Source organism: Streptomyces sp. NPDC096136 (genome assembly GCF_044763325.1).
Lineage (GTDB): Bacteria > Actinomycetota > Actinomycetes > Streptomycetales > Streptomycetaceae > Streptomyces.
Genome location: NZ_JBIWFZ010000005.1, coordinates 373,925 through 430,482, shown reverse-complemented (window position 1 = coordinate 430,482; position 56,558 = coordinate 373,925). Strand labels below are relative to the sequence as shown.

General features: G+C 72.4%; 51 protein-coding genes and 1 tRNA gene (1 of these 52 cut by a window edge). 23 read left to right on the top strand and 29 right to left on the bottom strand.

The window, feature by feature from the left end:
- The 13 genes from ACIRBY_RS13890 to ACIRBY_RS13830 all read right to left on the bottom strand — a co-directional run.
- Positions 1-454 carry the 5' portion of a SigE family RNA polymerase sigma factor gene (locus ACIRBY_RS13890; RefSeq protein ID WP_403900346.1) on the bottom strand. The gene continues 80 nt to the left of window position 1, outside the view, so the window shows 454 of its 534 coding nt (coding positions 1-454); its start codon is at positions 452-454; the stop codon falls past the left edge of the window.
- Positions 455-588: 134 nt separating this feature from the next.
- Positions 589-1,755, bottom strand: a complete 1,167-nt coding sequence (locus tag ACIRBY_RS13885; RefSeq protein WP_403900344.1) for a lipid-transfer protein — start codon at positions 1,753-1,755, stop codon at positions 589-591.
- On the bottom strand, positions 1,752-2,141 hold the full coding sequence (locus ACIRBY_RS13880; protein ID WP_403900342.1) for a MaoC family dehydratase: 390 nt from the start codon (positions 2,139-2,141) through the stop codon (positions 1,752-1,754). The genes ACIRBY_RS13885 and ACIRBY_RS13880 overlap by 4 nt, the downstream gene beginning before the upstream one ends.
- The gene (locus ACIRBY_RS13875; RefSeq protein WP_403900340.1) at positions 2,138-3,172 is read right to left on the bottom strand and encodes an acyl-CoA dehydrogenase family protein; all 1,035 of its coding nucleotides are present in this window, start codon (positions 3,170-3,172) and stop codon (positions 2,138-2,140) included. The genes ACIRBY_RS13880 and ACIRBY_RS13875 overlap by 4 nt, the downstream gene beginning before the upstream one ends.
- Before the next feature lies 1 nt (position 3,173).
- Positions 3,174-4,184 carry a bifunctional MaoC family dehydratase N-terminal/OB-fold nucleic acid binding domain-containing protein gene (locus ACIRBY_RS13870; RefSeq protein ID WP_403900338.1) on the bottom strand — a complete coding sequence of 337 codons (1,011 nt, stop codon included), beginning with the start codon at positions 4,182-4,184 and terminating at the stop codon, positions 3,174-3,176.
- Complete coding sequence (locus ACIRBY_RS13865) at positions 4,181-5,332, bottom strand: acyl-CoA dehydrogenase family protein (protein WP_403900336.1); 1,152 nt, start codon at positions 5,330-5,332, stop codon at positions 4,181-4,183. Before ACIRBY_RS13865 ends, ACIRBY_RS13870 begins: the two co-directional genes overlap by 4 nt.
- A gap of 292 nt (positions 5,333-5,624) precedes the next feature.
- Complete coding sequence (locus tag ACIRBY_RS13860) at positions 5,625-5,957, bottom strand: DUF6344 domain-containing protein (protein WP_403900334.1); 333 nt, start codon at positions 5,955-5,957, stop codon at positions 5,625-5,627.
- Between the two features lie 210 nt (positions 5,958-6,167).
- Positions 6,168-6,255, bottom strand: a tRNA-Ser gene (locus ACIRBY_RS13855).
- Positions 6,256-6,315: 60 nt separating this feature from the next.
- Complete coding sequence (locus ACIRBY_RS13850) at positions 6,316-7,254, bottom strand: trypsin-like serine peptidase (protein WP_403900332.1); 939 nt, start codon at positions 7,252-7,254, stop codon at positions 6,316-6,318.
- A gap of 187 nt (positions 7,255-7,441) precedes the next feature.
- Entirely contained in the window at positions 7,442-8,488 is a 1,047-nt protein-coding gene (locus ACIRBY_RS13845) for a YeiH family protein (protein ID WP_403900330.1), read from the bottom strand.
- Positions 8,488-9,036 (bottom strand): cysteine dioxygenase, encoded by a 549-nt coding sequence (locus ACIRBY_RS13840; protein ID WP_403900328.1) that lies wholly within the window; start codon positions 9,034-9,036, stop codon positions 8,488-8,490. The genes ACIRBY_RS13845 and ACIRBY_RS13840 overlap by 1 nt, the downstream gene beginning before the upstream one ends.
- Before the next feature lie 102 nt (positions 9,037-9,138).
- On the bottom strand, positions 9,139-10,044 hold the full coding sequence (locus tag ACIRBY_RS13835; RefSeq protein WP_366453748.1) for a LysR substrate-binding domain-containing protein: 906 nt from the start codon (positions 10,042-10,044) through the stop codon (positions 9,139-9,141).
- A 96-nt stretch (positions 10,045-10,140) separates the two neighbouring features.
- On the bottom strand, positions 10,141-11,667 hold the full coding sequence (locus tag ACIRBY_RS13830; RefSeq protein ID WP_403900326.1) for a S1C family serine protease: 1,527 nt from the start codon (positions 11,665-11,667) through the stop codon (positions 10,141-10,143).
- Positions 11,668-11,946: 279 nt separating this feature from the next.
- Here ACIRBY_RS13830 and ACIRBY_RS13825 point away from each other — a divergent pair, with 279 nt between their 5' ends.
- The 3 genes from ACIRBY_RS13825 to ACIRBY_RS13815 all read left to right on the top strand — a co-directional run bounded on the left by ACIRBY_RS13825 (position 11,947) and on the right by ACIRBY_RS13815 (position 14,596).
- Positions 11,947-12,735 (top strand): glycerophosphodiester phosphodiesterase, encoded by a 789-nt coding sequence (locus ACIRBY_RS13825; protein ID WP_403900575.1) that lies wholly within the window; start codon positions 11,947-11,949, stop codon positions 12,733-12,735.
- An 85-nt stretch (positions 12,736-12,820) separates the two neighbouring features.
- A complete protein-coding gene (locus ACIRBY_RS13820; RefSeq protein ID WP_403900324.1) occupies positions 12,821-13,423 on the top strand; it encodes an ATP-binding protein in 603 nt (200 codons plus the stop codon).
- A gap of 198 nt (positions 13,424-13,621) precedes the next feature.
- The gene (locus tag ACIRBY_RS13815) at positions 13,622-14,596 is read left to right on the top strand and encodes a DUF5926 family protein (protein WP_403900322.1); all 975 of its coding nucleotides are present in this window, start codon (positions 13,622-13,624) and stop codon (positions 14,594-14,596) included.
- Positions 14,597-14,809: 213 nt separating this feature from the next.
- Here the strand turns inward: ACIRBY_RS13815 and ACIRBY_RS13810 are convergent, their stop codons facing one another.
- Positions 14,810-15,367 (bottom strand): hypothetical protein, encoded by a 558-nt coding sequence (locus ACIRBY_RS13810; RefSeq protein WP_403900320.1) that lies wholly within the window; start codon positions 15,365-15,367, stop codon positions 14,810-14,812.
- Between the two features lie 108 nt (positions 15,368-15,475).
- The gene (locus ACIRBY_RS13805) at positions 15,476-16,204 is read right to left on the bottom strand and encodes a bifunctional DNA primase/polymerase (protein ID WP_403900318.1); all 729 of its coding nucleotides are present in this window, start codon (positions 16,202-16,204) and stop codon (positions 15,476-15,478) included.
- A gap of 419 nt (positions 16,205-16,623) precedes the next feature.
- Here ACIRBY_RS13805 and ACIRBY_RS13800 point away from each other — a divergent pair, with 419 nt between their 5' ends.
- Together ACIRBY_RS13800 and ACIRBY_RS13795 are read left to right on the top strand one after the other, a co-directional pair.
- Entirely contained in the window at positions 16,624-18,210 is a 1,587-nt protein-coding gene (locus ACIRBY_RS13800) for a PP2C family protein-serine/threonine phosphatase (protein ID WP_403900316.1), read from the top strand.
- A 134-nt stretch (positions 18,211-18,344) separates the two neighbouring features.
- Entirely contained in the window at positions 18,345-19,808 is a 1,464-nt protein-coding gene (locus ACIRBY_RS13795; protein WP_403900314.1) for an aminopeptidase P family protein, read from the top strand.
- Positions 19,809-19,865: 57 nt separating this feature from the next.
- Here the strand turns inward: ACIRBY_RS13795 and ACIRBY_RS13790 are convergent, their stop codons facing one another.
- The gene (locus tag ACIRBY_RS13790; RefSeq protein ID WP_403900312.1) at positions 19,866-20,345 is read right to left on the bottom strand and encodes an ATP-binding protein; all 480 of its coding nucleotides are present in this window, start codon (positions 20,343-20,345) and stop codon (positions 19,866-19,868) included.
- Positions 20,346-20,693: 348 nt separating this feature from the next.
- Here ACIRBY_RS13790 and ACIRBY_RS13785 point away from each other — a divergent pair, with 348 nt between their 5' ends.
- The 9 genes from ACIRBY_RS13785 (at position 20,694) to ACIRBY_RS13745 (ending at position 30,611) form a co-directional block, all read left to right on the top strand.
- Positions 20,694-21,509 carry a hypothetical protein gene (locus ACIRBY_RS13785; RefSeq protein ID WP_403900310.1) on the top strand — a complete coding sequence of 272 codons (816 nt, stop codon included), beginning with the start codon at positions 20,694-20,696 and terminating at the stop codon, positions 21,507-21,509.
- A 113-nt stretch (positions 21,510-21,622) separates the two neighbouring features.
- Positions 21,623-22,339 (top strand): YcnI family protein, encoded by a 717-nt coding sequence (locus ACIRBY_RS13780; protein ID WP_403900308.1) that lies wholly within the window; start codon positions 21,623-21,625, stop codon positions 22,337-22,339.
- A gap of 111 nt (positions 22,340-22,450) precedes the next feature.
- Complete coding sequence (locus tag ACIRBY_RS13775) at positions 22,451-23,104, top strand: SCO family protein (protein ID WP_403900306.1); 654 nt, start codon at positions 22,451-22,453, stop codon at positions 23,102-23,104.
- Positions 23,101-23,631: a copper chaperone PCu(A)C gene (locus tag ACIRBY_RS13770; protein ID WP_403900304.1), complete on the top strand. Its 531-nt coding sequence runs from the start codon at positions 23,101-23,103 to the stop codon at positions 23,629-23,631. The genes ACIRBY_RS13775 and ACIRBY_RS13770 overlap by 4 nt, the downstream gene beginning before the upstream one ends.
- Positions 23,632-23,653: 22 nt before the next feature.
- On the top strand, positions 23,654-25,705 hold the full coding sequence (locus ACIRBY_RS13765; RefSeq protein ID WP_403900302.1) for a copper resistance protein CopC: 2,052 nt from the start codon (positions 23,654-23,656) through the stop codon (positions 25,703-25,705).
- On the top strand, positions 25,630-26,997 hold the full coding sequence (gene efeB / locus ACIRBY_RS13760; protein ID WP_403900300.1) for an iron uptake transporter deferrochelatase/peroxidase subunit: 1,368 nt from the start codon (positions 25,630-25,632) through the stop codon (positions 26,995-26,997). Before ACIRBY_RS13765 ends, efeB begins: the two co-directional genes overlap by 76 nt.
- A 42-nt stretch (positions 26,998-27,039) precedes the next feature.
- A complete protein-coding gene (gene pheA / locus ACIRBY_RS13755; protein ID WP_403900298.1) occupies positions 27,040-27,975 on the top strand; it encodes a prephenate dehydratase in 936 nt (311 codons plus the stop codon).
- A gap of 549 nt (positions 27,976-28,524) precedes the next feature.
- Entirely contained in the window at positions 28,525-29,802 is a 1,278-nt protein-coding gene (gene serS / locus ACIRBY_RS13750) for a serine--tRNA ligase (RefSeq protein WP_403900296.1), read from the top strand.
- Positions 29,799-30,611: an HAD family hydrolase gene (locus tag ACIRBY_RS13745; protein WP_042818915.1), complete on the top strand. Its 813-nt coding sequence runs from the start codon at positions 29,799-29,801 to the stop codon at positions 30,609-30,611. Before serS ends, ACIRBY_RS13745 begins: the two co-directional genes overlap by 4 nt.
- Before the next feature lie 159 nt (positions 30,612-30,770).
- On the opposite strand, the gene ACIRBY_RS13740 is transcribed toward ACIRBY_RS13745, so the two are convergent.
- From ACIRBY_RS13740 to ACIRBY_RS13720, 5 genes are all read right to left on the bottom strand, one after another.
- The gene (locus ACIRBY_RS13740) at positions 30,771-31,424 is read right to left on the bottom strand and encodes a rhomboid-like protein (RefSeq protein ID WP_403900293.1); all 654 of its coding nucleotides are present in this window, start codon (positions 31,422-31,424) and stop codon (positions 30,771-30,773) included.
- A 78-nt stretch (positions 31,425-31,502) separates the two neighbouring features.
- Complete coding sequence (locus ACIRBY_RS13735; RefSeq protein ID WP_403900291.1) at positions 31,503-32,222, bottom strand: ABC transporter permease; 720 nt, start codon at positions 32,220-32,222, stop codon at positions 31,503-31,505.
- An 18-nt stretch (positions 32,223-32,240) separates the two neighbouring features.
- Positions 32,241-33,152 carry an ABC transporter ATP-binding protein gene (locus ACIRBY_RS13730; protein ID WP_403900289.1) on the bottom strand — a complete coding sequence of 304 codons (912 nt, stop codon included), beginning with the start codon at positions 33,150-33,152 and terminating at the stop codon, positions 32,241-32,243.
- Positions 33,149-34,036, bottom strand: a complete 888-nt coding sequence (locus ACIRBY_RS13725; RefSeq protein ID WP_403900287.1) for an ABC transporter permease subunit — start codon at positions 34,034-34,036, stop codon at positions 33,149-33,151. The genes ACIRBY_RS13730 and ACIRBY_RS13725 overlap by 4 nt, the downstream gene beginning before the upstream one ends.
- A complete protein-coding gene (locus ACIRBY_RS13720) occupies positions 34,026-35,021 on the bottom strand; it encodes an ABC transporter ATP-binding protein (RefSeq protein ID WP_403900285.1) in 996 nt (331 codons plus the stop codon). Before ACIRBY_RS13720 ends, ACIRBY_RS13725 begins: the two co-directional genes overlap by 11 nt.
- 223 nt (positions 35,022-35,244) lie before the next feature.
- On the opposite strand from ACIRBY_RS13720, the gene ACIRBY_RS13715 reads away from it, so the two are divergent.
- From ACIRBY_RS13715 to ACIRBY_RS13705, 3 genes are all read left to right on the top strand, one after another.
- Positions 35,245-36,120: a M24 family metallopeptidase gene (locus ACIRBY_RS13715; RefSeq protein ID WP_403900283.1), complete on the top strand. Its 876-nt coding sequence runs from the start codon at positions 35,245-35,247 to the stop codon at positions 36,118-36,120.
- A gap of 5 nt (positions 36,121-36,125) precedes the next feature.
- Positions 36,126-37,901 carry an SDR family oxidoreductase gene (locus ACIRBY_RS13710; protein WP_403900573.1) on the top strand — a complete coding sequence of 592 codons (1,776 nt, stop codon included), beginning with the start codon at positions 36,126-36,128 and terminating at the stop codon, positions 37,899-37,901.
- Between the two features lie 198 nt (positions 37,902-38,099).
- Positions 38,100-39,014, top strand: a complete 915-nt coding sequence (locus ACIRBY_RS13705; RefSeq protein ID WP_403900279.1) for a MerR family transcriptional regulator — start codon at positions 38,100-38,102, stop codon at positions 39,012-39,014.
- 115 nt (positions 39,015-39,129) lie between these two features.
- Here the strand turns inward: ACIRBY_RS13705 and ACIRBY_RS13700 are convergent, their stop codons facing one another.
- On the bottom strand, positions 39,130-39,915 hold the full coding sequence (locus tag ACIRBY_RS13700) for an aquaporin (RefSeq protein ID WP_403900277.1): 786 nt from the start codon (positions 39,913-39,915) through the stop codon (positions 39,130-39,132).
- Between the two features lie 131 nt (positions 39,916-40,046).
- On the opposite strand from ACIRBY_RS13700, the gene ACIRBY_RS13695 reads away from it, so the two are divergent.
- Positions 40,047-40,586: an RNA 2'-phosphotransferase gene (locus ACIRBY_RS13695; protein ID WP_403900275.1), complete on the top strand. Its 540-nt coding sequence runs from the start codon at positions 40,047-40,049 to the stop codon at positions 40,584-40,586.
- A gap of 39 nt (positions 40,587-40,625) precedes the next feature.
- On the opposite strand, the gene ACIRBY_RS13690 is transcribed toward ACIRBY_RS13695, so the two are convergent.
- Positions 40,626-41,528 carry an LLM class flavin-dependent oxidoreductase gene (locus tag ACIRBY_RS13690; protein WP_403900273.1) on the bottom strand — a complete coding sequence of 301 codons (903 nt, stop codon included), beginning with the start codon at positions 41,526-41,528 and terminating at the stop codon, positions 40,626-40,628.
- 93 nt (positions 41,529-41,621) lie between these two features.
- On the opposite strand from ACIRBY_RS13690, the gene ACIRBY_RS13685 reads away from it, so the two are divergent.
- Positions 41,622-42,503 carry a Cof-type HAD-IIB family hydrolase gene (locus ACIRBY_RS13685; RefSeq protein WP_403900271.1) on the top strand — a complete coding sequence of 294 codons (882 nt, stop codon included), beginning with the start codon at positions 41,622-41,624 and terminating at the stop codon, positions 42,501-42,503.
- 37 nt (positions 42,504-42,540) lie between these two features.
- Here the strand turns inward: ACIRBY_RS13685 and ACIRBY_RS13680 are convergent, their stop codons facing one another.
- The 4 genes from ACIRBY_RS13680 to ACIRBY_RS13665 are packed head-to-tail and all read right to left on the bottom strand — an operon-like array spanning position 42,541 to position 50,424.
- Positions 42,541-44,277, bottom strand: a complete 1,737-nt coding sequence (locus ACIRBY_RS13680; RefSeq protein WP_403900269.1) for a GAF domain-containing sensor histidine kinase — start codon at positions 44,275-44,277, stop codon at positions 42,541-42,543.
- A 37-nt stretch (positions 44,278-44,314) separates the two neighbouring features.
- Complete coding sequence (cydD, locus tag ACIRBY_RS13675; RefSeq protein WP_403900267.1) at positions 44,315-47,854, bottom strand: thiol reductant ABC exporter subunit CydD; 3,540 nt, start codon at positions 47,852-47,854, stop codon at positions 44,315-44,317.
- A 44-nt stretch (positions 47,855-47,898) separates the two neighbouring features.
- Positions 47,899-48,900, bottom strand: a complete 1,002-nt coding sequence (gene cydB / locus ACIRBY_RS13670) for a cytochrome d ubiquinol oxidase subunit II (RefSeq protein WP_403900265.1) — start codon at positions 48,898-48,900, stop codon at positions 47,899-47,901.
- An 18-nt stretch (positions 48,901-48,918) separates the two neighbouring features.
- On the bottom strand, positions 48,919-50,424 hold the full coding sequence (locus ACIRBY_RS13665) for a cytochrome ubiquinol oxidase subunit I (RefSeq protein WP_403900263.1): 1,506 nt from the start codon (positions 50,422-50,424) through the stop codon (positions 48,919-48,921).
- 216 nt (positions 50,425-50,640) lie between these two features.
- Here ACIRBY_RS13665 and ACIRBY_RS13660 point away from each other — a divergent pair, with 216 nt between their 5' ends.
- Positions 50,641-51,009 (top strand): cyclophilin-like fold protein, encoded by a 369-nt coding sequence (locus tag ACIRBY_RS13660; protein WP_403900261.1) that lies wholly within the window; start codon positions 50,641-50,643, stop codon positions 51,007-51,009.
- An 18-nt stretch (positions 51,010-51,027) separates the two neighbouring features.
- Here the strand turns inward: ACIRBY_RS13660 and hisC are convergent, their stop codons facing one another.
- Entirely contained in the window at positions 51,028-52,107 is a 1,080-nt protein-coding gene (gene hisC, locus ACIRBY_RS13655; RefSeq protein ID WP_403900259.1) for a histidinol-phosphate transaminase, read from the bottom strand.
- A gap of 362 nt (positions 52,108-52,469) precedes the next feature.
- On the opposite strand from hisC, the gene ACIRBY_RS13650 reads away from it, so the two are divergent.
- From ACIRBY_RS13650 to ACIRBY_RS13640, 3 genes are all read left to right on the top strand, one after another.
- Positions 52,470-53,585, top strand: coding sequence for a LacI family DNA-binding transcriptional regulator (locus ACIRBY_RS13650; protein ID WP_403900257.1), 1,116 nt, complete (start codon positions 52,470-52,472; stop codon positions 53,583-53,585).
- A gap of 217 nt (positions 53,586-53,802) precedes the next feature.
- The gene (locus tag ACIRBY_RS13645; protein ID WP_403900571.1) at positions 53,803-54,978 is read left to right on the top strand and encodes a metallophosphoesterase; all 1,176 of its coding nucleotides are present in this window, start codon (positions 53,803-53,805) and stop codon (positions 54,976-54,978) included.
- A gap of 148 nt (positions 54,979-55,126) precedes the next feature.
- Entirely contained in the window at positions 55,127-55,954 is an 828-nt protein-coding gene (locus tag ACIRBY_RS13640; protein ID WP_403900255.1) for a hypothetical protein, read from the top strand.
- A 4-nt stretch (positions 55,955-55,958) separates the two neighbouring features.
- Here ACIRBY_RS13640 and ACIRBY_RS13635 read toward each other — a convergent pair whose 3' ends face one another.
- Positions 55,959-56,252 (bottom strand): hypothetical protein, encoded by a 294-nt coding sequence (locus ACIRBY_RS13635; protein WP_403900253.1) that lies wholly within the window; start codon positions 56,250-56,252, stop codon positions 55,959-55,961.
- Positions 56,253-56,558: the final 306 nt, after the last annotated feature.

Here is a 56,558-nt window from a genome sequence, read left to right as displayed (position 1 = left end):
AGACTCCGAGCAGCTCGGCGGTCTGCGCCTCGCTCAGGTCCTCGTAGTAGCGCAGGACGACCATGGCCCGCTGGCGGTCGGGCAGCCGGGTCACCGCCCGCCACATCGCGTCGCGCAGCACCTGCGCCTCCGCCGGGTCGCCGGAGGACGGCTCCTCGGTCTCGGGGACCTCCCCGCAGGAGAACTCGTCGACCTTCCGCTTGCGCCACTGCGAGGTGCGGGTGTTGACCAGGGCCCGCCGGACGTAGCCGTCCAGGGCCCGGTGGTCCTCGATGCGGTCCCAGGCGACGTAGGTCTTGGCGAGGGCCGTCTGGAGCAGGTCCTCGGCGTCGCACGGGTTGGCCGTCAGGGAGCGCGCGGTGCGCATCAGGGCCGTGCCACGGGTCCGGACGTACGCCGAGAACGACGGGTACGGCGTCGGGTTCGAGGCGAGCGTGCACACAGGCGTGGTCATGGCTCCACGCTAGGAGCGCGGGGCGCGTCTGGGATCGCCCGCAGGTGCCGAAGCGGGGTCCCCCTCAGGTTGTACGGCCCGGCCGCGCCCCACCTCCTGAAGGTGGAGGAGGGGGCGCGCGACCAGGACCGCGGTCAGAGGTCGGCGCCCAGGACCAGGCCGGAGGTCGGTACGCCGGTGCCGGCCGTGACGAGGACGTGCTCGGCCCGCGGGAGCTGGTTGACGGAGGTGCCGCGCAGCTGGCGGACGGCTTCGGCGATGCCGTTCATGCCGTGCAGGTAGGCCTCCCCGAGCTGGCCGCCGTGGGTGTTGAGCGGGAGCGCGCCGGCGGCGGTGAAGTCGGCGGCCTCGCCGGGTCCGCAGAAGCCGAACTCCTCCAGCTGCATCAGGACGAAGGGCGTGAAGTGGTCGTAGAGGATGGCCACGTCGATGTCGGAGGGACGCAGCCCGCTGGTCCGCCACAGCTGGCGGGCGACCACGCCCATCTCCGGGAGCCCGGTGAGCCCGTCGCGGTGGAAGGAGGTCATCGCCTCCTGGCGGCGGCCCGCCCCCTGGGCGGCCGCAGTGATCACGGCGGGTTTCCGGCGCAGGTCGCGGGCCCGCTCGGCGGTGGTGACGACGAGGGCCTGGCCGCCGTCGGTCTCCTGGCAGCAGTCCAGCAGCCGCAGGGGTTCGACGATCCAGCGGGAGGCGGCGTGGTCGGCGAGGGTGATGGGCTTGCCGTGGAACCAGGCGGCGGGGTTGGTGGCGGCGTACCTGCGGCCGGTGACGGCGACGTGCCCGAAGGCCTCCGGGGTGAGCCCGTAGGCGTGGAGGTAGCGCTGGGCGGCCATGGCCACCCAGGACGCGGGGGTGAGCAGGCCCCAGGGCAGGGACCAGCCGAGGGCCGCGCCCTCGGCCGAGGGCTCGCGCTGCTGGACGCCGGAGCCGAAGCGTCGGCCGGAGCGCTCGTTGAAGGCGCGGTAGCAGACGACGACCTCGGCGACCCCGGTGGCGACGGCGAGGGCGGCCTGCTGGACGGTGGCGCAGGCCGCGCCGCCCCCGTAGTGGATGCGGGAGAAGAAGGAGAGCTCCCCGATGCCGGCGGCCTGGGCGACGGTGATCTCGGGGCTGGTGTCCATCGTGAAGGTGACCATGCCGTCCACGTCGGCGGGGGTCAGCCCGGCGTCGTCGAGGGCCGCGTGCACCGCCTCGACGGCGAGTTTGAGCTCGCTGCGGCCGGAGTCCTTGGAGAACTCGGTCGCGCCGATGCCGGCGATGGCGGCGCGGCCGCCCAGGTCGTCGCGGGTACGGACGCTCATGCCCCGGCCCCCAGGGTGACGGTCACGGTGCCCGTGACGTGGTGGCCGAGGCCGTTGGCGCCGAGGACCCGGATCTCGGCCGTGTCCCCGTCGAGGGCGGTGACGGTGCCGGTGAGGGTCATCGTGTCGCCCGGGTGGTTGGGGGCACCGAGGCGGATGGCCACCTTGCGCAGGACGGCCCGCGGCCCCAGCCGGTCGGTGACGTACCGGCCGACGAGGCCGTTGGTGGTCAGGATGTTCATGAAGATGTCCGGGGAGCCCTTCTCGCGGGCGAGTTCCGCGTCGTGGTGGACGTCCTGGTAGTCGCGGGAGGCGATGGCGCCCGCGACGATCAGGGTGCGGGTGACCGGGACCTCCAGCGGTGGCAGTGCGTCGCCGACGTTCATGCGTCCTCCCCCTCGAATATGAGTGCGCCCAGCTCGGACAGCAGCTCGCTGCCGCAGCCCAGGTGGGCGTCCAGCTGGCGCCCCCACAGGAAGTGCCGGTGGACGGGGTGGTCCAGGTCGGCGCCCATGCCCCCGTGCAGGTGCTGGCCCGCGTGGACGACCCGCTTGCCCGCCTCGGAGGCCCACCAGGCCGCCGTGAGGGCGTGCTCGCGCGCCGGGAGGCCCTCGTCGATGCGCCAGGCCGCCTCGTACGCGGTGACCCGGATGGCCTCGGTGTCCATGTACGCGTCGGCCGCCCGGAGCATGACCGCCTGGTTCGTGGAGAGCGGGCGGCCGAACTGCTCGCGGGTGGAGGTGTACGCGACGGCGCGGGCCAGCGAGCCGGCGCAGACGCCCGCCTGGAGTCCGGCGAAGGCGGTCCGGGCGGAGGCCAGCACCGCGTCGTGCGCGTCCGGGCCGCCGAGCCGTTCCGCCGGGGCGCCGGCCAGGGTGAGGCGCCCCGCCGACCAGGGGGCGGTCGTCTCCACCGGCCGCGTGCCGACGCCGGGGGCGTCCGTCCGTACGAGCCACAGCGCCCGGTCGCGGTCCGGGACCAGGACGTGCGTGGCGTCGCGCAGCCAGGGGACGGCCGGGACGGTGCCGGTGAGGCGGCCGTCGGGGGCGGCGGTGACCGCCCGGCGGGCGGGGAGGGCGCCGGTGGCGACCGCTTCGCCGGAGCCGAGGGCGGGCAGCAGGCGGGTGCGCTGTTCGGGGCTGCCGTGCGCGGCCACGGGCAGGATCCCGTAGGCGCAGGTGGCGGCGTACGGGACCTGGGCGGTGGTACGGCCCTGCTCCTCCAGGAGGAGGACGAGGCCGAGGAGGCCGACCTCCTCGACGGCGGCGGTCAGGCCGGCGGCGGTGAGGGCCTTCCACAGTTCGGCGTCGCTGCCGGTGCCGGCCGCGGCGAGGCGTTCGTGGGTGGCGAGGTCGCGGAAGATCCGGGCGGCCAGTTCCGCCGCCGCTGCCTGTTCCTCGGTGGGGTGGAAGTCCATGTCAGCCCGCCTCTGCGCGGAAGACGGGGAGTTCGAGGGTGTCGTCGACGCGCAGGAACTCCAGCCGGACGGGGAGGCCGATGCGCACCTTGTCGTACGGGACACCGGTGATGTTGCCGATCATGCGCACGCCCTCGGCCAGCTCGACCAGGGCGACCGCGTAAGGAGGGTCGAAAGCCGGGAAGGGCGGGTGGTGCATGACGACGTACGAGAAGACGGTGCCGGCTCCGCCGGCCTCGACGGTGTCCCAGTCGGGGGAGGAGCAGGCGTTGCAGCCGGGCAGCCAGGGGAAGCGCAGGGTGGCGCAGGCGGTGCACCGCTGGATCAGCAGCCTGTGGTCCCGGACCCCGTCCCAGAAGCCCTGGTTGTCGCGGTTGACCACGGGGCGGGGGCGCTGCGGCCCCGCCGTGCCCGGAGGCTTCGGAGGTGCGGGACGTTTCGCCGCCGGGGCGTACTTGAGGATGCGGAAGCGGTGGGTTCCGGCGGGTTCGCCGTTGGCGCGGACGTCCATCCGGGTCGTCACGAAGTGCCCGGTGCCCAGCTTGGTCGTCTTGCGGGCGGAGACCGACTCGATCACGGCGTCGAAGGTGATCTCGTCGCCGGGGCGCAGCGGGCGCAGGTACTCCTGTTCGCAGTCGGTGGCGACCACGGAGGTGCAGCCAGCGCCGTCGAGGAGCGCGAGCAGTTCGTCATAGGCGGAGGATCGGCCGGTGTGGCCGGAGAGGCCGCCCATCGTCCAGGCCTGGAGCATGGTGGGCGGGGCGATGGCGTCGGGGCCGGTGTAGGCGGGGTTGGTGTCGCCCATGGCCTCGCACCAGTGGCGGATCATCGGCGCGTTGACCGGGTCCTTGCCCCGGCCGGCGGTGGCGGCGGGGCGGCCCTCGAAGGCCCTGAGGCGCCGGAGCAGCTCCGCTTCCTGCGCGGCGGCCTCCGGCGCGTCGGCGGCGGCGGTCCGGTCGGCGGTCTTCCGGTCGGCGGTGGTCCGGTCGGCGGTGGTCCGGTCGGTGCTCATCGCTTCCTCCCCTTCATGCCGAGCCGCATCATGGCGACGATCTCGCGCTGGACCTCGCTGACCCCGCCGCCGAAAGTGTTGATCTGGGCCGCGCGGTTCATCCGCTCCAGCTCGCCGCCGAGGAAGGCCTCCGGGCCGCGGAGGAGGGCCTCCTCCCCGACCACCTCCTGGCAGATCCTGTACACCTCGACGGCCGACTCGGTGCCGAGGAACTTCACGCCGCTGGCGTCCCCGGGGGCGAGGGTGCCGGCCCCCACGTCCTGGACGAGGCGCCAGTTGAGGAGGCGGACGGCGGCCAGCCGGGCGTGCGCCTCGGCGAGCCGGGCCCGGACCCAGGGCAGGTCGGCCGGGCGTTCGCCGGTGACGGGGTCGGGGGTGCGGGCGTGGGCGCGGGCGGCCTCGTAGAAGTCCTCGGCCTGCATGCCGATGGCGGCGAGGGCGACGCGCTCGTGGTTGAGCTGGTTGGTGATCAGGCCCCAGCCGCCGTGTTCGGGGCCGACGAGGTGTCCGGCGGGGACCCGGATGCCGTCGTAGTACGTCGCCGTGGTCGTGAGGCCGCCGACGGTGTCGATCGGGGTCCAGGAGAAGCCGGGGCTGTCGGTGGGCACCAGGATGATGGAGATGCCCCGGTGCTTGGGGGCATGCGGGTCGGTGCGGCAGGCGAGCCAGATCCAGTCGGCGTTCTGGGCGTTGGAGGTGAAGACCTTCTGCCCGTCGATCACCCAGTCGCCGCCGTCGCGGACGGCCCGGGTGCGCAGGGCGGCGAGGTCGGTGCCGGCCTCGGGCTCCGAGTAGCCGATGGCGAAGACGATCTCGCCCCGCAGGATCCGGGGCAGGAAGTGGTCCTTCTGCTCCGGGGTCCCGTATTTCATCAGGGTGGGGCCGACGGTGTTGAGGGTGACCATGGAGACGGGGGCGCCGGCCCGGTAGGCCTCGTCGAAGAAGACGAACTGCTCGTCGGGGCCGCGGCCCCGGCCCCCGTACTCGACGGGCCAGCCCAGGCCCAGCAGCCCGTCGGTGCCTATGCGGCGCAGCAGGGCGCGTTGGGCTGCCGGGTCGTCGGGGACCCCGTCCGGCAGCAGGTCCCGGAAGTACTCGCGCAGTTCGGCGCGGAGCCGTGACTGCCCTTCGGACGGAGCGAGGTGCACGGCGCTGGCCTCCCGGCATCACATCGGACGAGTGGAACTGACTGTCCGTCAGATTTACCGGGGATGTCAAGGTCGGGAAGCCGGGCGGTCGCCGTACGCCGGGGACGCGCGGCGGACCGCCCGCAGGGCCGGGGGGAAGGGCGCGCGGAAGGGCGCCCGCACGCCGAAGCGGGCCGCACCGTCCGGGAACCCCGCCGTCTCCCGGCCCTGCGACCCTGCCGTACGTACCGGGCTCCACGCCCCCGTGCGCCCCCGCAGCCCGCCGGAGCAGGCCCCCTGCACCCCGCCCCGGCTACGCGGCGAGTGCGACCGACTCCCGGTCCGGGGCGGGCGCCAGGGCGGCGGCGGTCGAGGACCGGCGCACGGACGGGCTCTTGCCGTGGGCCTCGGCCCGGATCCGCTGCTTGATCGTCGGCGGGAGGGAGCAGCCCCGCATCATCGCCCGCCACGTCCGCCGCGCAACCCGAGCCGTCCGCCGCACGGCGGGGGCCGAAGGAGTGGCCACCGCGGCCGGCGCAGCCGCCGCCGGAACCGTCCTGCCCGCAAGGCCGAGAGCGGCCAGGAGCGCCACGAGGGCGGCGAGGAAGGAGGTCCAGATCGACGTGGTGCTGCTGCGGTGGGTCATGACGAACGCCTCGATTCGCGATGTTCCGACGGGCGGATCTGCATACATTCGTCATGATGCGACCGCAACCGCCCGCCCCCGGCGACGCGCGCCGATCTTCAGACAAACACCACCCGGACGGACCAGGGCCCGCCGGAGGGGCTGCGGGAACGCAGAAGGGGCGCCCCTCCCTGAGGGGCGCCCCTTCCCGCCGGCGCATGCGCCGGCCTGTGGCGGTGGGTGTGGGATTTGAACCCACGGTGACTCGCGCCACGACGGTTTTCAAGACCGTTCCCTTAGGCCGCTCGGGCAACCCACCTGGCCGGTACAGAGTACCGGGATGTGGGGGTGCCTGGGGTGGGTGTTGCGGTGGCGGGCGTCAGGACGTCTGGGCCTTGTCGTAGGCCGCCTTGGCCTCGTTGCCGAAGTACGGGCCGAACATCGTGTTCGGCAGGAAGTTGTAGCCGAAGCTGTTCACCGAGACCTGCGTGCCCAGGCCCGTCGACTCGTCGAAGTCCTGGAACCAGGGGCCGCCGCTGGAGCCGCCGGTCATGTTGCAGGACATGCTGTGGTCCTTGGTGAGCAGGAAGTCCTTGCCCGTGTTGGCGCTGCAGTAGACGAGTTTGGTGCCGTCGTAGGGGGCGGCCGCCGGGAAGCCGAAGGAGTACGTCTTCTTGTTGTAGGCCCCGTTGAACCGGATCCCCTGGGCCCCGACGACCTGGCTGAGCTTCTGGCCGTTCAGCGGGGCGACGACCGCGAGGCCGACGTCCGTGTTCATGTCCTCGCTCGCCGCCCACTGGTCGGTGGCGAAGGTCTGGGTGGCCGGCCACTGGCCGTACGGGGCGTTGCCGTTGTCGTACCCCGGCACGAAGATCCAGTTGGTGTGCCAGGCGCCCTGGTACTTCACGCAGTGCCCGGCGGTGATGACCGTGCTGCCGTTCTGGCTGGTGATGGAGTCGCCGGAGCAGGAGGCCGTCCGGCCCTGGAAGGTGAAGAACACCCGGCCCGAGGTCTTCACGACCGCCCCGCCGGACGTCCAGGCCCCGCCGGCCTGCGGGAACGCCATGGGAGAGGTCGGCGGCACCCGGGTGGGCAGGGCCGTGGTCGCGGGCACCGCGCGGACCCCGGCCGGGGACGCCGCCACGTCGAGCGGTGTCGCCCGGCGCATCCGCTCGGCCGTCCAGAAGCCGGCGGTCTGCCCGGGCCGGAACGAGGAGGGGGACTCCGCGGCCGCCGAGGGGGAGGCGGCCGTCACGGCGGCGGCGAGCAGGGTGCCCGCGGCGAGGAGGACGGACAGCGCCGTGCGATGACGATTCACGCAGGACTCCTTCTTCCGTGCCCGGACCGGACGGAACCGGGCAGGGTGGGGTGAAGAGCTGTCGGTGCGGATCGGCTGTTCGACTTGCCGGGGCAGAGTCGCACGGGGACCCCGAGATGTCAGGGGGCAGTCCGGACGTTCGTTCGGTTCCGGCCAGGAAATGGCCAACTCCCCCTGGGTCCGGCCGTCATGCGGTCACGAGCACCCCGGCGTAGGAGACCCCCGCCACCACCACCCAGGCCCCGAGGCCCAGCAGTGCGGCACGACCGCCGGTACGGGCCAGGGTCGGCAGGTGGACGGCGCTGCCGAGCCCGAAGAGGGCCGCCGCCAGCAGGGCCTCCTGCGCGGTGTGCGCCCAGTCCAGGGCCGCGTGGGGGAGCAGGCCCGTCGCACGGACCGCGGCCGCCACGAGGAACCCGACGACGAACAGCGGCACCGGCGCCGGACGCTTCCCCGAGGCGGTGCGCACGCCGCGTCGGCGGGCCCGCATCGAGAAGGCCACCGCGGCCACCAGCGGGGCCAGCAGGGCCACCCGCATCAGCTTGACCAGCACCGCCTCGCCGAGCGCGCCGGGTCCGGCAGTCTGGGCGGTCGCCACCACCTGGCCCACGTCGTGGACGCTCGCGCCCACCCAGCGCCCGAAGGCCAGGTCGGAGAGGCCCAAGGGGCCCTGGAGCAGGGGGAGTACGGCGATCGCGAGGGTGCCGCAGAGGGTGACCAGGGCCACCGAGGCCGCCACGTCCTCCTCGTCGCTGCCGGACACTTCGCTCACCGCGCCGATGGCCGAGGCGCCGCAGATCGAGTACCCGGTGGCGATCAACAGGGGCTGGTCGCCGGGGAGTCCGAGACGGCGGCCCAGCCAGATCGTGCCGAAGAAAGTGGCCGCGACCACGGCGCTCACCATGGCCACCGTCGCCCAGCCCAGCCGGAGCACCTGGTCCAGCCCGAGTCCGAGACCCAGCAGGACGATGCCGATCCGCATCAGCCGGCGCCCGGCCAGCGACAGGCCCGGCCGGGCCGGCCCGCGTACGACGGTCCGTACACCGGGGAGGTGGGCCACTGCGATGCCGAGCACCACCGAGGCCGTCAGCATCGGCACGCCGGGAACCAGCCGGTGCACGCACCAGGCCACCAGCGCGCCGCCGGCGGCCAGTGCGAGGCCGGGCCAGGGGGTGGGTGTTTCACGTGAAACACCGTGGGCCGCCTCGGTCTGCGGGCGGTGGAGGAGGGCCATCAGTCGACGGGGAGCGTGTAGACGCGGCGGATGCTGCTGCCCAGCCGGGAGACGTCGGCTCCGTAGACGTGGATCGATATGGCCTTGTCGGTACAGGAGTTGCGCACCTTGTGGATGTCACCGGGCGGGGCGAAGCCGCAGACCTCCCCCTGGGCGTTGACCACGTCCTCGGTGGCCACCAGACGGGCGGCGTCCGCCCCGGGCGCGAGCCGGTAGCGGCGCTCGCTCTCCTCGCCCTGGTGCACTCCGGCCACGCACCACGACACGTGGTCGTGGATGCAGGTCTCCTGGCCGGGCATCCAGACCAGGGCCACGACCGAGAAGCTGCCGTCGGGCTCGGCGTGCAGGACGTGCTGCCGGTAGCGCTCCGGGTCGCCCTCCTGCTGCTCGGCGGTGAGCAGGTCGGACGCGCCCAGGTGCGGGGAGAGGCGCTCGCCGACGAGGTAGGCGGTCAGGTCGGGGGCCAGCCCCCGGTCGACGACCGTGCGGATCTCACTGACGAGGGCGGCCATCCTCGTGGTCGTACGGGCCGGCGTGGTGGTGGTCATACAAGCAGCGTCCGACGGCCGATCCATCACGTCCAACGACAGTTGTGACCTGAAATCCCAACCACAGCTTATGGATCGGGGACGGCGGGACGCCGCCGGAGGTCAGCAGCCGACCCGGTTCGACGCGACCCGCTTCAGCTCGTCCAGCACCACCGCCGTCGCCGGGATCCTCAGGTGGTCGCGGTAGACGTACGCGGCGATGTGACGGCGGGCGGCGGGCTCCAGCACCCGGCCGCAGACCCGGCTCAGCGAGAGCGAGGGCAGGACCAGCGCGGGCATCATCGCCACCCCCAGCCCCTGGGCGACCAGGCTCTGGACGACGAGGTTGTCGTCGGTGGCGAACCGTATGTCGGGGACGAATCCCAGCTCGGCGCACTCGTGCAGCAGGTTGGCCCGGCAGCGCGGACAGCCGGCGATCCACTTCTCCTCGGCGAGGTCGGCCAGCTGCACGGCCCGGCGGCGGGCGAGCGGGTGTCCGGTCGGCAGCAGCACCGTGAGCTGGTCCTCCAGCAACCTGACCTCGGCGACCTCCTCGGGGACCTCCTCGTGCAGCCCCGGGTAGGTGAAGGCGAGCGTGATGTCGCACTCGCCGCGCTGGAGCCTGCGCAGGGACTCCGGCGGCTCCCCTTCCAGCAGCTCGACCTGTACCCCGGGGTGGTCCTTGGCCAGGCCGCTGAGGGCCTCCGGCACCAGGGTGACGTTGGCGCTGGGGAACCCGCAGACCCGTACGCGCCCGGTGCGCAGCCTCGTGTACGCCTTCAGCTGGGCCTCGGCGGCCGAGAGGCTGCCGAGGATGGACTCCGCGTGCCGGGCCAGGGACTCCCCGGCCTCGGTCAGCTTCATCCGGCGGCCCACGCGGGTGAACAGCGGAGTGCCGACGGCGCGTTCGAGCGCCTTCATCTGCTGGGTGATCGCGGGCTGGGTGTAGCCCAGGACGCGGGCGGCGGCCGAGTACGAGCCTGCGGCGACCACCTCGTGGAATGTCCGTATGTGCCGTGAATCGAACACCAGCGAAGCATAAGCGGATGTTGGGAGGGGCCGTAGCCGGATTCCCGGCCACGGCCCCTCCCATCAAGCCACCGTCGAGCGGCGCCCCGGTGCGCGCTACTTGTCGCCGACGCGCGAGCCGAGCGTGATGTCGACCGTGGTCGGCTTGCCGCCGCGCAGGTAGGTCAGCTTCACGGTGTCGCCCGGCTTGTACGTCCAGATCAGACTGATCAGGGTCGGGCCGCTGTCGACCTGCTTGCCGCCGAACTCCGTGATGATGTCGCCGGGCTTGAGGCCCGCCTTGCCGGCCGGGCCGTTCGGGTCGACCAGCTCGTTGGCCGGGGCGCCCTGCTCCGAGATCTTGGCGCCGTCCGACTTGGCCTGGAGGTCCACGGAGACCGAGATCACCGGGTAGACCGGCTTGCCGGTCTTGATCAGCGATTCGGCGACGTTCTTGGCCTGGTTGATCGGGATGGCGAAGCCGAGGCCGATCGAGCCGGCCTGGCCTCCGCCGAACCCGCCGTTGCCGGCGGACTGGATGGCCGAGTTGATGCCGATGACCGCCCCGCGGCCGTCGAGCAGCGGACCGCCGGAGTTGCCCGGGTTGATGGAGGCGTCCGTCTGCAGGGCGCTCATGTACGAGTTCTTGCCGCCGGAGCCGTCGCCGGAGGCGACCGGGCGGTTCTTGGCGCTGACGATGCCGGTGGTGACCGTGTTGGACAGGCCGAAGGGGGCGCCGATCGCGATGGTCGGGTCGCCGACCGCGACCTTGTCGGAGTCGCCGAGGGCCAGCGGCTTCAGGTTCGCGGGCGGGTTCTTCAGCTTGATGACGGCCACGTCGTAGCCCTGGGCCCGGCCCAGGACCTCCGCGTCGTACTTCTTGCCGTCGGAGAAGGTGGCGGAGATCTTGCCGCCGTTCGCGGCGGAGGCGACCACGTGGTTGTTGGTGAGGATGTGGCCCTGCTCGTCGTAGACGAACCCGGTGCCGGTGCCGCCCTCGCCGTCCCCGGCCGAGGCCTCGATGGTGACGACGCTGGGCAGCGCGGAGGCCGCGAGGCCCGCGACGGAGCCGGCGTCCCGCTTGAGGTCCTTCGGGGTGTTCGTCGCGCTGATCGTGGTCGAGCCGGTGCCGTCGTGGTCGCGCTGGGCCGCCCAGTAGCCGATGCCGCCGCCCACGCCACCCGCGAGCAGGGCCGCCACCAGGACCGACGCGATTAGCCCGCCCCGGCCCTTCGGCTTGGGGTGCGGGGCGCCGTCGGCGGTGAGCGGGACGCCCCAGGCGCCGCCGCCCTGGCCGCCGGCCGCCCCGCCCGCACCGTAGGCGGGGACCGCCGGCGGCGGCGGGGGCCAGGCCTCGGCGCCGTACGCCGCGGCGGGGCCGGCCGGCTGGGCGGCCGGGGGCTGCTCGTGGCCGTACGCCGGGGGCGCGGGCGGGGCCGGCGGGGTGGGGGGCAGCTGCTGGGTGTGCTCGGCGCCCGGGGCCGGAGCCGGGGCGTCCTGCGGTACCGGCGGCGCCGCCGGGGCGTCCTGGGCCGGGGCGGCGGGCGCCGCCGGTTCGGGGGTGGAGGCGGCCACCGGCACGGGAGGTGCGGACGGGGCCGCGGGGGGCGTCGGGGCCGCGGTGCCCTCGTTCTCGGTGCTCACAGCTCTCTCTCCTCGTCACACACGGCTTGCACGGCCAATACGGCTGCTGGAAATATCAGGCGATATCGACCCGACACCCTCCGGGCATCGGTCCGACTGAACGTTCGATGCACCGTAGAAGTTCCAGGGCGAAGCCTTTCCCATGACCCGTCAGAGCACTGTAAGCCGGACCTGTGCGTCTACCGCTCTCCTTTATATCCGACATATCGGACGCACCTCCAGGAGTTACCCCGCCACACGGGGACTCCTCGGTGGCACCATGACCGGGTGACCCACGCAATGCCGCGCCCCATCCAGGTCGTCGCCCACCGCGGCGCCTCGGAGGACGCCCCCGAGCACACCCTGGCCGCCTACCGGAAGGCCATCGAGGACGGCGCCGACGCCCTCGAGTGCGACATCCGGCTGACCGCCGACGGCCATCTCGTGCTGGTCCACGACCGCCGCGTGAACCGCACGTCCAACGGCCGGGGCGCCGTCTCGGCGCTGGAGCTGGCCGAGCTGGCCGCCCTCGACTTCGGCTCCTGGAAGGACCGCGAGGAGTCCCCCGACTGGGTCGGCGACCCCGAGCGCACCTCCGTGCTCACCCTGGAGCGGCTGCTGGAGCTGGTGGCCGACGCCGGCCGGCCCGTGCAGCTGGCGATCGAGACGAAACACCCCACCCGCTGGGCCGGACAGGTGGAGGAGCGCCTCCTCTTCCTCCTCAAGCGCTTCGGACTGGACGCCCCGCCCGCCGCCGGCCCCCACCCCGTCCGGGTCATGAGCTTCTCCGCCCGCTCCCTGCACCGGGTGCGCGCGGCCGCCCCGACGGTCCCGACCGTCTACCTGATGCAGTTCGTCTCGCCCCGGATGCGCGACGGCCGCCTGCCCGCGGGCGTGCGGATCGCGGGACCGGCGATGCGGATCGTCCGCAACCACCCCGGCTTCATCCGCAAGCTCCAGACGGCGGGGCACTCCGTCCACGTCTGGACCGTGAACGATCCGGACGATGTTCAGCTTTGCGCTGATCTGGGTGTAGAAGCGATCATCACGAACCGGCCGCGCCAGGTTCTGTCACAGCTCGGACGCTGACGTCCCGATTTGCGCACCCGCCACAGGAATCCCACCCGTGACAGGGCGTGCCCCGGCGCATCCGCTCCGCATCCGTTGGTCATGAATGCGTCAGAGCTGTGTGTGCCGGCGGTTTCCGGTCCAGGCCAGTGGGGCATCCAGACCATGGCGTGGGGCTAAGGAGGTTCCGGGGGTGGCGTTGGTGATGGCACAGGAAGTGCCCACGTCGTCGTGCATGGACATTCGCCATGGTCCTGCGGGCGTGGGCGAGGCGCGACACCGCATGCGCGAACAGCTGCGCATCAGCGGAGTGTCCGAATCGGTCGTCGACGATGCCGTACTGATCCTTTCCGAACTCCTCAGCAACGCCTGCCGGCACGGCAGGCCGCTGGGCGCCCGGGACGTCGGTGACGGCGAAGTGCGCGCCGCGTGGCGCGTCGACAAGGCGGGACGGCTGACCGTCGAGGTCACGGACGGTGGCGGTCCGACCCGCCCGGTCCCGGCCACCCCCTCGGTCACCGCGCACGGGGGCCGGGGGCTGAACATCATCAGCGCGCTGGCCCAGGACTGGGGCGTCCGGGACGGAGCGGCCGGGGAGGTCACCGTCTGGGCGATCGTCGCCCGGGGGCACCGGCACGACGACTTCGCTACGCGCGTCGCTCCCCCGGCGATCGACTTCGCCGCCGCCTTCGACGATCTCGACGCCTGACGGCACCCCCGGCCCCCGGCACCCCCGGCCCCGGCCCCCGGCACCCTCGACCGGCGGCACCGGCCGTCCGCGCCCGCGGCCGTCCGGGAGCGCACGCCGACCGTGCTCCCGGCCGCACCCCGCCGGTTCCGGCGGTACGAACGGCTAGGCTCGCGCCCAGAGACACCGCCGTACCGCCGCAACCGGGAGACACCCACGATGGCCAAGAAGCGCCCCGCCGCGAAGACCGCGAAGCCTCAGCTCGACAACGGGGAGATCCCGGTGGTGGGCGCGCGCGAGCCCTGCCCCTGCGGTTCCGGGCGCCGTTACAAGGCCTGTCACGGAGCGGCCGCGGCGCACGCCGTCACCGAGCACGTGCGACGCCCCTTCGAGGGACTGCCGGGCGAGTGCGACTGGGTGGCGCTGCGCGAGCTCGTCCCCGCGGCCACCGTGCCGCTGAACCTCAAGGGCGGCCTGCCCGAGGGCGTCCCGTCCGTCACGCTGGTGACCGTGCTCCCCATGGCCTGGCCCGCCCTGCGGCGCGAGGACGGCTCCGTCCTGCTCGGCCTCCAGAACGAGTCCACCTCCGGGGACCTCGCCCGCGACATGGCCGACACCCTGGAGCGCGCGCTCGCCACCGAGCCGGGCAACCCGGTCGCCGCGCGCCGTGTGCCGGCCGAGGGGCCCCGACTTCAGGATCTCCTCGACCTGGACGGCGTTTTCGAGCCGGTTGTGCACGCCGGCTTCGAATTCTGGATTCCGGACGCGGAGAGCGCCCAGAACGCCTCCCCGGAGATCGCGGCCTCGCTGGAGCGCGCCAACGCCGCCGCCATCCCGACCGTCAAGCTGGCGGGCGTGGACGCCGCCTACTGGTGCGAGACCCCGGACAAGAACCACCTGCGCTGGGTCATGCCGCACGCGGAGGAGAAGCTGCTCGACGCCCTGGCGCGGCTGCACGCGGCGGGCACCTCCTCCCTCGGCGAGGGCACCAAGCTCGTCGGCTCCTTCCGCGCCCACGGCCTGATGGTCCCCGTCTGGGACCTGCCCACCGGGGTCACCGCCGAAGACGTGGAGAAGCCCGCCGCCGAGTTCGCGGAGCGCCTGGCCACGGCCCTGGCCGCCGACGCCCCGCTGACCGCCGAGGAGCGGCGGGCGCGCGGCGGACTCACCAACCGCCAGGTGACGCTGAGCTGACGCCCGACCGGCGCGGGAGTGGACCGCGTACGGCGCACGAGCCGGGCGCGGTCCGGTGACCGGTGTCACAACTCCCGCTAATCGCCTGCAAATCGATGTCTGAATATCAGAGATCGAATTTGCGAACAGGCGATCTCTTGTTACCGTTCTTGTAGCCCGGTCGCTGGTGCATCCCCCGTCGCCAGCGACCGGGCCTCTGTCTTTCGGCGGTGCTCAACCGCCCGTCGGTGCCGGTGAGTTGCTCCCGGACCGCAGCAGCAGCCGCCCTTCATCGTCCGGAACTGCAAACTCCGCCACGGCCGAGTAGGCGCCCGGCGCCCCCGCCGACTCCTCCCGGGGCGTCTCGCACAGGCCCGGTTCGTCACCCGCCGCCACCGCGCAGTGGATCTGCACCGTCCGCCCCGCCGGCCCCATCACGGTCAGCACGGCGTCCAGCGCGCGGCCGCCGGTGTTGCGGTAGTAGCTCCGGCCCCAGGTCCGCCCCTCGCTCACGAGCACGCACGTCTGCGCCTCCAGGCCCTGCGGGGCGGAGAGTTCGGGACCGCACCGCGCATCGGTGCGGGGCTGCTCGGGCGGGCCGGGCCGTGCGGGGTCGCCGGCGGGGTGCGCCGCGTCCGGCGCGCCGGAGTGGGAAAGGCCGAGCGAGGCGAGCAACCCCCCGCCTTTTCCGTCGCCCTGACCGGCGAAATCCGGCCCGGCGATCGCTCCGGCCAGGGGAAGCGACAAGATGATCAGCACACCGGCGCCGATACCGATCAGGCGGAGATTCATTCGCCGAAGATAGCGACGCGGGAATGGGGCACGGAGATCCCCGCGCCCAATTCCCTTGGAAACTCGCCGTGGTGACACCCGTACGAGTGATGTGCCGGGCGCTCGGGCTCAGTACGCGAGCCGGCTGCCGCCGCCGGGAGCACCGCTGCTCGCCTCGACGAGCGCGTCCACGACCGCCTCCACCTCCGGCAGCCACAGGCCGTCCGAACCGGGGTGCCGCGGCTCGGGCTCCCGCTCCCAGCGGACCTGCCCGCCGCCGGACGCCGGGGACGGCGGCAGCAGCAGGTAGCCGCCCTCACCGTGGAAGCGCAGCGAGGAGGGCACGTGGTCCTTGGCGTACAGGAGTTCGCCGAGCCGCTCCAGCGAGTAGGGCGCCACGAGCAGGGACCAGCGAGTGGGCGTGGCGACGATCGGACCGAGCCGCATGCCCTGCGCGTCCAGCCGTACGACCGCACGCGCGGCCGCCTTGGCCGGCAGGCTCACCGCGCACGGGGCGGCCCCGCCGGTGGCCAGCAGCACCGGGGCCGCGGGCCGTTTCCCCCACCACCAGGCCACCATCCGGGCGTCGGTGGTGGCGGCGAGCAGCCCGGGGTCGAAGGGATGGGCTCCGGGCACCACGCAGTCGGGGTCGGGACAGGCGCAGCGCCGGCTGTCGGCGCCGGCCCGGCCCACGCCCGGCAGTACGGGCCACTGCCGGACGGTGGCGCAGGTCAAAGCCGCGTCGAGGAGGGACGGAGCCGCGCCGGCACCGGCCTCCACGGCGGTACGGGAGGCGCCGCGCGGGAACTTCAAGCGATCGCGGAGCCGCTGGAGACGCCTTCCGAGGATCTCGCGCATGAGCGCTCGTTCCTTTCCGTTGAACGTCGAGGGCCACATCACACCACGTGAGCGGTGCTTCACCACACGTACACGTTTCGCGTCACTGATCCGCCAGAAGCAGGTTCACACGGTTCGTGCAGTTGTCTTACGGGTCCGTCAAACGTCCGGCGGGGGCCCGGAGCGAGCGGTCCGAGCGACCCGCACCGGTGTCGAGACCGGCTGCCGCCGCTTAGGACGACGGCCCGGGCCGGGCGGTTCCCGGCGGTGCCGGGGGCGCCAACTGGCCCCGGGCACTAGCGATTACGTACCCGGACCCCTGGAAGCGCCTGTCCAGTCGATCGCAAAAACCGTCCGCTTCCAGCTTTTTCCAGCCAAGTTTTACCCCTGGCTGGACAGTGAGTTGCCGTCCCACGGACACCAGGATTCCCACTGGGACAATGCTGGACATCGATCCTCGGGTGCGTGTAGATGTGGATCCATTGATGGCGGCGCAGCACGATCTGGGGGTTTGCGATGCTATATGGCGAATCGCACCAGGTGGAAAGGCGGACGCCATGAGCGCCCCGCATCTGCCGAAAGTGGCTGGAATCGATCCAGCAGTCAACGGGTCGGCGCACACTGTCGCGCCCGCGCCCGGCTCCCTGTCCGCCGCGGCGGCCACCTCCGCCCGGACCGCCCCCGCACAGGCCGCCCCGCCTGCCGCGAGCAGCGTCATCCAGGACCGGCTGGCGGGCATGGTCTCCGACCTCACCACCCTCCACGAACTCACCGAACGCCTCGCCCGGACCCGCGACCTCGACTCCTCCCTGCGGGAGTTCCTGCGCGCCGGGGCCGCCCTCGTCGGCGCCCGCCGCGGACTGGTCGTCCTGGAGCCCTCCGACGGACTCGGCCCCGCCTCCACCATCGGCCTGGGCCTGGGCCGCGCCGACCTCGGCCACATCGAGACGGTGCCGCGCAGCGCCACCTCGTACGGCCGCATCCTGGACGGGCTCCCCGACGCCCACGGCGGCTCCGAGGTGCTCCCGGAACCCGGCGCGGCGGCCGCCCCCGGCGCCGCGGGCCACGAACCCCCCGTCGACCCCCGCCACCGCGAGGTCGCCGCCCGCCTCGGCTACGCCGCCAGCTACGCGCTGCCGCTGACCGCCGACGCCACCGGCCGGCTCGGCGCGGCCGTCTGGCTCTACGACGAACAGGCCGAACCGAACGACCGCCAGCGCGACCTCGTCGGCCTCTACGTCCGGCACGGGGCCGAACACCTGGCCCGGATGCTGGAGGTGGACCGCTCCCGCACCCGCCTGGCCACCGTCTCCGAGGAGCTGCTGCCCAGCCGGCTGCCCAGGATCCCCGGGGTGCGGCTCGCCACCCGGCACCGCAGCGGCCCCCTCGGCGGGGGCGACTGGTACGACGCGCTGCCGCTGCCCGAGGGCGCCATGGGGCTCGCCGTCGGATCGGTCAGCGGATCCGGCCCGAGCGCCGTGGCCGCGATGGGACGGCTGCGGGCCTCGCTGCGCGCGTACGCCGTCATGGAGGGGGAGGACCCCGTCGCGGTCCTGTCCGACCTGGAGCTGCTGCTGCGCCTGACCGAGCCCGCGCGCTCGGCCACCGCCGTCTTCGCGTACTGCGACACCGCCGCCCGCAAGATCCTCCTGGCCGGCGCGGGACACATGCCGCCGCTGCTGATCGGCGAGCGGCGCACCGAGTACGTCGAGACCTCGCTCTCGGCGCCGCTGGGGATGCTGGCCTGCTGGGAAGCGCCCAGCGTGGAGATCGAGCCCGCATCCGGAGAAACGGTGCTGCTGTACACGGACGGTCTGCTGCGGCGTACCGGCGACCCCATGGACCGGGCCTACGCCCGGCTGCACGCGGCGGCCGCCGGGGCTCCGCGCGGCGCCCGGGAGGACCCGGCGGCCCTCTGCGACCACATCCTGCGCACGCTCCTCCCCGAGGACGGGCCGGGCCCGGCCGCCTGCGACCCGTACCGGGACGGCGAGGACGTCGTCCTGCTCGCGGCCCGCTTCGACTGAGCGGCGGAGGCCCACCGACAGGCGCCCGTTTTGACTGGTATGTCACAGGACTGGCCGGGCGCCTCCTCCTCACACATACGATGAACGGGGTTCGCACCCGGACCCGTGCGTGTCGTAGCGGCTGAGGAGATGACGTGGCTGACGAGCTCACCCCGGAGACCCCGGAAGAAGAGCAGCCCCAGAAGAAGCACAAGCAGCGCAAGAACGGGCTGTACCCGGGCGTCAGCGAGGAACTCGCGGAGAGCATGCGCACCGGCTGGGCCGACACCGAGCTGCACGGGCTCGAGCCCCTCGCCCAGGCCGGCCACACCGCCGACCGCCGCGCCGCGCTGTCCGCCCGCTTCCCCGGCGAGCGCCTGGTGGTCCCCGCGGGCCGGCTGAAGACCCGCTCGAACGACACCGAGTACCCCTTCCGCGCCTCCACCGAGTACGCGTACCTCACCGGCGACCAGACCGAGAACGGCGTCCTGGTCCTGGAGCCCACGGAGACCGGCCACGAGGCCACGGTCTACCTGCTGCCCCGCTCGGACCGCGAGAACGGCGAGTTCTGGCTGTCGGGCCAGGGCGAGCTCTGGGTCGGCCGCCGCCACTCCCTCACCGAGGCCGAGCAGCTCCTGGGCATCCCGGCCAAGGACGTCCGCGAGCTGCCCGAGGCCCTGACCGAGGCCACCGGCCCGGTCCGCGCCGTCCGCGGCCACGACTCCGTCATCGAGTCCGCCCTCACCGACAAGGTGACCAAGGAGCGCGACGAGGAGCTGCGGGTCTACCTCTCCGAGGCCCGCGCCGTGAAGGACGCCTTCGAGATCGGCGAGCTGCAGAAGGCCGTGGACTCCACCGTCCGCGGCTTCGAGGACGTCGTGAAGGTCCTCGACAGGGCGGAGGCCACCTCCGAGCGCTACATCGAGGGCACCTTCTTCCTGCGTGCCCGCGTCGAGGGCAACGACGTCGGCTACGGCACCATCGCGGCCGCCGGCGCCCACGCCTGCACCCTGCACTGGGTCCGCAACGACGGCGCGGTCCGCTCCGGCGACCTCCTGCTGCTCGACGCCGGCGTGGAGACCCACTCCCTCTACACCGCCGACGTCACGCGCACGCTGCCGATCAACGGCACGTACACCGACATCCAGCGCAAGGTCTACGACGCGGTCTACGAGTCCCAGGAAGCCGGCATCGCCGCCGTCAAGCCGGGCGCGAAGTTCCGTGACTTCCACGACGCCGCCCAGCACGTGCTGGCCGAGAAGCTCGTGGAGTGGGGCCTGCTGGAGGGCCCGGTCGAGCGCGTCCTGGAGCTCGGGCTGCAGCGCCGCTGGACCCTGCACGGCACCGGCCACATGCTCGGCATGGACGTCCACGACTGCGCCGCCGCGCGCACCGAGGCCTACGTCGACGGCACGCTGGAGCCGGGCATGTGCCTGACCGTCGAGCCCGGCCTGTACTTCCAGGCCGACGACCTGACCGTGCCCGAGGAGTACCGGGGCATCGGCGTCCGGATCGAGGACGACATCCTCGTCACCGAGGACGGCAACCGGAACCTGTCGGCCGGGCTGCCGCGCACCTCGGTCGAGGTCGAGGCCTGGATGGCGCGCCTCAAGGGCTGACGCCACCGCCGTACCGACGGGGCGGGGACCGGATCGGTCCCCGCCCCGTCGGCGTTCCTAGGACACCCTCAGCAGTGCGTCGTCACGCCACTTCAGCATCCGCTCGAAGCTCACCACCGCGCCCCGGCCCGGCCGGTTGCGCAGGCGGACGTCGTCGGCGAGCTCCGCGATCAGGTGCAGGCCCCGGCCGTGCTCGGCCAGGGAGGGTCTGCGGCGGGCCACCGTCGAGGGCGGGAACCCCGGACCCGAGTCGGCGACCTCGATGCGGCAGCGGTCCCCGTCGAGGTAGGCGGTGACGTGGTACGCCTCGGTGCCGTCCAGGACGTCGTCGGCCGGGACGCCGACCGGGCCCCCGACCGGACCGCCGCGGCCGCCGTGCTCCACCGCGTTGGCACACGCCTCGCTCAGCGCGACCGACAGCTCGTAGGAGATGTCCGGGTCCACCCCCGCGGTCTCCATCGTCCCCAGCAGCAGTCGCCGGGCCAGCGGCACGCTCGCGGCTTCGCGCCGCAAGTGGAGAGACCACCAGATGCTCATACGGGTACCTATTGCCGCCCCCGGTGGCGCGTAAGCCCCCGGCGGCCGGCACAGCCCTCATTCGGCCGATGCGGCATGTGCGTCCGGCGTGTATCAGCTGCGTAGGCGCACGGTCCGGCCGAGCCGGGACGGGAGCCGGCCGAGCCCGGGCAGTACGGCCGGAGCCCCTCGTCAGCGGGCCGTCAGCCGGCGGCCGGCGCCCGGCGCGGACGCCGTCAGGGCCCGGTCCGGGCCCTGACCACGCGCTGACCGCGCACCGACCGGGCACCCGTCGCACACCGGAACCATAGGGTCCCTCCAGCACCTGCCGTAGGCAGCGCCCGGGCCCAGTGCGATGATGGCCCGGCCATGTCTGCCACCCACACGACGCGCGCCGGAGCGGGGCTCCGGACCACACGGGCCGCGGTGTTCACCGCGGTCTGCGTCGTGCTGTCCGCGGCAGGCCACGCCGTGGCCTCCTGCGCGACCGTGCCGTGGTGGGCGCTGGCCCTGGCCTTCGCCGCCGTCTTCGCGATCGCGGCCCCCCTCGCGGGACGCCGCCGTTCGCGGCCGGGCATCGCCGCCGGACTGGCCGTGGGCCAGCTCGGGCTGCACACGCTGTTCGGCCTCGGCCAGCACGGCGCCGCCGTCGCACAGGCCCCGGCCGCGGGCTCCGACACCTCGCTGGCGGCGCTCGCCGCCCAGCTGGTCTGCGGGGGCAACTCCGTACCGCTGAGCCCGGCCGACGCCCGCCGGATCCTGGAGGCCGCCGGGCTGGACCCGGCCGCCCTGGCCGCGCAGACGGCCGCGTCGGGGCACATGGGCCACATGCACCTGGCCGGAGCCTCCGCCGGAGCCCCCGAGATCGGGCTCTTCAGCCCGGCCATGCTGCTCGGCCACCTGCTGGCCGCGCTCGCGGCCGGCTGGCTGCTGGGCCGGGGCGACGCCGCGCTGTTCCGGCTCGTCGAGCTGTCCCGGCTGTCGGGCGAAGCCGACCCGATACGTCCGCTGCGCGCCGCGCTGGCCTTCGTACGGGTCCTCACGGCCGGGCTCCTCGGCGCTCCCGCGCGCGGCCCCCGGGCCCGCCGGACCGCCTCCGCGCCCGCCGTGACGACCGGCCGGGACGCACTCCTGCACACCGTGATCCGGCGTGGGCCGCCGGCTGCGCTCGTCCTCGCAGCCTGACGCGGCACCTCCACTCCCCGGGACACCCGGCGGGAGCACCGGTGCCGTGACCTCCGCGCGCGCCCGCGCGTGCGGACCCACCGTTCACCACTGCTCTGTGGAGTGTTTCTGCCATGAAGACCTCTCGCGTCTCCTTCGCCGCCGCCCTCGCCGCCGGCGCCGTCCTCGCCCTGTCCGGTACCGCCTTCGCGCACGTGAGCGTGCAGCCCGGCGAGGCCGCCAAGGGCGGCTACGCGACGATCAACTTCAAGGTCCCCAACGAGCGCGACAACGCCTCGACCACCCAGCTCGAGGTCAACTTCCCGGTCGACCAGCCGCTGACCTCCGTCATGCCGCAGGACATCCCCGGCTGGACCTCCACCGTCGAGAAGACCAAGCTCGACAAGCCGCTGAGCGTGCACGGCAAGCAGGTGAACGAGGTGGTCACCAAGGTCACCTGGACCGGCGGGAAGATCGAGCCCGGCAAGTTCCAGCAGTTCCCGGTCTCCGTCGGCAAGCTCCCCGACAACGCCGACAAGATGGTGTTCAAGGCCATCCAGACCTACGACAACAACGAGGTCGTCCGCTGGATCGAGGAGTCCAAGGACGGCGCCCCCGAGCCGCAGACCCCCGCGCCGGTGCTGAAGCTCACCGCCGCCAAGCCCGCGGACGGCCACGACGACGCCAAGCCGGCCGACGCCAAGGGCGCCGGCAAGGACGAGGCGAAGCACGACGAGGCCGCCCCCAAGAGCGGCTCCGACACCACCGCGCGCGCCCTCGGCATCGCGGGCATCGTCATCGGCCTCGGCGGGGTGGCCTTCGGCATCGCCTCGCGCCGCCGCTCCGCCTGACCCACCGGGCCCGCGGGGTCTGTCGTCACGGGCCCTACGGGGCCCGTGGACAGGCCTCTCCCGGCCCGTCGAGAACATCCGTAGCACCCCCGATCCCAGGGACATCTCCATATGCGCACCCCACGTGTGACAGTCGCCGCCCTCGCGGCGGCGGCCGCGCTCACCCTCACCGCCTGCGGCGGTGGACCGGCCAAGAACAACGGGTCGGTCACGCAGATCACCGGCGAGAAGAAGGCCGGAGCCGCGACCGTCCTCGACCGCCCCTTCGACAAGCCGGACCTCGTCCTCACGGACACCACCGGCAAGCCGTGGAACCTGCGCGAGCAGACCAAGGGCCGGCCGACGCTCATCTACTTCGGCTACACCAACTGCCCCGACGTGTGCCCGCTGACGATGAGCAACATCGCCGTCGCCAAGAAGGCGCTCCCCCAGGCCGACCGGGACAAGCTCCAGGTCGTCTTCGTCACCACGGACCCCGAACGGGACACCCCGGAGTCCCTCGGCGCCTGGCTCAGGGCCCAGGACCCGGCGTTCACCGGGCTCACCGGCGACTTCAGCACCATCCAGGCCGCCGCCCGCTCCCTCGGCATCGGTATCGAGGCCCCGAAGAAGGAGGCCGACGGCAGCGTCGTCTCCATGCACGGGGCCCAGGTCATCGCGTTCTCGCCCAAGACCGACGAGGGCTACGTCCTCTACGGCGAGGGCACGACCGTCGACGACTACACCAAGGACCTGCCGAAGATCATCAAGGGAGAGAACCCGTGAACGCCCGCACCACCCGCACCCTCGCCGCCGCCCTCTCCCTGACGGCCGCGCTCGCCATATCCGGCTGCTCCTCCTCCACGGATTCCTCCTCGGGCTCCGGCTCCTCGTCGAACGCGAGCGCAGGTGCGCAGGCCGGGGAGTCGGCCAAGCCGAAGATGACCGTCAGCGGCGGTTACATGCCCGAACCGGTCAACGACAAGATGGCCGGCGCTTTCATGGTCATCAAGAACGACTCGAAGACCGCCGACAAGCTGGTCGGCGTCACCAGCCCGCTCTCGGACGACCTCCAGGTCCACGAGACCAAGGACCAGAAGATGCAGCAGGTCCAGTCCATGGACGTGCCCGCCGACGGAGAGCTGAAGCTGGAGCGCGGCGGCAACCACATCATGTTCATGGGCCTCAAGAACAAGCCGAACGTCGGCGACAAGGTCACCGTCGAGCTGCGTTTCGAGAAGGCCGATCCGGTCAAGGTCGAGCTGGACGTCAAGGAACGGACGTACAACGCCCAGAACTCCACCGCCCACTGACGGACCGAGGAACTGACACGCCATGACGGCCACCGCCCCCGCTCCCCCTCCCTTCCGCGTCCGCGCCACGGCATCGCTGCCGCGGCTGGCGCTGGTTCTCGCAGCCCTGCTGGCAGCCCTGTTCACCGCGGCCGCCCCGGCCACGGCGCACGCCGCACTCACCGCGAGCGACCCCAAGGACGGGGCGGTGGTCGCCACGGCGCCCGCCCAGGTGACCCTCTCCTTCTCGGAGGAGGTCGCCATGGGTGACGACTCGATCCGCGTCATGGACCCGCAGGGCAAGCGCGTCGACACCGGCGAGCTGCGGAACATGTGCAGCGGATCGGTCATCCGCTACGGCACCGCCCTGCACTCGGGGCTGCCCGACGGCACCTACACCGTCGCCTGGCAGGCCGTGTCGGCCGACAGCCACCCGGTCTCCGGCGCCTTCACCTTCTCCGTCGGCGCCCCCTCGGCGACCTCCGTCTCCCTGCCCGCGCAGAAGGCCGGCGGCGGCCCCGTCGGCATCGCGTACGGCATCGCCCGCTACGCCGCCTACGCCGGCTTCACCGTCCTCGTCGGCGCCTCCGCCTTCATCCTGCTGTGCTGGCGCCGGGGCTCCGCCGAGCGCCCGCTGCAGAAGCTGGTGGTGCGCGGCTGGGTCACCCTCACCGCCGCCACCCTGGCGATGCTGGTGCTCCGCACCCCGTACACCGGGTCGGGCAAGGTCGCGGACGCCTTCGACCTCGATGGCCTCAAAGCCGTCCTGGAGACCAAGACCGGCGCCTCCTTCGTGTCCCGGCTGCTGCTGCTCGGCGCGGCCGCGCTGTTCATCGCCGTCCTCTTCGGCGCCTACGCGCGCCGCCAGAAGAACGCCGGCGCGCAGACCCCCGAGGAGGCCAAGGACACCGGCGACCTGGCGTTCGGGCTCGGTATCGGCGGCACGGTCGTGGCCGCCGGCATCGCCGCCACCTGGGCACTCGCCGAACACGCCTCCACCGGTATCCAGACGGGCATCGCGATGCCGGTCGACATCCTGCACCTGCTGGCCGTGGCCACCTGGCTCGGCGGTCTCGCCGCCCTGCTCGTCGCCCTGCGCACGGCGCCTGACATCGAGCGGTCCGCCGTCCGGCGCTTCTCCCGGGTCGCCTTCATCAGCGTCCTGGTCCTCACCGCCACCGGCGTCTACCAGTCCTGGCGGCAGCTCGGCAGCTGGTCGGCGCTGACCGGCACCAGCTACGGACGGCTGCTGCTGATCAAGGTCGCCCTGGTGGCCGTCCTCGTCACCGTCGCCTCCTTCTCCCGCAAGTGGACCGGCAAGCTCGCCGACACCGTGGTGGAGGAGCGGGTCGCCGAGCCGGCCGCGGTGGGGGCGGGGAGCGATGTTTCACGTGAAACGTCGACCGGGAGCGCCTCCGCCGGGTCCGCCGGGTCGGCCGGGTCGGCCGGTTCTGCCGGTTCTGCCGGTTCTGCCGAGGGCACCGAGCCGGCCGAGCCCGCCCAGGCCGGCGAGCCCGTCGACCCGAAGCGTGCCGCACAGCTCGCCCGGCAGGCCGCGGCCCGCGAGAAGGCCCTGGAGAACCAGGTGCGCGACGCCGACCCCGGCCGCTCGGGCCTGCGCCGCTCCGTGCTCGCCGAGGCCGGGGTGGCCGTGGTGCTGCTCGCCGTCACCACCGTCCTGACCGGCACCGAGCCGGGCCGCGCCGTGGAGCAGGAGGCCGGACGGGGCTCGGCCGCCACCGCCGTGCCCGACCGCGCGATCAAGATCACCCTGCCGTACGACACCGGCGGCCAGAACGGCAAGGGCAGCGTCCGGGTCGAGCTCGACCCGGGTCGGGTCGGCGCCAACACCCTCCACCTGTGGGCCGACGGCCCCGACGGGAAGCCCGCCGACCTGCCCGAGATCAAGATCTCCTTCACCCTCCCGGCCAAGGAGATCGGCCCGCTGCCGGTGACCCCGGACCGCGCCGCTCCCGGACACTGGACGGCGTCCGGGGTGCAGCTTCCCCTCACCGGCGAATGGCGCATCGACGTGACCGTCCGCACCTCCGACATCGACCAGACGACCGTCCAGAAGAACGTGAAGATCGGCTGAACAGCGTGACCGACAGCACCACCGCGAGCACCCCCGACATCGAGATCTCCCGGCGCCGGCTGCTGGGCACGGTCGGCGCCGCAGGCGCCGTCGGGCTCGCGCTCGGCGCCACCGGGGGCGCCCTCGTGAACTCGGCGGTCACCGACACCCCGGCCGCCGCCCCCGGCGCGGCCGGGTCCCTGGCCTCCCTCGGCGCCACCGCGGTCGCCTTCGAAGGGGACCGCCAGGCGGGCATCACCACCCCGCTCCAGGCCAAGGGCCACGTCCTCGCCTTCGACCTGGCGCCGGGCGCCGGGCGCACGGAGGCGGCCGCGCTGATGCGCCGCTGGTCCGAGACCGCCCGGCGGCTGATGGCGGGGGAGACCGCCCCCACGGCGGACAGCGGCATCGCCCTCGACGCGGGCCCGTCCTCCCTCACCGTCACCTTCGGGTTCGGCCACTCCTTCTTCGACCGCACGGGCCTGGCCGCCCGCCGCCCGACCGCCCTCGACCCGCTGCCCGACTTCTCCTCGGACCGCCTCGACGCCCAGCGCAGCAACGGCGACCTGTGGGTGCAGATCGGCTCGAACGACGGCCTCGTCGCCTTCCACGCCCTGCGCGCCCTCCAGAAGGACGCGGGTGAGGCCGCCCGGGTGCGCTGGCAGATGAACGGCTTCAACCGCTCCCCCGGGGCCACCGCCTCTCCGATGACCGCCCGGAACCTCATGGGCCAGGTCGACGGCACCGGAAACCCGAAGCCCGCGGACCCCGATTTCGAGAAGCGGATCTTCGTTCCCGTCGCCGGACCCGGCCCCGCCGAGCACGCCTGGATGGGCGGGGGCTCGTACGCGGTCGTCCGCCGGATCCGGATGCTGCTGGACGACTGGGACAAGCAGTCCCAGGCCCAGCAGGAGCAGGTCATCGGCCGCACCAAGGCCCACGGTGCGCCCCTGACCGGCGGCGGCGAGACCACCCCGCTGGCCCTGGACAAGCTCGGCCCCGACGGCAAGCCGGTGATCCCGTCCAACGCGCACGCGCGGATCTCCGCCCCGGCGCAGAACGGCGGCGCCGCCATGCTGAGGCGGCCGTTCTCCTTCCACGACGGGATCGCCCCGGACGGCACCCCGGACGCCGGTCTGCTCTTCATCTGCTGGCAGGCCGATCCGCTGCGCGGGTTCGTCCCGGTCCAGCGCAAGCTCGACCGGGGCGACGCGCTGTCGGAGTTCATCCGGCACGAGTCGAGCGGGCTGTACGCCGTACCGCCCGGCCCGCGCGCCGGGGAGTACGTCGGGCAGCGGCTGCTCGAAGGGTGAACAGCGCCACGGCGGCCGGCGGCCCGGCATTAGGCTGACCGCATGTCGGCCACGCGCTTCACCTATCTCGGTCCCGAGGGCACGTTCACCGAAGCGGCCCTCCGCACCCTGCCGGAAGCCGCCACCCGGGAGCTCGTCCCGATGGTGTCGGTCCCGGCCGCCCTGGACGCCGTGCGGGCCGGCGAGGCCGCGGCCGCGCTGGTGCCGATCGAGAACTCGGTGGAGGGCGGGGTCACCGCCACCCTCGACGAGCTGTCCTCGGGCGAGCCGTTGATGATCTACCGCGAGGTGCTGCTGCCCATCGCGTTCGCGCTGCTGGTGCGGCCCGGGACCGAGCTGTCGGACATCAAGACCGTCACCGGGCACCCGGTCGCCCAGCCGCAGGTGCGCAACTGGCTGCGGACGCACCTGCCCGACGCCGTGTGGGAGTCGGCGGCCTCCAACGCCGACGGGGCACGGCTGGTCCAGGAGGGCCGGTTCGACGCGGCCTTCGCGGGAGAGTTCGCGGCGGCCACGTACGGGCTGGAGGCGCTGGTCACCGAGATCCACGACGCGCAGAACGCGGAGACCCGGTTCGTACTGGTCGGGCGGCCCGCCCGACCGGCCGCCCCCACGGGCGCCGACAAGACCTCCGTCGTGCTGTGGCTCGGCGACGACCACCCCGGCGCCCTGCTGGAGCTCCTCCAGGAGTTCGCCGTCCGCGGGGTGAACCTGATGCTGATCCAGTCCCGGCCGACGGGCGAGGGGATCGGCAACTACTGCTTCGCCGTGGACGCCGAGGGCCACATCTCCGACCGCCGGGTGAGCGAGGCCCTGATGGGGCTGCGGCGGACCTGTCCCCAGGTCCGCTTCCTGGGCTCCTACCCGCGCGCGGGGGTCGCTCTGAGTGAGGTGCGCGCGACGCGGCCGGGGACCTCGGACGGCGATTTCACGGAGGCCTCCGACTGGCTGGCGCGCTGCCTCGACGGCCGGGCCTAGCGCGTCCCCCGTTCCGTCCACTTGTCCACAGAGTTATCCACAGGGCGAGAGGGGAACCTGGGGACAAGTCGACAGAGCGGCACGACAAGGTCGACAAATCGGTCGGGCGACTCAGGTTTCGCGCTGGGAAGCGAGAGGTGAACGGCGTCACCCCCGTATCGCCGATCAACTCTTTGGAGCGAGCCATTCCCACCCGAATGAGTGTGTGAGGGTGGTTTGGACCCCGAACCGCGCTGCCCGCTCAAGGATCGCTATTGATCTCATTCCGTGTCCACAGATACGGCGCACAGCCTGTGGATAAAGGGGGTGGGGAGGGAATCTCTGTGGACAAGGCAGCATCCCCCGACGCTGCTCAAGCCCCGCCCGCCGCGCCCCACGGTGCCCCTTTTTCGGAGAATCGGGCCGGTTTTATCAGCGCCCCTCAGCGATCCCGAGGGGCGTCATCCGGCCATCGGGGCGAGGGATTTGCTTTCAGTCCAATCGGGACATAATGACACGCAGCGTGATATCGGTGTGATCCACGGAAGCCCAGACCGGTAGCCTGGAGGGGTGATTGACCTCCGGCTGCTCCGTGAAGACCCTGACCGTGTGCGCGCCTCGCAGCGCGCCCGCGGAGAGGACGTCGACCTCGTCGACGCACTGCTCTCCGCCGACGAGCGCCGCAGGTCCTCCGGCATGCGCTTCGACGAACTGCGCAATGAGCAGAAGTCCCTCGGCAAGCTCATCCCCAAGGCCACTCCCGACGAGCGGACCGAGCTGCTGGCCAAGGCCGAGCGGCTCAAGGCCGACGTCAAGGCGGCGGAGGCCGAGCAGAACGAGGCGGACGAGGCTGCCAAGCAGCTGCTGCTCAAGCTCGGCAACATCGTCCACGAGGACGTCCCCGTCGGCGGCGAGGAGGACTTCGCCGTCCTCGAAACGCACGGGACGATCCGCGACTTCGCCGCCGAGGGCTTCGAGCCCAAGGACCACCTGGAGCTCGGCGAGGCGCTGGGCGCCATCGACGTCGAGCGCGGCGCCAAGGTGTCCGGCTCGCGCTTCTACTACCTGACGGGCGTCGGCGCCCTGCTGGAGCTCGCCCTCGTCAACGCCGCGATCGCGCAGGCCACCGAGGCCGGCTTCATCCCGATGCTCACCCCGGCGCTGGTCCGCCCGCGCGCCATGGAGGGCACCGGCTTCCTCGGCCAGGCCGCGGAGAACGTGTACCACCTGGAGAAGGACGACTACTACCTGGTCGGCACCTCCGAGGTCCCGCTCGCCGCGTACCACATGGACGAGATCATCGACGCCGACAAGCTGCCCCTGCGGTACGCCGGCTTCTCGCCGTGCTTCCGCCGCGAGGCCGGTACGTACGGCAAGGACACCCGCGGCATCTTCCGCGTCCACCAGTTCGACAAGGTCGAGATGTTCTCGTACGTCGCGCCGGAGGACGCCGAGGCCGAGCACAAGCGTCTCCTGGAGTGGGAGAAGCAGTGGCTGACCAGCCTGGAGCTGCCGTTCCAGGTGATCGACGTCGCCACGGGCGACCTGGGCGCCTCCGCCTCCCGCAAGTTCGACTGCGAGGCCTGGATCCCGACCCAGGGCAAGTACCGCGAGCTGACCTCCGCCTCGAACTGTGACGGCTTCCAGGCCCGCCGCCTGCAGATCCGCTACCGCGAGGACAAGAAGACCGCTCCGCTGTCCACGCTGAACGGCACCCTCTGCGCCGTCCCGCGCACCATCGTCGCCATCCTGGAGAACCACCAGCAGGCCGACGGCTCCGTGCGGGTCCCCCCGGTGCTCCGCCCGTACCTGGGCGGCCGTGAGGTCCTGGAGCCGATCGCCAAGTGAGCCCGGCCCCGTTCCCGTACAAGCTCGTCGCGACGGACCTCGACGGCACGCTCCTGCGTGACGACGACACCGTCTCGGAGCGCACCCGTGAGGCGCTCGCCGCGGCCACCGCGGCGGGCGCGGCGCACATCATCGTCACCGGCCGGGCCGTGCCCTGGACCCGGAGCGTGCTGGACGACCTCGGCTACAAGGGGATCGCCGTCTGCGGTCAGGGCGCTCAGGTCTACGACGCGGGGGCGCACCGGCTGCTGACCTCGGTGACGCTGGACCGGCAGCTGGCCGGTCTGGCGCTGTCGAAGATAGAGGCCGAGGTGGGACCGCTGGCGCTGGCCGCCAGCCGGGACGGGGTGGACGGCGAGGTCCTGTTCGGCCCCGGCTACCAGGTGCAGGAGGGCCTCCCGGCGCTCTACCTGGAGGACACCACGGCCGTCTGGAGCGCACCCCTCAACAAGCTGTACATCCAGCACCCGGGGATGGGCGACGACGAGCTGGTGAAGGTGGCCCGGGAGACCGTCGGCAGCCTGGTCGACATCGTGATGGCCGGGCCGGGGATAGTGGAGATCCTGCCGCTGGGGCTGAGCAAGGCCACGGGGCTGTCGCTCGCCGCCCGGCGGCTGAAGGTGAAGGCCGCCGAGACGATCGCCTTCGGCGACATGCCCAACGACATCCCCATGTTCGGCTGGGCCGCGCACGGTGTCGCGATGGCCAACGCCCACGCCGACCTGAAGGCCGTGGCCGACGAGGTGACCACCTCGAACCAGGAGGACGGCATCGCGGTGGTGCTGGAGCGCCTTCTGGGCGCCGCCTGACGTTCCGCCATGCAGAGGGTCCGGAACAGCCCGCGCCGTGAGGCGCGCTCGAAGTGGCTGTCCCGGACCTTTTGTTGCTCCCCGCGGTTCCCACTGTGCCGGGGCCGCACGCCCCTTACCAGCGAATTTCCGCGGGCGCGGCCGGTCGGGAGGACCGGCTCATGTTTCACGTGAAACACGGTCCCCCTGGGGCTCCGGGTGGAGGGTCAGCGGCCAGGCCAGCAGCCCGACGGCCAGCGAGATGGCGTGGCCGAGGTCGGTGAAGGTGCCGCCGGTGACGAGGGGAATCCCGAAGAAGGCCACGACCCCGGCCAGGTACAGCCATCTCCAGGGGTCCGGGAGCCGGTAGGTCAGGACGCCGGCGGAGGCCGCGAGCCCGTAGCTGACGCCGATGTCCACGACGTGGGTCATGCTGTGCGGCGCACGGTTGTCCTGGATGGCCATCAGGAGGACCTTCTGGCTGGCGAGGGTGGCGACGACATGGGCGGTCGCGACGATCACCAGCCAGCGCAGGGTGCCGAGCCAGCGTTCCACGGTGGCGTGGAAGACCTCGAACAGCAGGGCGTAGAGGGGGAGCGAAGCCGGGTTCTCGATCCAGAAGGCGCTGCTGACGAGGGCCCGGAAGGGGTACTTGACCAGCTGGTGGATGTTGCTGCTGTTGCGGTGGAGCAGCACGTGGTCGAGCCGGTCCGGGGCGATCGCCACGACGACGCTGGTCAGAGCCACGATCAGCAGCCATATGTGCGTGCCGGGCGAGGAACGTATCCAGGCCCGCAGGGGCCTGGACGGCTCGGGTCCGGTGTGCTCGATCATGCCCCGATGATGCCCCGTACGGCCGTGCCCCGCCCGGCCGGTGGGCCGGGCGGGGCACGGGTTTCGGACCTGCGCCGGCTACTCCTCGCCGGCCAGGGTGAGGCGGCGCAGCTTCTGGCCCGCGTACGCGGTGGCGCCGACGGTGACCGCGACGAGCAGGAGCACGGCGGTGGGCAGGCCGACGCTGGAGTCGACGTACCCCTGTCCGGCGATCTTCTCGGCCAGGGCCAGGGCCCACTGCTGGACGCTGAGGGTCTTGGCACCGGAGACGAGGCTGCCGAAGAGGGACTCCCAGATCAGGGCGTAGACCAGGCCGAAGACGACCGCGTGCCGGCTGACCGTGCCGAGCAGCAGGAAGAGGGCGCTGTAGGCGATCGAGGCGACGAGCGCCGCGACGGTGTAGGCCACGGCGATCTGCTGGCCGTTGCCGTTGAGGATGAAGCCCGCGATCAGCGTGGGGACGGCGGAGAAGGCCATCGTGACGGCGATCGCGACGATCAGCTTGGTCATGATGATCGTCGGGCGCTTCACCGGCTTGGAGAGCAGGTAGACGATCGAGCCGTCGTCGATCTCCGGGCCGATGGCCCCGGTGCCGGCGATGACGCCGATCAGCGGGACCATCGTGGCGAGTGCGAAGCCGCCGAGCAGTTCCGCGGCGACCTTGTCGTCCACCCCGGTGAAGAAGCGGACGACGACGGAGATGACGATCAGCAGGGCGGGCAGCGCGAAGAGGATCGCGGCCCGGCGGCGGCCGAGCAGGGCCCGGTAGGTGAGCCGGGCGACGGTGGGCTCGTACATGGTGGTTGCCAGCTCCTTTCAGGCCGTGACGAGGTAGGAGAAGACCGACTCGAGGGACTCGTCGGAGGGCGAGACCGTCAGCAGCCGGATGCCGTGTGCCCGGGCGACCCGGGGCAGCAGCTCGGTGAACCGGCCGAAGTCGACGGCCTGGATGCGCAGGGCGCCCTCCTTGAGGTCGACCTCGATGCCGGCGGTCGACGGGTCGGCGATCAGGGCCGCGGCGAGCACCCGGTCGTCGGAGGAGCGGACGAGGTAGCGGTGCGGGCGGTCCGTCATCAGGCGGCGGATCTTGCGGAAGTCTCCGGACGCGGCGTGCCGGCCGGCGACGACCACCTCGATGTGGGAGGCCAGCTGCTCGACCTCCTCCAGGATGTGGGAGGAGAACAGGACGGTCCGGCCCTCGTCGCCCATCCGCCGCAGCAGGTCCATGAGCTGCATGCGCTGGCGCGGGTCCATGCCGTTGAAGGGCTCGTCCAGCAGCAGCACCGATGGCTCGTGGACCAGCGCGGAGGCCATCTTCACGCGCTGGCGCATGCCCTTGGAGTACGTGGCGATCTTGCGGTCCTGGGCGTACTCCATCTCGACGGTGGCCAGCGCCCGCTGGGCCGCCGCGTCGTCGAGCCCGTGGAGCTCGGCGTTGGCGACGACGAACTCCCGTCCGGTGAGGAAGTCGTACATCGCCTCGCGCTCGGGTACGACGCCGATCTGGCGGTAGACCTGCTCGTTGCGCCAGATCGGGGCGCCGTCGAGGGTGACGGTGCCGGTGGAGGGGGCGAGGAAGCCGCCCATCATGTTGATGAGGGTGGACTTGCCCGCCCCGTTGGGGCCGAGGAGGCCGGTGACGCCGGGGCCGATGCGCATGGTCACGTCGTTGACGGCGACGACGTTCCCGAACCAGCGAGAGGCGTGGTCGATGTCGATGGTGGTCACAGCCCGGCCTTCCGGTAGCGGGCCATCAGGGCGGCGTAGGAGCCGGCGATGAGGCCGAGGATGACGAGCAGGTAGACGAAGCCGATGCCGGCCGAGGGGCCCTCGCCGCCCGGGAAGGCGGAGGTCGCACCGAGGAACGCGGTCTGCACGCCGTCGATCAGGGTGATCGGGGAGAAGAGGCCCAGCCACTCGATGGGGCCGGTGTTCCCGGTGCCGTAGGCGACCGCCTGCACGGTGGAGACGGCGCCGTAGGGGATGAGCAGCATCGCGATGACCGCGGCCACGCCGAAACCGCGGCGGGGGGTGAGCGCGGCCATGACCAGGCCGAGACCCGCGAAGAGCAGCGACAGCAGGAGTACCGACACCAGTGCCTGCCCGAATCCCTTGGTCTGGTGGCCGAAGTCGAACTTCGCCAGCAGCGAGCCGATCCACATGATCAGCAGCGGGGTGGCGGTGAGGATGAAGAGGGCCGAGGCCATCGCGGCGTACTTGGCCAGGACGTAGTCCACCCGCTCGATGGGCCGCGAGAAGTACAGCGGCACCGTCTTGAAGCGCAGGTCCCGCGAGACCGACTGGGGCGCCTGGGACGCGAGGTAGAGGCCGATGACCACCTGGGTGGTCAGGGCGTACGTCGTGTACTTGATCGGCAGGTCGGTGGAGCCGGGCACCGCGATGGCCACCGCGACGATGATCAGCGCGGGGACGCACATCACCGCGAAGAGGATCATCGGCAGGACCTTGGACTTGGCGGAGCGGCCCAGCCCGTACGCCCCGCGCAGCGACTGCGAGAACAGGGAGGTGCGGGCGTAGGAGCGGCCGAGCCGGGGACCGTCGTAGGACCGGTAGCCGATGTTGTGGATCTGGGTGGAGGTCTCAGGCGCCATCGGTACCGGCTCCCCTCTGCTGGATCTGGATCCGCTGCGCGGACTGGTCGCTCTCGCGGAAGACCTCCGCGATGTGGTGGCGCCGCTGTTCCATGCGGACCAGGCCGACACCGAGGTCGGCGACGGTGTCGCGCACGACGTCGTAGGTGTCCTCGCCGGTCGCCTCGACGAGGAGGATGTGGCCGGCTCCGGGCAGGCCCTGCTCCTCGCCCGCGTGGAGGGTGATGCCCGCCGCCGTCAGCGCCTTGCGCAGGGCGGCCGTTCCGTCCGGGTGCGCGTCGGAGTCGGTGACCTCGACCGCCAGGGTGGTCGTGGTCTGGGTGAAGTCGCTGGTCGAGCTGGAGCGCAGCAGCTTGCCGCCGTCGATGACGACGACGTGGTCGCAGGTCCGCTCCAGCTCGCCGAGGAGGTGGGAGGTGACCAGGACGGAGATGCCGAAGTCGGTGTGGACGCGGCGGATCAGGCCGAGCATCTCGTCGCGGCCCACCGGGTCGAGGCCGTTGGTCGGCTCGTCGAGGAGGACCAGCTGCGGGTCGTGGACGAGCGCCTGGGCCAGCTTGACGCGCTGCTTCATACCGGTGGAGTAGCCGCCGATGGGGCGGTAGCGCTCCTCGTACAGCCCGACGTGGCGCAGGGTGTCGGCGGTCCGCTCGCGGGCGGCCGTCGGCGGCAGCCCGGACATCCGCGCCATGTGGACGACGAACTCGGTGGCCGAGACGTCCGGCGGCAGGGCGTCGTGCTCGGGCATGTAGCCGACGCGCTCGCGGATGGCACTGCCGTGCGTGGCGACGTCCAGTCCGAGGACGGCGGCGCACCCCTCGGTGGCCGGGGACAGCCCGAGCAGGATCTTGATCAGCGTGGACTTGCCGGCTCCGTTGGCGCCCACGAGCCCGGTCACTCCGGGTCCGATGTCCAGGGAGAGCCGGTCGAGGGCGGTCACTCGGGGGTACCGCTTGCTCAGGCTTTCGGTCGCGATGACAGTCACGGGTCCGACGTTAGTGGCGGGGCCCGGCCGGGTCGTCAGACCTGGAGCGGGACCCTCTCTCCGCCTTGAGGACTACGGACCCTGACGCGGGGCTGACGCCGGCCGGGTGGGCCGCGGAGTTGTCCACAGGTCCGTGCACGACCCTTGACGTGATCTCCGGTCATTGTCACATTCATCAGTGTCAACTTTCGGCGCGTACGGCTAACAGGGACGGACGGCTGGCATGGCTGGGGACACGGACACGAGGGAACGCACCGCACGCGGCCCGGTGCGGCTCACCGCCGAGCTGCGCGGCTTCAGGGAGGTCCAGCGCCTCGCGTACGAGTGCGCCGAGACCGTGGCGGCGCAGCTGCGCCCCGGGGTGACCGAGCGCGAGGCGGCCCGGATGCAGCGCGAGTGGCTGCGGGAGCGGGGGGTGCGGGACTGGTTCCACCTGCCCTTCGCGTGGTTCGGGGACCGCACCGCCTTCGCGGGCTTCAGGATTCCGCTCCAGTTCTTCCCCACCAACCGGAGGCTGGAGCCGGGGATGCCGTTCATCCTCGACATGGCGCCGGTCCACCGCGGTTACGCGGCCGACATCGGCTACTCGGGCAGCCTCGGCCTCAATCCGGTGCAGGACCGGCTGATGTCCGACCTGCGGCCGCACCGCGCGCTGATCCTGGAGCAGGTGCGCGAGCGCCGCCCGCTGCGTGAGATCTACGAGAACGTCGAACGGCTGATGACCCGCCAGGGGTACGCCAACCGGCACCGGGCCTATCCGTTCGGAGTGATCGCGCACAAGGTGGACCGGGTAGCGGAGCACCGCTGGTCCCCGACCGCGTTCGGGTTCGGCGTCCAGTCCCTCAAGGGGCTGGCCTCCGACGCCCTGCACGGCCACCGCGAGGGCTGGTCCCCGCTGTGGAGCCCCTACCGCTTCTCCGACCACCCGCCGCAGCCCGGCCTGTGGGCGGTGGAGCCGCACCTGGGCTTCCGGGGCACGGGGGCGAAGTTCGAGGAGATCCTGGTCGTCACCGACTCCCGGGATCCCGAGGAGAGCGCGTTCTGGCTGGACGACGACCTGCCGCACGTGCGGCGCTGGACCGAGGAGAAGGCGGCATGAGCGGGATGAGCGGTACGGCCCTGGCAGGCGCGCGCGAGCGCCGGGTGAGCACGGGCGGGATCGAGCTGTGCGTCGTCGAGCTGGGCGAGCCGGACCGGCCCACCGTGCTGCTGGTGCACGGCTACCCGGACAGCAAGGAGGTCTGGTCGGAGGTGGCCGAGCGGCTCGCGGCCCGGTTCCACGTGGTGCTGTACGACGTGCGCGGCCACGGCCGGTCCTCGGCTCCGGTCCCGCTGCGCGGTGGCTTCACCCTGGAGAAGCTGACCGACGACTTCCTGGCCGTGGCGGACGCCGTCAGCCCGGACCGGCCCGTGCACCTGGTGGGCCACGACTGGGGATCCGTGCAGGGCTGGGAGTTCGCGACGGTCGCCCGCACCGAGGGCCGGATCGCCTCCTTCACCTCCATGTCCGGCCCCTCCCTCGACCACTTCGGGCACTGGATCAAGAAGCGGATGGCCCGGCCCACCCCGCGCCGGGCCGCCCAGCTGCTGAACCAGGGCTCGAAGTCCTGGTACGTGGGCATGCTGCACACCCCGGTGCTGCCGGAGCTCGCCTGGCGCGGGCCGCTGGGCAAGCGCTGGCCGAAGATCCTGGCCCGCCTGGAGGAGGTCCCGGTCGGCCCCGCCTATCCGACGGCCTCGCTGCGCTCGGACGCGGCGCACGGTGCCTGGCTGTACCGCGACAACGTCCGGCCGCGCCTGCGCCGGCCGCGCGCCGACGCGTTCGCGCACGTGCCGGTGCAGCTGATCACCCCGACCGGGGACGCCTTCCTCTCCGAGCGGCTCTACGACGACCTGGAGCGGTGGGCCCCCGACCTGGTGCGGCGCACCCTGCCGGCGAAGCACTGGATCCCCAGGACCCGGCCCGACCAGGTGGCCGCCTGGATCGGCGAGTTCGTCACCGCCCGGGAGGAGCCCACGGCGAAGGCCCCGGAGCAGAAGGCCCCCGGGAAGTACGCCGACCGGTTCGCGGGGCAGCTGGTGCTCGTCACCGGCGCCGCCAGCGGCATCGGGCGGGCCACCGCCTTCGCCTTCGCCGAGGCCGGGGCCCGGGTCGTGGCCGTGGACCGGGACGGCGAGGGGGCCGCCCGCACCGCCGAGATGGCCCGGCTCGTCGGCGCCGCCGACGCCTGGGGGGAGTGCGTCGACGTCAGCGACGAACAGGCGATGGAGAAGCTCGCGGCCAAGGTCGCCGCCGAGTACGGCATCGTCGACGTGCTGGTGAACAACGCCGGCATCGGGCTGTCGGGATCCTTCCTCGACACCTCTTCCGAGGACTGGAAGAAGGTCCTCGACGTGAACCTGTGGGGGGTCATCCACGGCTGCCGGATCTTCGGGAAGCAGATGGCCGAGCGCGGTCAGGGCGGGCACATCGTCAACACCGCCTCCGCCGCCGCCTATCTCCCCTCGCGGACCCTGCCCGCCTACAGCACCTCCAAGGCCGCGGTGCTGATGCTGAGCGAGTGCCTGCGCGCGGAGCTCGCGTCCCGGTCGATCGGGGTCTCGGCGATCTGCCCGGGCATCGTGAACACCAACATCACCGCCACCTCCCGGTTCGCGGGGGTGGACGCGGCCGAGGAGAAGCGCCGCCAGGAGCGGTCCTCGCGGCTGTACGGGCTGCGGAACTTCCCGCCGGAGAAGGTCGCCGACGCGGTCCTGCGGGCGGTGGTGGAGAACCGGGCGGTCGTGCCGGTGACCCCCGAGTCCAAGGGCGCGCTGTGGATGTCCCGGTTCATGCCGAACACGCTGCGGAGGATCGCGAGGCTGGAACCCCGGCTGTGAACCGGGCTCCGGCCGGCCGGAGTCCGGGTCCGCCGCGCACCGGGCCCGGCACGGACGTACCCCGCTCCATCCGGCGGTCGTACCATCCCTCGCAGGAGGGCTCGCTGCTCAACGCGGCCGAGTACCTGGCGGCGCCTCCTGCCGCCCGGACCGCGGCGGGCGCGGTCGGCCCAGCCGCCATGTCGTAGGGAGCCGGGATTGTCCGATCAGGCGCCAGCCGAGTACCGGATCGAGGATCTGGCCCACCACAGCGGGGCGACCGTGCGCACGATCCGTGCGTACCAGGACCGCGGCCTGCTGCCGAAGCCCGAGCGCAGGGGCCGGTCCAACGTGTACCGGGACACGCATCTGGCACGGTTGCGCCAGATCGCGGACCTGCTGGACCGCGGCTACACCCTGGCCTCCATCAAGGAGCTGCTGGAGGCGTGGGACGCCGGGCGCGGGCTGGGCGGCGTACTCGGCCTGGTCGCGGAGGTGCACGGGCCGTGGACCGACGAGGAGGCCGACCGGATCAGCCGGGAGGACCTCGACGCGCGGTTCGGCGGCCTGCCCGACGAGGGCGCGGTGGACGAGGCCTGCGAGCTCGGGGTGCTGGAGCGGATCCCGGGCCGCCCGGACGAGTTCCTGGTGCCCTCCCCGCAGGAGTTGGCGGTCGCGGCGGAGCTGTACGCGGCCGGGGTGCCCCTCGGGGCGATCACCGGTCATCTGCGGGAACTGCGCGGGCAGGTGGAGCACATCGCCTCGCGCTTCCTGGAGTTCACCACCGAGCACGTCTTCGGCCGCTACCTCGGGCAGGTGCCGCCGACGGACTCGGACGCGGCGGAGGCGGCGACGATGGTGCGCCGGCTGCGACCCCTGGCCCAGCAGACGGTCGACGCCGAACTGGCGCGGGCGATGCGGCTGTTCGCGACCCGCCACCTCCAGCGCCACCTGGGTGCCCCGGGCGCGCTCCAGCCGACGGGGCCCGCACCGGTGGCGCTGCCCGCGGAGACGGTGCGGGCGGTACAGGAGCTGGTGGGGCCGGAGCACGTGGCGGAGTTCGTCCGGGCCGCGACGGAACGCGAGCTCCAGGCCCGGACGATGAACGATCTGGCCAGCAGGGGCGGCCGGTAATGCTCGATCGGTAGTCCACAGGCGACCCCCAGGGCGAATCGCTCAGATGACGGCGAAACCCGCCGAAACGGTTGTGGACAACTCCCCTTTTCCTGTGGGCAACACGGGGGGCGCGTCAGACGATCGCCTCGAACCCGGCGCCGGGGCGGGGCATATCGGCCAACGGACCCTGCACGTCCGGCTGCCCGGAGGACGCCGGACCGGACGCCACCCGGCCGCGCTCCCGCCCGTAGAGGAGCGTGGCCAGGGCGAGGCCGAGGACGCCGCCGGCGAGCTGCGCCGCGACGAACCCGGGTAGCGACTGCGGGGCGATGCCGGTGAAGGAGTCGCTGAAGGCGCGGCCGATCGTGCCGGCCGGATTGGCGAAGGAGCCCGAGGAGGTGAACCAGATCGCGGCGGCGATGTACGCGGCGACCGCGACCGGGACGAGCCTCGGGCGGCCGATGCGGCCGAGTCCCTGGATGACCAGGACCAGTCCGGCGGTCGCGACGATCTCGCCGATCAGCAGATGGCCGCCGTCGCGGACCTGGGTGGAGAAGGCCCCGGGGGTGCGGCCGAACATCACCTCGGCCAGGACGGCGCCGCCGACGGCCCCGGCGGTCTGCGCGACGGCGTAGGCGAAGGCCTCCCGGGCGTCGAGCCCCTCGCCGCCGGCGCGCCGGGCCCACCAGGCGGTGAGGGTGACGACGGGGTTGAGATGGGCGCCGGACAGGGGGCCGAAGAGGGTGATGATCAGACCCAGGCCGATGGCGGAGGCGAGCGAGTTGGCGACGAGGGCGACACCGGTGTCGCGGCTGAGGGACGCGGCCTGGATGCCGGACCCGATCACCACCACGAGCAGGCTCGCGGTGCCGATGAGCTCGGCAGCCGTGCGCCGCAGCAGTGAAGCCTTATTTGTCATAGTTTCTCCCTCTAGATAGCCGTACAGCGGAAAATATATTCCGCATCTTGGAATGGCGATAGAGGGGCCTCAGACGTCGCCGAGGGGGAAAATGCCTGTCGGAGACCCGATCAAGGCGGCACGCTGGGCACATGGACGAGAAACGTGCCGTGAAGGTGTCCAAATACGTCTCGAAACACCTGCGGCATCAGCCGGAACGCATCGGACTGACGCTCGACCCGCAGGGCTGGGTGGAGATCGACGACCTGCTCCGCGCGGCGGCGGCGCACAGGTTCCCCTTCAGCCGGGCCGAGCTGGATCACGTGGTCGCCGCCAACGACAAGCAGCGGTTCGCCGTCGAGGGCACCCGGATCAGGGCCAGCCAGGGCCACACCGTCGCGGTGGACCTGGGCCTGCCGGAGGCCGAACCGCCCGCGTGGCTCTACCACGGCACCGTCGCCCGGGCCCTTGACTCGATCCGCGCCGAGGGCCTGCGCCCGATGGCCCGCCACCACGTACACCTGTCGCCCGATCGCGAGACGGCGACCCGCGTGGGGGCACGCCGGGGCCGCCCGGTGGTCCTCGCGGTGGACGCGGGCGCGATGCGCGCGGCCGGGCACGTCTTCCGGGTCAGCGCCAACGGGGTATGGCTGGCGGACGCCGTACCGCCGGAGTTCCTGCGCTTCCAGTAGCCGCGCGGGAACCCCGGCCGGAGGGCGGGGAGCCGGTCGTCAGACGCCCAGCTGGGAGGGCGCCTCGGTGGCGATCCGCTCGAAGACGCTCTCGTCGGCCGCGAAGACGGAGTCCGGGATGGGGGCGTGGACGACCAGCTCGGTGAAGCCCAGCTCGCGGTGGCGGCCGGCGAAGTCGACGAACGCGTCCACGGACTCCAGCATGCTGCTGCGCTCCGGGGTGAACCCCGTCAGCAGGACCCGCTCGATGGACCCGGGCTCCCGCCCGATCTCCGCCAGGGCCTTCTCCAGCTTGCCGACCTGACCGCGCAGGGCCTCCAGCGACTGCTCGGGCGTGCCCTCGAAGACCTTGGGGTCACCCGCGGTCACCCAGGCCTGGCCGTACCTGGCCGCCAGCTTCACACCCCGCGGGCCGGTCGCGGCGACGGCGAACGGCAGGCGCGGGCGCTGGACGCAGCCGGGGATGTTGCGGGCCTCCTCCGCGGAGTAGAAGGTGCCCTGGTGGGTCACCGCGGGCTCGGTCAGCAGCCGGTCCAGCAGCGGGACGAACTCGGCGAAGCGGTCCGCGCGCTCACGCGGGCTCCACTCCTCCTGCCCCAGAGCCGTCGCGTCGAAGCCGTTGCCGCCCGCGCCGATACCGAGGGTGATCCGGCCGCCGGAGATGTCGTCCAGGGACATCAGCTCCTTGGCCAGGGTCACCGGGTGCCGGAAGTTCGGTGAGGTGACCAGCGTGCCCAGGCGGATCCGGTCGGTGACGGCCGCAGCGGCGGTCAGGGTGGGCATCGCGCCGAACCAGGGGCCGTCGCGGAAGGTCCGCCAGGTCAGGTGGTCATAGGTGTAGGCGGTGTGGAACCCGAGCCGCTCGGCCCGTTCCCACTGGTCACGGCCGCCGTCGTGCCACGGACGGACCGGCAGGATCACGGTGCTCAAGCGAAGACTCATGGCGCCGAGCCTACGGTGCGAACCGCTCCCGCGCTGTGAGCCAGGTTTCACGTGAAACATCTCCTCCCGATCATGGTGAACGGGTGGGAACCCATGGGCGAAGATGGAGCGGTGACCTCGGCTCCCCAGCGCCCGGACGGGCCCTTCCCCGCACCCCGACTCATCGCCACCGACCTCGACGGCACCCTGCTGCGCGACGACAAATCCGTCTCGCTGCGCACGGTGGCCGCGCTCGCCGCCGCCGAAGAGGCCGGAATCGAGGTCTTCTTCGTCACAGGCCGCCCGGCCCGCTGGATGGACGTGGTCAGCGATCACGTCCACGGACACGGCCTGGCGATCTGCGCGAACGGGGCCGCCGTGGTCGACCTGCACGCCGGGCGGGAGTTCGTACAGGTGCGGGCCCTGCCCCGGGCCACCGCGCTCACGGTCGTCGACACCCTGCGCGCGGCCGTCCCCGGCACCTCCTTCGCGGTCGAGATGACCACCGGCATCAACTACGAGCCGGCCTACCCGCCCTTCTTCCAGGACCCGGGCGCCACCGTCGCCACCGCCGAGAAGCTGCTGCGTGAGGAGGCGGACGAAAGTTCCGCACCGGTGCTCAAGCTGCTCGCGCACCACGCCGAGCTGACCCCGGACGAGTTCCTCGCCCTGGCCCGCTCGGCCGCCGGAGCCTACGCCTCGATCACCCGCTCCAGCCCGACCGCCCTGCTGGAGATCAGCGCGCTCGGTGTGTCCAAGGCCAGCACCCTGGAACTGTGCTGCGCCGAGCGCGGCATCTCCCCGGCCGAGGTCGTCGCCTTCGGCGACATGCCCAACGACGTCGAGATGCTCCGCTGGGCCGGCTCCTCGTACGCGATGGGCAACGCCCACCCGGACGTGATCGCGGCCGCCTCGGGCCGCACCGTGGACAACAACGAGGACGGGGTCGCCGTCGTCATCGAGCGCATCCTCGCCGAACACGCCGCGCGCGCCTGAACGTTCCACCCGGCCCGGGCCACACGGAACGGACCTTCTAGAGCGGGGCCTCCCACACCAGGGCGGTCCCGCCGCCGTCCTCCGCGATCCCCGGGCCGTACCAGCTGGAGCCGCCCAGGGACTCGGCCCTGCGGCGCAGGTTGCGCAGACCGCTGCGGCGCCCGCCCTCCGGGATGCCCACCCCGTCGTCGGCGACCTCCAACCGCACCCCGGGCCGGCCGTCGGAGAGGCTGACGGTGGAGTCGACCACCACCTCGATCCGGGACGCGTCCGCGTGCCGGAAGGCGTTCGACAGGGCCTCGCGCAAGGCGGCGATCAGGTTCTTGCCGACCAGCTCGCCCACGGCCGCGTCGATCGGCCCGACGAACCGGTGCGCGGGTTTGAAGCCCAGCGGGACGGCGGCCATGTTGATCTCCCGCAGCACACGCGTGCGCAGCCCGGACGGGGCCTCCGCCGGGCCTTGCTGGAGAGCGAAGATCGCGGTGCGGATCTCCTGGATCGTCACGTCCAGCTCGTCCACGGCCTTCCCCACGCCGTCGCGGACCTCCGGGACGATGGAGCGGCGCTGCGCGCCCTCCAGCATCATCCCGGTGGCGAACAGCCGCTGGATGACCAGGTCGTGCAGATCACGGGCGATCCGGTCGCGGTCCTCGAACACCGCGAGCCGCTCCCGGTCGCGCTGGGCCTCGGCCATCATCAGCGCGAGGGCGGCCTGGGAGGCGAACTGCGTGGCCAGGGTCCGCTCCGCCTCGGTGAAGGGCCTCCTGCCCCGGGCCCGCGGGGTGACCAGCGCCCCCAGCACCCGCCCGCCGCTGTGCAGCGGGAGCATCATGCAGGGCCCGTACGGGCTGGTGAGCCTGCTGATCATGCGGGGATCGACGGAGGCGTCCTCCGTGAAGACCGGCTCGCCCCGCAGGAGCTGGACCACCACCGGGCTCTCGGCGGGGATCACCACGCCCAGCGAGGTCGCCGGGTTGTCGGCGGAGACGGCGACGATCTCCATCCCGCCCTCCTCCGCCGGCAGCATCACGATCCCCGCCGCCGAGTCGGCGAGGTGGCGGGCCTGCTCGGCGACGACCGCCAGGGCGTCGTCCGCGTCCCCGCCCGACAGCAGTGCGGTGGTGACGGCCACCGATCCGTCGATCCAGCGCTCCCGCTGGGTGGCGGCCTCGTACAGGCGGGCGTTGCCGATGGCGATGCCCGCCTCGGTGGCCAGCACCCGGACCATGTGGACGTCGTAGTCGTTGAAATCGCCGCCGCCGTTCTTCTCGGCGAGGTAGAGGTTGCCGAAGATCTCCCCCTGCACCCTGATCGGGACGCCGAGGAAGGTCTTCATGGGCGGATGGTGCGGGGGAAAGCCCGCCGAGCGCGGATCCTTCGTCAGATCGGCGAGCCGCACCGTGTCGGGGTGGGAGATCAGCGCGCCGAGCAGGCCACGCTTGCCGTCCGGACGGTGGCCGATCCGCTGCGCCTGCTCGGCGCTGAGCCCGAAGGTCACGAAGTCCGAGAGTCCGGGGCCGTCCGTGTCGACGACGCCGATCGCCGCGTAGCGGGCGTCCGCGAGCTCGGCGGCCGTCTCGCAGATGCGGTCGAGCGTGGAGTGCAGTTCGAGACCCGTCCCGACGGAGCGCATGGCCTCCAGCAGTTGCGGGACCCGAGCGGTCAGCTCGGTGGACAGCCCCTGGAGGCTGCGGGTGGCCCGGGTGGCGGCCTCCATCGGGTCCTGTGCGTGACGGGCGGGCTCCGACGATTCCTGGGACTCCTCCACTGACATGTTCTTGAGCCTAGTTAGTCCCGTTTAGGAGGGAAAGTCAGCCCATGGAGTCGGCCGGAATCGCACCTGCCCGCCGCTCCCGCTCCAGCAGGCTCCGCAGCGGACCCTCGACGGCCGCCAGCTCCGCGTACACCCCGCGCTGCACGACCGCGCCCCGGTCCAGCACGAGCACCTCGTCCACCGCGTCCAGCCCGGCGAGCCGATGCGTGATCAGCACGGTGGCCCGTCCCTCGGTCGCCGCCAGCAGGTCCGCCGTCAGGGCGTCCGCGGTCGCCAGGTCCAGGTGCTCGGCCGGCTCGTCGAGGACGAGCACGGGGAAGTCCGCGAGCAGGGCCCGGGCCAGGGCGAGCCGCTGGCGCTGGCCGCCCGAGAGCCGCTGCCCGTGTTCACCGACCAGGGTGTCGAGCCCGTCCGGCAGCCCGTCGGCCCACTCCAGCAGCCGGGCCGCGGCGAGCGCCTCCCTCAGCTGCACCTCGTCCGCGCCGGGCCGGGCCAGCCTCAGGTTCTCGCGGACCGAGCTGTCGAAGAGGTGCGCGTCCTGGGCGCACAGGCCCACGAAGCGGCGTACGGCATCTCCGTCGCAGCCGCGCGCGTCCGTCCCGCCCAGCGTGTACGCGCCCTCGCGCGGGTCCAGGAACCGCAGCAGGACTTGGGCCAGCGTGGTCTTGCCCGAGCCTGAGGGCCCGACGACCGCGATGCGGCGCCCGGCCTCCAGCGTCAGCTCCAGCCCGTGCAGTGCGTCCCGCTCCTGGCCCGCGTGGCGGGCGGCGAGTCCCGTGAGCCGCAGCGGGAACGGCGAGGAGGGCAGCTCCCTCGGCTCGGCCGGCTCGGCGACGGGCACGGGCGCGTCGATGACCTCGTACACCCGCTCGGCGCTACGGCGCACCCGCTGCCGGTACTGGACGGCCGTCGGAAGCCCGCCGACCGCCTCGAACGCGGCGAGCGGGGTCAGGACCACCACCGCCATGGCCACGCCCGACAGCCGGCCGTCCGCGACGGCGCCGGCACCGGCGAACGCGGCGCACACCACGGTGAGCCCGCACACCAGGGCCGACAGCCCGCCGCCCAGCCCGGCGGCCGCGGCCCCGCGCGAGGCGATCCGGGTGAGCGCCCCGTCGGCGTCCCGCGCCCGGGACTTCCGGTCGGCGAGGGCCCCGGCGACGGTGAGCTCGGCGGTGCCCGTCAGCAGGTCGGCCACCCGGGTGGCGAGCTCGCCCCGGGCGGGCGCGAGCCGCCGCTCCGCACTGCGCGAGCAGGCCCCGCTGACCAGCGGAACCCCGATCCCGGCCACCAGCAGCCCCACCGCGAGCGCCGCGCCCGCCCCGGGCAGCAGCCAGGCCGTAAAGGCCACCGATCCGGTGCCGACGAGCACCGCGGTGCCCACCGGCAACAGCCAGCGCAGCCAGTAGTCCTGGAGGGCGTCGGCGTCGGCCACCAGCCGGGACAGCAGGTCACCGCGCCGCTGCTCGCGCAGTCCGGCGGGCGCGATCCGCTCCAGCCTCCGGTACACCGCGACCCGCAGATCGGCCAGCATCCGCAGGACGGCGTCGTGCGACACCAGGCGCTCGGCGTAGCGGAAGACGGCCCGCCCCAGGCCGAAGGCCCGCGTCGCCGTGACGGCCACCATCAGGTACAGCACGGGCGGTTGCTCGGACGCCCGGGAGATCAGCCATCCGGACACGGCCATCAGCCCGACGCTGCACCCGACGGCCAGCGCACCGAGCAGCAGGCCGAGCCGGAACCGTCCCTGCCATGCCGCGGCCACGGCCCGCACCCGGCGCAGGGGGTCCCCGCCGCCGGTCTCCGCGCCCCCGCCGCCGGCCCGTTCCCGGGCGGTCCCGAGGATCCACTCCCCGGGATCGGACATCCCGGCCGCGGTGCGCGGGGCCGGCGCGGTGCCCGGGACCGGGGAGGTGCTCTGCGCCGCCGTGTCGGCGGCACCCTCGCCCACCGCCACCACCCGGTCGGCGACCGCCAGCAGCGCCGGGCGGTGCACCACGAGGAGCACGGTCCGCCCGACCGCGAGACGCCGCACGGCGTCCACGACCGCGGCCTCGGTCTCCCCGTCCAGGGCGGCCGTCGGCTCGTCCAGCAGCAGCACCGGCCGGTCCGCGAGGAACGCCCGCGCCAGGGCCAGCCGCTGGCGCTGCCCCGCGGACAGGCCGGCGCCGCCCTCGCCGAGCAGGGTCCGCGTCCCGCGCGGCAGGGCGGAGACGAACTCCCAGGCCCCGGCGTCCCGCAGCGCCGCCTCCACCGCGTCGTCGTCGGCCCCGGACCGGGCCAGGCGGACGTTCTCGGCGATGGTTCCGGCGAAGAGGTGCGGCCGCTGCGGCACCCAGGCGATCCGCTCCCGCCATTGTGCGGGGGAGAGCTCGGCCAGGTCCGTGCCGCCCACCCGTACCCGCCCGGCCGTCGGCGTGACGAAGCCGAGCAGCACGTTCAGCAGCGTGGACTTGCCCGCCCCGCTCGGTCCGGTGAGGGCCACGCACTCGCCCGGCCGGACGACGAGCGACACCGGGCAGGGGGAGGAAGCGCTGCGGCCCTCGTGGCGGACCTCGACCGCGTCGAGCTCGATGACCGGTGCGGCGGCCGGGACGGCGGCCCCGGCACTCTGGCCGGGGACCGGGGTCTCCAGGACCGCGAAGATCTCCTCCGCCGCGGCCAGTCCCTCGGCGGCCGCGTGGTACTGGGCCCCGACCTGCCGCAGCGGCAGATAGGCCTCCGGGGCCAGGATCAGGATGACGAGGCCCGTGTACAGGTCCAGCTCCCCGTGCACGAGCCGCATGCCGATGGTCACCGCGACGAGCGCCACCGACAGGGTGGCGAGCAGTTCGAGGGCGAAGGAGGAGAGGAAGGCGATGCGCAGCGTGCGCATCGTGGCCTGGCGGTAGTCGTCGGTGATCTTGCGGATGGATTCGGCCTGCGCCTTGGCCCGCCCGAAGACCTTCAGTGTCGGGAGGCCCTCCACCACGTCGAGGAAGTGGCCCGACAGCCGCGAGAGCAGCCGCCACTGCCGGTCCATCCGGCTCTGGGTGGCCATTCCGATGAGGATCATGAACAGCGGGATCAGCGGCAGGGTGACGACGATGATGGCCGCCGACACCCAGTCCTCGGTGACGATCCGGGCGAGGACCGCCACCGGCACCACCACCGCGAGCCCCAGCTGGGGCAGGTAGCGGGAGAAGTAGTCGTCGAGCGCGTCCACTCCGCGGGTGGCGAGGGACACCAGGGATCCGGTGCGCTGCCCGCCGAGCCGGACGGGCCCGAGGTCCGCGGCCCGGTCGAGCAGCCGGCCGCGCAGCTCCGACTTGACCGCCGCACCGGCCCGGTGCGCGGCCAGCTCGGTGAGCCAGGCCACCAGCCCGCGCCCGAGCGCCACTGCCGCGAGCAGCAGCAGTGGCGTCCGCAGGTCCCCCGCGTCGAGTCCCCGCTCGAAGGCTCCGACCACGATCTCGGCGATGAGCATCGCCTGGCCGACGACCAGCCCCGCCCCGGCGAGCCCGAGAGCCACCACCGCCCCCAGGAAGAGGCGGGTGGAGCGGGCGTACCGGAGCAGGCGCGGGTCGATCGGTTTCACGTGAAACATCCCCTCGGCAGGGTCGGGCGGGGGTCGCGCACGGCTCAGTGCGCGTCGGCGATGTGCTGCGTACCGATCCGCTTGCGGAACACCCAGTACGTCCAGCCCTGGTAGAGCATCACGAGCGGAGCGGCCACACCGGCGCACCAGGTCATGATCTTCAGGGTGTACGGGGTGGACGAGGCGTTGGTGACCGTCAGGCTCCACGCCTCGTTCAGCGAGGACGGCATGACGTTCGGGAACAGCGTCAGGAAGAGCATCGCGACGGCCGCCGCGATGGTGATCCCCGACAGCGCGAAGGACCAGCCCTCCCGGCCCGCCAGGTTGCAGCCGATGGCGGCGACCAGCGCGGCCACGGCGACGGCCATGGCGATCAGGCTCCGGCCGTCACCGCGCGAGACCTGGGTCCAGATGAGGAAGGCCAGGGCCAGCACGGCCGCCACCACACCCAGCCGGGTCGCCAGCGCACGCGAGCGGTCCCGGATGTCACCGACGGTCTTGAGCGAGGCGAACACCGCACCGTGGAAGGTGAACAGGGTGAGGGTGACCAGTCCGCCGAGGAGCGCGTACACGTTGAGCAGGTCGAAGAGGCTTCCGACGTACTCCATGTGCTGGTCGATCTTCACCCCGCGCACGATGTTCGCGAAGGCCACGCCCCAGAGGAAGGCGGGGATCAGCGAGGCCCAGAAGATGGCGTGTTCCCAGTTGGTCTGCCACCGCTCCCCGGACCGCTTGTGCCGGTACTCGAAGGCGACGCCCCGGACGATCAGGCAGACCAGGATGAGCAGCAGCGGCAGGTAGAAGCCGGAGAAGAGGGTGGCGTACCACTCGGGGAAGGCGGCGAAGGTGGCGCCGCCCGCCGTGAGCAGCCAGACCTCGTTGCCGTCCCAGACGGGCCCGATCGTGTTGATCAGGACCCGCTTCTCGGTGCGGTCGCGCGCGAGGAGCTTGGTGAGTACGCCGATTCCGAAGTCGAAGCCCTCCAGGAAGAAGTAGCCGGTCCACAGGACGGCGATGAGTACGAACCAGACGTCGTGAAGCTGCATGGTGTGCTCCCTCCTGCCTCAGTACGAGAAGGCCATCGGCCGGTCGGCGTTCTTGTCGTCCCCGCCGAGCCTGGTGGGCGGGTTGAGGTCGGCCTCCGTCAGCTCGGGAGGGCCGGCCTTGACGTACTTCACGAGGAGCCTGACCTCGATCACGGCGAGCACGGCGTAGAGCAGCGTGAAGCCGATCATCGAGGTGAGCACCTCGCCCTGCGAGACGTTCGGCGAGACCGCGTCCCTGGTGCGCAGGACTCCGTAGACCACCCAGGGCTGGCGGCCCATCTCCGTGAAGATCCAGCCCCAGGAGTTGGCGAGCAGCGGGAAGCACATGGTCCAGAGCGCGACGAGCCAGTAGAGCTGCGAGAACTTCGGGCTGAGCGCCTTCTTGAAGAGGACGAGATGGGGGACCTCGTCCTCTCCGGTGCGCAGCGCGGGCGGCAGCAGGAAGCGCTTACGGGTCAGCCACAGCCCCAGCACGCCGATGCCGAGGGAGGCCATGCCGAAGCCGATCATCCAGCGGAAGCCCCAGTAGGCGACGGGGATGTTGGGCCGGTAGTCGCCGGGGCCGAACTTCTCCTGCTCGGCCTTGTTGACGTCGTTGATGCCCGGGACGAAGGAGTCGAAGTCGTTGTTGGCCAGGAACGACAGCAGGCCCGGGATCTCTATGGCCACCTTGTTGTGGCCCTTGTCGACGTCGCCGTAGGCGAAGACGGAGAAGGGCGCGGGGGCCTCGCCGTCCCACAGGGCCTCGGCGGCGGCCATCTTCATGGGCTGCTGCTTGAACATCACCTTGCCGAGCATGTCCCCGCTGAGGGCGGTGCCCATACCGGCGATGATCATGACGACCAGGCCGACCCGCAGCGAGCTGCGCATCACGGGGACGTGCTTCTTGCGGGCGAGGTGGAAGGCGGAGATGCCGACCATGAAGGCGCCGCCGACCAGGAAGGCGGCCGTGATGGTGTGGAAGAACTGGGTGAGCGCGGTGTCCTGGGTGAGCACGCGCCAGAAGTCGGTGAGCTCGGCCCGGCCCCGCTCCTCGTTGATGCGGTAGCCGACCGGGTGCTGCATCCAGGAGTTCGCCGCGAGGATGAAGTACGCGGACAGGACGGTGCCGAGCGAGACCATCCAGATGCAGGCCAGGTGGATCTTCTTGGGCAGCTTGTCCCAGCCGAAGATCCACAGACCGATGAAGGTCGACTCGAAGAAGAAGGCGATCAGCGCCTCGAAGGCCAGCGGCGCTCCGAAGATGTCGCCCACGAATCGCGAGTAGTCGGACCAGTTCATGCCGAACTGGAACTCCTGGACGATGCCGGTGACGACACCCATCGCGATATTGATCAAGAAAAGCTTGCCCCAGAACTTCGTGGCCCTGAGGTATTTCTCCTTCTCGGTGCGCACCCAGGCGGTCTGCAGGCCGGCGGTCAGCGCGGCGAGCGAGATCGTGAGCGGAACGAAGAGGAAGTGGTAGACGGTGGTGATGCCGAACTGCCAGCGCGCCAATGTCTCAGGCGCCAAAGCTAGGTCCACGTCGTCTTCTCCTTGTCGTCGCCGTGGTCACAGCGGGCAGTCTGCCTGGCGGGTTCCCTCCCATAACGGGAGGAAGCAGGACACGCTTGTGAACGCGTTCACATTCACAAGCATTATGTCCTACCGGCTTTGGCCGGAAACAGGCGGGGTACCCCCTGGCGCCCCCGGCACTCTGGACCCCTAGCCAAGAAATTCAACAGATTGTTGAATGTGGCCATGCAGATTCGAATCTCATGGCCTGCGGGCCTGCTCACCGCGACCCTCGACGAGACCCCGACCAGCAAGGCGCTGGCCGCGGCCCTCCCGATCTCCGCCTCCGCGCACACCTGGGGCGAGGAGGTCTACTTCGACACGGGCGTCTCCGTGGACCTGGAGCACGACGCCCGGCAGGTCGTGGACCCCGGAACGGTCGCTTTCTGGACCGAGGGCGACGCGCTCGCGCTGCCCTACGGCCCCACGCCCATCTCGCGCGGAGGCGAGAGCCGCCTGGCGAGCCCGTGCAACGTGCTCGGCTCGTTCGACGGCGACCCCCGCCTCCTGGCCACCGTCCGAGACGGCGACCCCATCCGCGTGGAACTGGTCTGACGACTACAGCTCCTTCGACTACAGCTCCTTGAAGAAGGCCTCCGCCGTGTGCAGGAAGAGGTCGTTCGCCTCGGTCTCACCGATCGTGACCCGAAGGCCCTCGCCCGCGAAGGGCCGGACCACCACACCGGCCTTCTCGCAGGCCGCCGCGAACTCGGCGGTCCGCTCCCCCAGCCGCATCCAGACGAAGTTGGCCTGGGTGTCCGGAACCGTCCAGCCCTGCGCGAGCAGCGTCTCGTGCACGCGGTTGCGCTCGCACACCAGCGACCCGACCCGGCCCATCAGCTCGTCCTCGGCGCGCAGCGAGGCGACCGCGGCGTCCTGTGCCAGCTGGCTGACGCCGAAGGGCACCGCCGTCTTGCGCAGCGCCGCCGCGACCGGCTCGTGCGCCACCGCGAAGCCGACGCGCAGTCCGGCCAGGCCGTAGGCCTTGGAGAACGTACGCAGCACGGCGACGTTGGGGCGGTCGCGGTAGATCTCGATGCCGTCCGGCACGTCGGTGTCGCGGACGAACTCGCGGTAGGCCTCGTCCAGCACCACCAGGACGTCCGAGGGCACGCGGTCCAGGAACCGCTCCAGCTCGGCGCGGCGCACGGCGGTGCCGGTCGGGTTGTTGGGATTGCAAACGAAGATCAGCCGCGTCCGCTCGGTGATCGCGGCGGCCATCGCGTCCAGGTCGTGGACGTCCCCGTCGGTCAGCGGGACCTGCACGGACGTGGCGCCCGAGATCTGCGTGATGATCGGGTAGGCCTCGAAGGACCGCCAGGCGTACATGACCTCGTCACCCGGGCCGGCCGTCGACTGGATCAGCGACTGGGCCACGCCCACGGAGCCGGTGCCCGTGGCGATGTGCTCGGCCGGCACCCCGAAGCGCTCGGCCAGCTCGTTCACCAGGCCGGTGCACGCCATGTCCGGGTAGCGGTTGAAGCGGCCGGCGGCCTCGACCGCCGTCTCCAGGACCCCCGGAAGCGGCGGGTAGGGGTTCTCGTTCGAGGACAGCTTGAAAGCCACGGCCCCGCCCTGTGCGGCGGGCTTGCCGGGCTTGTAGGTGGGGATGCCGTCCAGCTCGGCGCGCAGCTTCGGGCTCTTCTCGCTCACCGCAGGTCCTCCTCGACCGTCCCGTCGACGTCTCCGTCGACTCAATACTGCTCACCATATGAGGATTCCGCCGATCCGAGAATGGCGGGCGCCAGGAACACAGGGGGAGCGCGCGCATATATGCGCGCGCCGGTGGCCCGCGCCGTGGCGCGCGTCCCTCGTGCAGGTGAGTTGCGAGCGGCCAGTCGCCGCCTCGTTTTGGCATGCCCGTACCCGCCGACAGGCCCCACCCTTGGACGAAATCGTCAAATACCTTCAATTCCAAGGTCATTAGGGGTGGCGAACCAAGCAGAAACGTGCCTGTCAACCCGTGCATATGCACCTGAACCACCCTGCCGTCCGAGCCCTACTATCGGCTCGCCATGACAGCAGCAGGGAAGCATCACGTGAGCCGGGCCGAGACCACCCGGCGGGTCGGCGGCCGACAGGGCCGGGCCGGGATCAGGGACGTGGCCGCCGCCGCGGGGGTGTCCATCACCACCGTCTCCGACGCGCTCAATGGCAAGGGACGGCTGCCGGACGCCACCCGCCGCCACGTCCGCGAGGTGGCCGACCGGCTGGGCTACCGCCCCTCCGCCGCCGCCCGCACCCTCCGTACCGGAAAGTCGGGCCTCATCGGCCTGACCGTGACGACGTACGGGGATGAACCTTTCACCTTCACCGAATTCGCGTACTTCGCCGAGATGGCGCGGGCCGCCACCTCCGCCGCGCTCGCCCGCGGCTACGCCCTCGTCATCCTGCCGGCCACCTCCCGGCACGACGTCTGGTCCAACGTGGCCCTCGACGGCACCGTCGTCATCGACCCCTCGGACCACGACCCCGTCGTCAGCGAGCTCGTCCGCCAGGGCCTGCCCGTGGTCTCCGACGGCCGGCCCGCCGGCACCCTCCCCGTCACCGCCTGGGTGGACAACGACCACGAAGCGGCCGTGCTGGGCCTGCTCGACCACCTCGCCGCAGCCGGCGCCCGCCGGATCGGGCTGCTGACCGGCACCACCACCGACACCTACACCCGGCTCTCCACGACCGCCTACCTCAACTGGTGCGAGCGGGTCGGCCAGGACCCCGTCTACGAGTCCTACCCCGCCCACGACCCCTGCGCGGGCGCCGTCGCCGCCGACCGCCTCCTCGCCCGGCCCGACCGCCCCGACGCCGTCTACGGCCTCTTCGACCCGAACGGCACCGACCTGCTCGCCGCCGCCCGGCGCTACGGGCTGCGGGTCCCCGAGGACCTGCTCCTCGTCTGCTGCAGCGAGTCCACCGTCTACGCGAACACCGAGCCGCCCATCACCACGCTCTCCCTCAAACCGCGCCGCATCGGAACCGCCGTCGTGCAGCTGCTGATCGACGCGATCGAGGGGGTCGACACGGGACGCCCGGTCGAACAGGTCGTCCCGACCGAGCTGATCATCCGCACGTCCTCGCAGCGCAGGACACCCCGGACCACCGTCAGCCCGCCCCGCTCACCGGCCCAGGACTGACCGCCGGACCCCCGTATTCGGCGGGTTCGGCGGTTCCGCCGAGGATTTCAACAACCCTCATATCGGTCCAAAAGGGCAGGAAGGTTTGGTTCCGCCCAGGATTCACCACCCCTGGTGCGTCACAGAGCGCGAGCCGCATTCCTATGATGGGCGCACGACATCACGGACCCTCCGCCCCGGAGGTGAGCAGGGTCCGCAGGTGTACGGCAGCGCGACGGTGGTGGAGGGGTCGATGACTCAGGGGGCCGGTCAGGGACCCGCGATGCGGACGGACACGCTGCGGGACTTCCGGGTGCCGGTCAACGAACCCGCGCCGTACGCCGCGTCCGCCGGCCTGCCCGGCGACGCGCCCGCGTACGGCGAGTACCCCGCGTACTACGCCCCCGAGAGCGTTCCGCAGCAGCGCACGGCCTCCGCCCACACGGAGGTCCCCGCCGCACCCGGGGACGACCTCGACGGCTACACCCCCACCCAGCGCGACCTGCCCGTCATCGGGCGCGTCGCGACGGGCGGGCCCGGGGACACCGTCCAGGTCCAGTACGTCCCGCAGGAGGCCCCGGCCACCGGCCCCGGCCCCCTCTACGTCGTGGGCGACGTCCACGGCTACCTCGACGAGCTCATCCACGAGCTCCAGGCGCAGAACCTCATCGACGCCGACTGCCACTGGTCCGCCGGGAACGCCAGGATCTGGTTCCTGGGCGACTTCACCGACCGCGGCCCCGACGGCATCGGGGTCATCGACCTCGTCATGCGGCTGTCCGCCGAGGCCGCCGCCGCCGGCGGCTACTGCAAGGCCCTGATGGGCAATCACGAGCTGCTGCTCATCGGGGCGAAGCGGTTCGGCGACACCCCCGTGAACTCCGGCGCCGGCACGGCCACCTTCCAGGCCGCCTGGCTGCTCAACGGCGGACAGCGCACCGACATGGAGCGCCTGGAGGACGTCCACCTGCAGTGGATGTCCCGGCTGGACGCGGCCACCCTGGCGGACGGGCACCTGCTGCTGCACTCCGACACCACGGCCTACCTGGACTACGGCGACTCCATCGAGGACGTCAACGACACCATCCACGAGCTGCTCAACCGCAACGACGCGGACACCACCTGGGACCTGTTCCGCAAGTTCACCAAGCGCTTCGCCTTCCGCGACGAGGAGACGGGCCCGCAGGCCGTGCGCCAGCTGCTGGCCACCTACGGCGGCGGCCGCGTCGTCCACGGCCACAGCCCCATCCCGTACCTGCTCGGCGAAGTCGGCACCGAGGACGGCGACGAGGCGCACGGGCCGGAGTCCGTCGACGGACCGCACGTGTACGCGGACGGGCTGGCCATCGCGATGGACGGCGGCGTGACGATGGCGGGCAAACTGCTGGTCCAACAACTGCCGTTGCGCGACTGAGCGTTCACGGAGCGGGGTATTTCCCGAAAGTCCCTGTCACCCCATGGCCGGGGCGCTCTACCATCGCCCTGTCCGTAGCAGGCTCTCCTCCGTTTGGGCCGGCGCCCGGTTCTACGCGGGCATACCGGCTCGTACGGGGCATCGGGGGATGCACATGACCAGCGGTCCGCACCTGCTCATCGAAGACCGACCCGAATTCGACCGGCTCCTCGACGAGGCGCTGCACACGGCGGACGAACGGCCCGAACTCGCCGGCCTCGGCGAACGGCTGAACGCCGAACAGCTGCGCACGATGGCCCTGAGCGCCATCGCGCTGCTGACCGCCGCGGCGGCCGCCGAGTACGCCCACTACGTGAAGGTACGGGAGGAACTGCGCGACGAGGCCCTGACAGGACGCGGGAACACCGACGAGGAAGCCGACGGGGACGACGCCGGGCAGGGGGAAGGCGGCGCCGGCGTGAGCGCCGTGGTGGCCGTCCTCGCGCCGGTCCTGGCGGGGACCGCCATGCTGATCTTCCTGCTGGTGGGCTACTGCCTGAAGGCGGTCGATCCCGAACCCGCCTTCGCACGCACGATGCTGACGGCCGGTTGGCTCTTCGGCGGGCTCACCGTGGTCGCGCTGGTCTTCGCGGTGGTCTCGCTGCTGGTGGCGGCCCTGCGCAACAGCTCCACGGAGGTGGCAGCGGAGGAGAGCGTGCCGATACCGGACGAGCTCGCGCGCGCCCGGGAGGCCTGGCGCAACGCGCTGCTGGAGCGGGGCATCATGCCGTTCCTGCGCGACGCGCTGGCCGATCCGACCGCCGGGACGGGCTACCCGGTGCCCCGCACGCCGGGGGCCGGGCGCATCCCCAATCTGGGATACACCCGGCCCGACTTCAGCAGCCCGTCCGACGGAGCACCCGGCCCGCGTCCGGGCTACTCCAGCCCGGACTTCACGAGCCCGGACTTCGGCGGCCCGGAGCACCGGCCGGAGTGATCGCCTACTTGGTGTCCTCGCGGCGGTGGTCAGGGGCAGCGTCCGGGACGGTGCCGCGCCGCAGGGGCGGGTTGTCCACCGGGGCGGGAACGGGAGTCCACGGCAGGTTGCAGGTGAGACCGAAATTGCTGGCGGGATTCACGGTGCAGTCGGTCTCGTAGATCCGGCCGTCGGAGCCGACGCTCTCGACGTGCACCAGTCCGGAGTGGTCGCTGACGGCGATGCCGCACAGGCTCACTCCCCGCGGGATACCTCCGTTGTCGCTCAGGTTGTTCCACTCGAAGTCGCGGTTCATCATGCCCGTGAGCCGGCGGATGCCGACCCAGGGAGTGCCGCTGATCAGGACGGCCTTGACCTCTACGGCCGAGTCGGGCTCGTACTGGGCGACGTCGGTGCACGGACCGGTCGCACCAGTCGCGCCGGTCGCACCAGTCGCACCCGTGGCACCAGTCGCACCGGTGGCACCGGTGGCACCCGTGGCACCGGTAGCGCCGGTAGCCCCCGTCGCACCAGTAGCGCCCGTGGCACCCGTCGCACCAGTAGCCCCCGTCGCACCAGTAGCGCCGGTAGCCCCCGTCGCACCAGTAGCGCCCGTCGCACCCGT

Coding starts and splice junctions, on each gene's coding strand:
- ACIRBY_RS13885 (WP_403900344.1), bottom strand. CDS start 1,755: ATGAGCGTCCGTACCCGCGACGACCTGGGCGGCCGCGCCGCCATCGCC.
- ACIRBY_RS13880 (WP_403900342.1), bottom strand. CDS start 2,141: ATGAACGTCGGCGACGCACTGCCACCGCTGGAGGTCCCGGTCACCCGC.
- ACIRBY_RS13875 (WP_403900340.1), bottom strand. CDS start 3,172: ATGGACTTCCACCCCACCGAGGAACAGGCAGCGGCGGCGGAACTGGCC.
- ACIRBY_RS13870 (WP_403900338.1), bottom strand. CDS start 4,184: ATGAGCACCGACCGGACCACCGCCGACCGGACCACCGCCGACCGGAAG.
- ACIRBY_RS13860 (WP_403900334.1), bottom strand. CDS start 5,957: ATGACCCACCGCAGCAGCACCACGTCGATCTGGACCTCCTTCCTCGCC.
- ACIRBY_RS13845 (WP_403900330.1), bottom strand. CDS start 8,488: ATGGCCCTCCTCCACCGCCCGCAGACCGAGGCGGCCCACGGTGTTTCA.
- ACIRBY_RS13840 (WP_403900328.1), bottom strand. CDS start 9,036: ATGACCACCACCACGCCGGCCCGTACGACCACGAGGATGGCCGCCCTC.
- ACIRBY_RS13825 (WP_403900575.1), top strand. CDS start 11,947: ATGCCGCGCCCCATCCAGGTCGTCGCCCACCGCGGCGCCTCGGAGGAC.
- ACIRBY_RS13820 (WP_403900324.1), top strand. CDS start 12,821: ATGCGTCAGAGCTGTGTGTGCCGGCGGTTTCCGGTCCAGGCCAGTGGG.
- ACIRBY_RS13815 (WP_403900322.1), top strand. CDS start 13,622: ATGGCCAAGAAGCGCCCCGCCGCGAAGACCGCGAAGCCTCAGCTCGAC.
- ACIRBY_RS13810 (WP_403900320.1), bottom strand. CDS start 15,367: ATGAATCTCCGCCTGATCGGTATCGGCGCCGGTGTGCTGATCATCTTG.
- ACIRBY_RS13805 (WP_403900318.1), bottom strand. CDS start 16,204: ATGCGCGAGATCCTCGGAAGGCGTCTCCAGCGGCTCCGCGATCGCTTG.
- ACIRBY_RS13800 (WP_403900316.1), top strand. CDS start 16,624: ATGCTGGACATCGATCCTCGGGTGCGTGTAGATGTGGATCCATTGATG.
- ACIRBY_RS13790 (WP_403900312.1), bottom strand. CDS start 20,345: ATGAGCATCTGGTGGTCTCTCCACTTGCGGCGCGAAGCCGCGAGCGTG.
- ACIRBY_RS13785 (WP_403900310.1), top strand. CDS start 20,694: ATGTCTGCCACCCACACGACGCGCGCCGGAGCGGGGCTCCGGACCACA.
- ACIRBY_RS13780 (WP_403900308.1), top strand. CDS start 21,623: ATGAAGACCTCTCGCGTCTCCTTCGCCGCCGCCCTCGCCGCCGGCGCC.
- ACIRBY_RS13775 (WP_403900306.1), top strand. CDS start 22,451: ATGCGCACCCCACGTGTGACAGTCGCCGCCCTCGCGGCGGCGGCCGCG.
- ACIRBY_RS13765 (WP_403900302.1), top strand. CDS start 23,654: ATGACGGCCACCGCCCCCGCTCCCCCTCCCTTCCGCGTCCGCGCCACG.
- efeB (WP_403900300.1), top strand. CDS start 25,630: ATGGCGCATCGACGTGACCGTCCGCACCTCCGACATCGACCAGACGAC.
- pheA (WP_403900298.1), top strand. CDS start 27,040: ATGTCGGCCACGCGCTTCACCTATCTCGGTCCCGAGGGCACGTTCACC.
- ACIRBY_RS13740 (WP_403900293.1), bottom strand. CDS start 31,424: ATGATCGAGCACACCGGACCCGAGCCGTCCAGGCCCCTGCGGGCCTGG.
- ACIRBY_RS13735 (WP_403900291.1), bottom strand. CDS start 32,222: ATGTACGAGCCCACCGTCGCCCGGCTCACCTACCGGGCCCTGCTCGGC.
- ACIRBY_RS13725 (WP_403900287.1), bottom strand. CDS start 34,036: ATGGCGCCTGAGACCTCCACCCAGATCCACAACATCGGCTACCGGTCC.
- ACIRBY_RS13715 (WP_403900283.1), top strand. CDS start 35,245: ATGGCTGGGGACACGGACACGAGGGAACGCACCGCACGCGGCCCGGTG.
- ACIRBY_RS13710 (WP_403900573.1), top strand. CDS start 36,126: ATGAGCGGTACGGCCCTGGCAGGCGCGCGCGAGCGCCGGGTGAGCACG.
- ACIRBY_RS13700 (WP_403900277.1), bottom strand. CDS start 39,915: ATGACAAATAAGGCTTCACTGCTGCGGCGCACGGCTGCCGAGCTCATC.
- ACIRBY_RS13695 (WP_403900275.1), top strand. CDS start 40,047: ATGGACGAGAAACGTGCCGTGAAGGTGTCCAAATACGTCTCGAAACAC.
- ACIRBY_RS13690 (WP_403900273.1), bottom strand. CDS start 41,528: ATGAGTCTTCGCTTGAGCACCGTGATCCTGCCGGTCCGTCCGTGGCAC.
- ACIRBY_RS13685 (WP_403900271.1), top strand. CDS start 41,622: ATGGGCGAAGATGGAGCGGTGACCTCGGCTCCCCAGCGCCCGGACGGG.
- ACIRBY_RS13680 (WP_403900269.1), bottom strand. CDS start 44,277: ATGTCAGTGGAGGAGTCCCAGGAATCGTCGGAGCCCGCCCGTCACGCA.
- cydB (WP_403900265.1), bottom strand. CDS start 48,900: ATGCAGCTTCACGACGTCTGGTTCGTACTCATCGCCGTCCTGTGGACC.
- ACIRBY_RS13660 (WP_403900261.1), top strand. CDS start 50,641: ATGCAGATTCGAATCTCATGGCCTGCGGGCCTGCTCACCGCGACCCTC.
- ACIRBY_RS13650 (WP_403900257.1), top strand. CDS start 52,470: ATGACAGCAGCAGGGAAGCATCACGTGAGCCGGGCCGAGACCACCCGG.
- ACIRBY_RS13640 (WP_403900255.1), top strand. CDS start 55,127: ATGCACATGACCAGCGGTCCGCACCTGCTCATCGAAGACCGACCCGAA.
- ACIRBY_RS13635 (WP_403900253.1), bottom strand. CDS start 56,252: ATGATGAACCGCGACTTCGAGTGGAACAACCTGAGCGACAACGGAGGT.